Raw genomic sequence first — 55310 nt, 5'->3', positions numbered from 1 at the left:
CGTCGAAGCATCGGCCCTGACCAACCTCACCCGTGCCCTGGTGTCGGGAAAGCACTACGCCAGCAAGGAAATCCAGCTTCCGGCCATTCCCGGGGTCGACGGCGTCGCCCGCCTCGCCGACGGCCGCCGCATTTACACCGGAGCCCTCGGATACTCGGGAATGATGGCGCAGCGCGCAGTCGTCGACCCCCACGCCGGCGTCGAGATCCCCGCACACGTCGACTCGGTCACCGCCGCCGCCCTGCCCAACCCGGGCATCTCGGCCTGGACCGCGCTGTCGCACGCCGCAGCGGTCAAACCCGGCGATCACGTGCTGGTGCTCGGCGCCACTGGCGTAACCGGTTCGATGGCAGTGCAATTGGCCACCGCCATGTTCGGTGCCGAGACGGTGGTGGCCGCCGGCCGCAACACCGAGCGGCTCGCCTGGCTGCGGTCCGCAGGCGCCCACGCCACGATCGCCCTCGGCGAGGAGGACCTGGGCGCCCAGGTCGCCGAGATGCATGCCCGGCGCCCGTTCGACGCGGTACTCGACTACTTGTGGGGCGAGCCGGCAAACCAGGTGCTCACGGCCCTGGCCGCCAGCCATCCGGCCGCGCACTACCACCCGACCCGCTTCGTTCAGATCGGGTCGATGACCGGTCCGACGCTTCCCCTGGACGCCGGAGTGCTGCGCGGCACCGGGATCACCCTGAGCGGGGTAGGCATCGGCAGCGTCCCACCCGAGGTGCTGATCCAGGCCCGCACTGAGGCGCTGCCCCGGTTGTTCGCGATGGTCGCCGACGGACAGCTCGAATTACGTACCCAGGCAAGACCATTGGCCGACGTCGCCGAGGTGTGGGCAGGCAGCGAGCCCTCGGGAACGCGGGTAGTGCTGACGCCTTGACGGCCCCGGCACCGGCAGGTCAGCCGAAGCGGCCCGAGATGTAGTCCTCGGTCGCCTTCTGGGTGGGGTTGGAGAAGATCTTCTCGGTGTCGTCGATCTCGATCAGCTTGCCGGGCTTACCGGTGGCCTCCAGATTGAAGAACGCGGTCTGATCACTCACCCGGGCGGCCTGCTGCATGTTGTGGGTGACGATGACGATCGTGAAATCCTGCTTGAGCGTGGAGATCAGATCCTCGATGGCCAGTGTCGAGATCGGGTCGAGCGCCGAGCAGGGCTCATCCATCAGCAGGACGTCGGGCTGCACCGCGATCGCACGGGCGATGCACAACCGCTGCTGCTGACCACCCGACAGGCCACCACCGGGCTTGTCCAGGCGGTCCTTGACCTCGTTCCACAAGTTGGCGCCGCGCAGCGAGCGCTCCGCCACCTCGTCCAGGGCCTTCCTGTTGCGCACGCCCTGCAGCTTCAGCCCGGCCACCACGTTGTCACGGATCGACATGGTGGGGAACGGGTTCGGACGCTGGAACACCATGCCGATGGTCTTGCGCACACCCACCGGGTCCACGCCGGCGCCGTAGATGTCCTCACCGTCGAGCAGCACCGAGCCCTCGACGCGGGCACCGGGGATCACCTCGTGCATGCGGTTCAGCGTCCGGAGCACCGTCGACTTACCGCAACCCGACGGGCCGATGAAAGCCATCACGCTGCGCGGCTGCACCGACAGCGAAACCTCGGAAACGGCATGGAACGCGCCGTAGTAGATGTTGACGTCCTTGAGATCCAGCCGCTTGGCCATGGATAGCTCCTACACCTTCTTGGGGGAAAAGAGTTTGGCGACCGTGCGAGCGCCGATATTGAGCAGGGCGATCAGCAGGATCAGCGTCAGCGCCGCACCCCACAGCCGGTCGGTGGGCACCGGGTTGGCGCCTGCGCCCGCCGAGATCTGGTCGTACATCATGCCCGGCAGGGATCCCATGAACCCGCCGAACATGTCGAAGTTCATCGCCTGCGCATAGCCGACCAGGATCAGCAGCGGCGCAGTCTCACCCATCACGCGGGCCAGCGCCAGCATGATTCCGGTGACGATGCCCGACAAGGCCGTCGGGATCACGATTCGGATGATGGTCTTCCACTTCGGCACGCCCAGCGCATAACTCGCCTCACGCAGATCCATCGGGACGATGCGCAGCATCTCCTCGGTAGCCCGCACGATCACCGGAATCATCAACAGCACCAACGACAGCGACACCGCGAACCCGGACCGGCCGAACCCGAACGTGGCCACCCACAACGCGTAGATGAACAGCGCGGCGACGATCGAGGGCACACCGGTGAGGATGTCCACCATGAATGTGGTGACCTTGCCCAAGCGGGTACCGCCGCCGTACTCGACCAGGTACACGCCCACCATCACGCCGATCGGAATGGAGATCAGCGAGCACACGACGCCCTGCAGCAGGGTGCCGACGATCGCGTGATAAGCACCGCCACCGGCAGTGAACGTCGTCATCCCGGACTGGGAATTGGTGAACCAGGTGGCTGAGCTCAATGCGGCCCAGCCCCGGACGATCACCGAGTACAGCACCCAGACCAGGGGCACCAGGGCGACCAGCAGTGACAGGGTCACCAGAACCGTGGCGAGGTGGTTGGTCAGCTTGCGGCGCAGACTCACGCCCTGGAACGCAGGCGACTTGACCGGCCGCTCGAGGGTGGAGGTCATGAGCGCCCCTTCCCGGACACCGCAGCGCGGGCCAGCGAGTTCACCACGAAGGTCAGGATGAACAGCACCAGGCCGGCGGCAATGTAGGCGCCCGCCTTGTACTGATCGTTGAATTCGCTTGCGGTGGCGGCGATCTTGCTCGCGAAGGTGTAGCCGCCGTCGAACAGCGACCAACTGAACGCGGTCTGGGTGCCGCGCAGGATGATCAGCAGCGCAATGGTCTCACCGAGCGCGCGACCCAGACCGAGCATCGCGCCACTGACGTAGCCGGACAACCCGAAGGGCAGCACCGTCGTGCGCACCACTTCCCAGCGGGTGGCGCCGAGCGCCAGCGCGGCCTCGATCTGACCGCGCGGGGTCTGGGTGAACACCTCGCGGGTCACCGCGGTGATGATCGGCAGGATCATCACCGCCAACACGATGCCTGCGGTGAAGATGGTGCCGCCGCCGGCCACCGAGGCATTGCCGGTCTTGAACAGGAACAGCCAGTCCAGGTGCGTATTGAGCCACACCGCAAAGGGTTTGATCGCCGGCGCCAGGACGTACAGGCCCCAGACGCCGTAGACGATCGACGGCACTGCGGCCAGCAGGTCCACCAGATAGGCCAGCGGGCCCGCCAGTCGCCGCGACGAGTACTGAGTCAGGTAGATCGCGATACCCAGGGCCACCGGCATCGCCAGCACCAGAGCGAACAGCGAGACGAACACCGTCACCTGCAGCAGATCGAAGATGCCGAAGTGCATCGCCGAGGTGTCGGTGGTGATCCAGTTGCCGCCGTAGAGGAAGAAGTTCTCCTCGTTACGGGCCAGCGCCGGAATCGCGCGCCAGAGCAGGAACACCCCGATCGCCGCGATCAGCGCGACGATCAGGATGCCCGAACCCTCGGCTAGCGCACGGAAAATTCGGTCACCGAGGCGAACCTTGGCTCCCTTGGACGGATTGGTGGAGATAGGCGCCGGCTCGGGGTGGGGGGACGCGAGCGTCTCCCCCGACCCCGAATCGGCTGGATTCGGCGTAGTCACTGTTGTCCCGTCGGGGCCCCTGGTTGTCATGCGGTCGGTAAATCCATCCTCGCCCAAATCCGTCCTCTAAAGCCAGTCCGGCTACTAAGCGATGGCCTCGACCGAGGTCAGCAGGCGCTGCTTGAACTCGTCGGGGAGCGCGATGTATCCGGCCTGCGACAGGCTGGCCTGGCCCTCATTGGCGGCCACGGTCAGGAAGGACTTGACGGCCGATGCGGTGTCGGCGTCGTACCCCTTGGAGCAAACGATCTCGTAGGTGGCCAGCACCAGCGGGTAGACGCCGGCTTCCTTCGAGGCGTAAAGCGCGTTCAGGTCGAGCACGAGGTCCTTGCCGTCACCCTTGAACTTGGCGGCGCCGACGGCCTTGGTGGTCGACTGGTCGTCCAGCGCCACCGCGCCGGCACCACTGTCGATCTGGGCGTAGGGCAGGCCCGCAGCGGCGGCCGGGCTCTTCTCGACGTAGCCGATCGAGCCGGGGGTGGCCTGAACGGCCTGCACGACGCCGGAGGACTTCTGTGCGCCCTCACCGGCACCGCCCTGGAACTCCTTGCCCGCACCCTTGGTCCAGGTCTGCGGAGCGGCTGCGGCCAGGTACTTCTGGAAGTTGTCGGTGGTGCCCGAGGAATCCGACCGGTAGATCGGCTTGATGTCCAGGTCGGGCAGGGTGGTGCCGGCGTTCAGCGCGGCCACCGCCGGATCGTTCCACTTGGTGATCTGGCCCTGGAAGATCTTGGCGAGCACCTCGGGGTTCACCACGAGCTTGTCGACGCCCTCGACGTTGTAGGCCAGCGCGACCGGGCCGAACACCAGCGGCAGGTTCCAGGCCTCATTGCCCCCGCAGCGATCGGCGGCCTTCTTGACCTGATCGTCCTTGAGCGCCGAGTCGGAGCCGGCGAAGTCGACCTGCTTGGCGATGAACTGATCCACGCCCGCGCCCGATCCGGTCGGGTTGTAGGACAGGTTCTTGCCGGAGCAGACCTGGCCCCACACCTTGTTGAACTCAGCAATGGCGTTCTGCTGCGCCGTCGAGCCCTCGCCCGTCAGAGCGGTCTTGCCGCTGCACTCAGCCGATGCGGCCGAGCTGCTGCCCGCGGCCGGCGAACTGGTGCCGGCAGCGTTGTTGTCGCTGCCACACGCGGTCAGCGTGAGTGCCGCGATGGCCGTCGCGGAAAGCGCCACACCGAACGGCTTACCAATGCTGATGAGCTTCACTTGTCCCACTTTCAATTGACGGCTTCGAACTCTCCGGCAACGTATTCGGCCCCAGTGGACGGCTCGCGGACAGCAGGTGAATCAGCAATGAATAGGTTCAGCGTGTCCACAGCTAAACGGGTTAACCGGCGGCGTACGCCACGTCGACGCCGAACACCTCGAAACCCAAGTTTCGGTAGGTCGCCACGGCCGCCGAGTTATCTGCCTCGACGTAAAGTAGCACCGTCGCCAGGGACCGCTCGGCGAGGTGGTGCAGACCGAGCAGGGTGAGTACCGAGCCCAGGCCTCTCCCCTGCGCGGCGGGGTCGACGCCGACGATGTAGACCTCGCCGAGGTTGCCGTCATGGACTTTCGTCCAGTGGAAGCCGAGCAGAGCCCCGGTGTCTTCGTCGAAAGCCTCGAAGAGGCCGTCGGGGTCGAACCACGGCTCGCTCCGCCGTTCGGCCATTTCCTGCTCGGTCCAGCCGCCCTGTTCCGGATGCCAGGAGAAGGCGGCGTTGTTGACCCGCAGGATCTCGGCGTCGTCCCGGGGCCCGGCGTAGGTACTGATCCGCACGCCCTCGGTGGTGCGCAGCGGCGGCAGGTCGGTCAGCGGGCGACGCATCTGCAGCAGTTCGCGGACCACCTTGAGGTCCAGCGCGGCCGCCAGGGCGCGGGCCGCCTCGAGGTTGCCGTGTGCCCAGATGCGCGTTCCTGCCGCGCCCTCGGCGAGCCCGGCACGGGCCAGCGCAGCACCGATACCGCGCCGTCGGGCGTCCGGACGCACCACGAGTTCGGCCATCGCCGGGTCATCGTCGCCGGCCGGGGCCAGGTTCAGGTACCCGACGAGATCTGCACCGTCGGTCGCCAGCAGGTGGCGGGTCCGGTCCTGGCCGAGCTCACGCAGCACCTGATCGCCGACCGGGGCCACGCCGTCGGCCGCGGTGGCTGCGGCGATGAGTGCACGGATCTCGGCCTGTTCAGCTGCTGGCAGCCCGGTACGCCAGTCGAGGTCGGTCACTGGCTGGGCAACTGCCCGGCGAGCGGCTCGTCGGCCTCGTCCCTTGCCGGGTCGAAGTCGTCGTGATCGTCGTCCGGGGCGGCGTCGCCGGCGCCGGCGCCGGACGCCCCGCCTGCGGCGGTGCGGCCGCGGGACGGGCGCACCGCCTTGTATCCGACGTTGCGGACGGTGCCGATCAGCGATTCGTACTCGGGGCCGAGCTTGGCGCGCAGCCGGCGGACGTGCACGTCGACGGTGCGGGTACCGCCGAAGAAGTCGTAGCCCCACACCTCCTGCAGCAGCTGCGCCCGGGTGAAGACCCGCCCGGCATGCTGTGCGAGGTATTTGAGCAGCTCGAATTCCTTGTAGGTGAGATCGAGGGGACGCCCCCGCAGGCGAGCGGTGTAGGTGCCCTCGTCGATCGCGAGTTCACCGAGGGTGATCTTGCCGACGTTCTCCTGGTTGGCGCCGCCGGCACGCCGGCCGACCAGCAGCCGCAGCCGGGCATCGATCTCGGCCGGGCCCGTGCTGGGAAGCAGGATCTCGTCCAGACCCCATTCGTGGTTGACCGCCACCAACCCGCCCTCGTTGATCACCGCGACGACCGGGACCGAAGTGCCCGTCGTTCCCAGTAGGCGGCACAGGCCGCGAGCAGCAGCGAGATCGGTACGCGCGTCGACGATCGCGACATCGGCACTGCCTGCCTCCAGCAGCGAGGACACCTCGGTCGGTGCGGTGCGCACGGTGTGCGCCAGCAGGGTCAGCGAGGGCAGGACCGACTCAGGGTGCGGGTCGACGGTCAGTAGCAGCAGATCCAACGGGGTCCTCCGGCGCGCCGGCAATCACTTCCCACGATCGCCCGGACCCCGATGTCCACACGGTCGGATTCATGACTGACATGTAGCCGTTACCGGCTTTTGTGAACTAACGATAACGCCTCACCTGCTGATCAGCCGCGCCGAGCGCTTCGATCCGATGGCCGTGGGCGACAATGTGGCGGTGCGCAAACTGCTGATCGGGCTCACCGCGACCGTGACCGCGCTCATCGTCGGGGTCGTCGGCGCCGATTTCGGCTCCGCGATCTACGCCGAGTACCGACTGGCCCGCAACGTCCGCACAGCCGCGGGACTGAGCTGGGACCCGTGGGTCGCGATCCTCGGTTTCCCGTTCCTCACCCAGGTCCGCAACCATCGCTACAGGGAGATCGAGATCCGTGCCGCCGGCGTCGACCACCCGGTGGTCGGCAAGGCCTCACTGGAGGCCACCCTGCACGGCATCGACACCACCGATTCGTCGTGGCTGATCCCGCCTGACGCGAAACTGCCGGTCACGAAGGCCGAGAGCCGCATCATCATCGACTCCACCCACATCGGCAGGTTCATGGGCATCGACGACCTGCTGGTGGAGGCTCCCTCGCGGGAGACCAACGACGCCACCGGGGGCACCACCGAGTCCGGCATCTCCAGCAGTCAGGGGCTGGTGTTCACCGGAACCCCCAAGGGCTCCGGGCTGGACAAGCGGGTCAGTGTCTCGGTCGACCTGTCCTTCGCCGACCGGGACGACACCACCCTGGTCCTGACCGCGACCGGGATCCTGACCGGCCCCGGAACCGCCGACGAGCCGGTACCCGACGAGAAGACCGCCGCGGTGCTGGCCGAGTTCAGCCACACCATCACCGGGCAGAAACTGCCGTTCGGGATCGCCCCGACCACCGCGGGTGCCCGTGGCTCCGACGTGATCATCGAGGGCATCGCCTCGGGAGTAACCCTCGACCTGGCGGGGTTCAGACAGTCATGAGCTCTTCGATGGTGCTTGTGATCGTGGTGCTGATCGCCGCGCTCGGAGTGGCCTACGTGATCGGTCGCCTCATCACGCTGCGCGCCGGCATGATCAGGGCAGGTGAAGAGGCCGCCAACATCGACACCAGTGACCTCGGACTTTCCCACACCGGCCCGACGGTGCTGCATTTCACGGCCGAATGGTGCGGGCCCTGTGCCGGGGTACGACGTGTCGTCGACCAGGTCTGCGCCGCGATGCCCGAAGTTGCCCACGTAGAAATCGACATGGACGCCAATCCCGAAGCCGCCAGGCGGCTTTCGGTGCTGTCGCTGCCCACCACCATCATCTTCGACCGCGATGGACGGCCCCGATACCGCACCAGCGGGGTCCCCAAGGCCGCTGACCTGCGCTCGGCGCTGGAACCACTGTTGGCCTGACCCGGCGGTTATTGGGTAAGCTGTCGGTCGTGTCAGCCCGCCTTGAGCTTGTGCTCACCAAGCGCCGCGCAGTCGATCTGTGCCGCGTCGCGGGTTGCTGCTGTTGTTGTTGCTGTTGAGCGCAGCCGCGCGCTTTTGCGCGCCCGCTCGGGCCTTGTGCTCTGAGCCTGCACACAACCGGACCTTCGACAACAACAGGAGTTCGTTCACATGTCATCGACATCATCCCGACCCATCGCTGGTGTTCAGCCTGCCCAGGTGGACGTGCGGGGGCCGCGGTTCGCCGCCTGGGTCACCACCGCGGTACTGATCGGCACGCTGCTGGTCGCCGGGGTCAACGAGCTCGCGGCCGCGGCGCTGCTGGGCGCCCAGGCGGTGGTGTTCGCCATCGGCGCGGCCGGCGGCCCGCGCAAGCATCCCTACGGCCGTCTGTTCGCCACTTTCATCGCGCCGCGCCTCACACCGGTCACCGAACGCGAGCCGGTGCCGCCCCTGAAGTTCGCCCAGTTGGTCGGCTTCGTTTTCGCCGTCGTCGGCGCCGTGGGGTTCGCCTTCGGCATCACCGCGCTCGGCCTCACCGCCACCGCGTTCGCGTTGGTGGCGGCCTTCCTCAACGCCGCCTTCGGCATCTGCCTGGGTTGCCAGATCTACCCGCTGGTGGCTCGGCTGCGCCGCGCCCCCAGTCCCGCATGACATCCGCCCGACATATCAAATAGCAAGCAACCGAAAGGAATTCGTACATGGCACGTTCCGACGTCCTGGTCTCGACCGAATGGGCCGGGAACAATCTCGACACCGCCGGCGTGGTGTTCGTCGAGGTCGACGAGAACACCAGCGCCTACGACGACGAGGGCCACATCCCCGGCGCCGTCAAACTCGACTGGAAAGACGATCTGCAGGACGCCGTCAAGCGTGACTTCGTCGACCAGCAGCAGTTCTCGAAGCTGCTGTCCGACAAGGGCATCGGCAACGACGACACGGTGATTCTGTACGGCGGCAACAACAACTGGTTCGCGGCCTACGCCTACTGGTACTTCAAGCTGTACGGCCACGCCGACGTCAAGCTGCTCGATGGTGGCCGCAAGCGTTGGGAGCTCGACGCACGTCCGCTGGTCAAGGACGCCGTCAGCCGCCCCGCCACCTCGTACGCCGCCCAGCCCCTGGACAACAACATCCGGGCCTACCGCGACGAGGTCATCGCCGCGATCGGTACGAAGAACCTGGTCGACGTGCGTTCGCCTGACGAGTTCTCCGGCAAGATCCTGGCACCGGCTCACCTGCCACAGGAGCAGAGCCAGCGGCCCGGGCATATCCCCGGCGCCATCAACGTTCCGTGGAGCAAGGCAGCCAACGAGGACGGCACCTTCAAGTCCGACGAGGACCTGGCCAAGCTGTACGCGGCCGCCGGCCTCGACGGCGAGAAGGAGACCATCGCCTACTGCCGGATCGGTGAGCGTTCCTCGCACACCTGGTTCGTGCTGCAGGAACTGCTGGGACACCAGAACGTCAAGAACTACGACGGCAGTTGGACGGAATACGGCTCCCTGGTGGGCGCCCCGATCGAGTTGGGAAGTTGATATGTGCTCTGCACCGAAGCAAGGACTGACGTTGCCGGCCGGCGTCGACCTGGAGAAGGAAACGGTCATCACCGGTCGCGTGGTGGACGGCTCCGGCCAGGCAGTCGGCGGCGCCTTCGTGCGCCTGCTGGACTCCAGCGACGAGTTCACCGCTGAGGTTGTGGCCTCGGCAACCGGCGACTTCCGGTTCTTCGCCGCCCCGGGCACCTGGACGCTGCGCGCCCTGTCCCCCGCGGGCAACGGCGATGCCAGCGTGGCCCCGTCCGGCGCAGGCATCCACGAGGTCGACGTCAAGGTCGCCTGAGACCTATCGGCTCGAACGTGGGCTTGTGTGCGAGATACGTGCGAATCCTCGTACACAAGCCCACGTTCGGCTGGTATAGGGCGCCCCGACCCGGGGCGCCGACACCCTCGACTAGGAACTAGACTCTCTCTCGTGGTGCTCTTCTTTGAGATGATGCTCGTCGCGGCCGTCGTGGTTATCACGTGGTTCGCGTTGTACGCGCTGTACCGCCTCGTCACCGACGAGTCGTGACCTCGGGCGGCGACGCCCCGGCCTCCGGGCCGGGTTCCGGTGACCGCGCCGTAGCGGCAGCCGCCGAACGGGCCAAGGCCACGGCCGCCCGCAACATTCCGGCCTTCGACGACCTTCCGGTGCCTGCCGATACCGCGAACCTGCGCGACGGCGTCGGCCTCAACGACGCACTGTTGGCGCTACTGCCGTTGGTCGGCGTCTGGCGCGGCGAAGGCGAAGGTCGCGACACCCACGGCGACTACCGGTTCGGTCAGCAGATCGTCGTCTCCCATGACGGTGGCGACTACCTGAACTGGGACTCCCGGTCGTGGCGATTGAACGAATCGGGTGAATACGACTCACCCGGCCTGCGCGAAACCGGGTTCTGGCGATTCGTGACCGATCCCGATGATCCGACCGGCCGTGACGAGTCACAGGCCATCGAACTGCTGCTGGCCCATTCGGCTGGCTATGTCGAACTTTTCTACGGCAAGCCCCTCACGCAGGCTTCCTGGGAGCTGGTCACCGACGCCCTGGCCCGCAGTAAGTCCGGGCTGCTGGTGGGCGGCGCCAAACGGCTCTACGGCATTGTCGAAGGCGGCGACCTGGGCTACGTGGAGGAACGTGTAGACGCCGACGGCGGCCTGGTGCCGCATCTGTCGGCCCGACTGTCGCGGTTCGTCGGATGATGCGCCGGCCGATCCTCGCGGCAGGACTGCTTGCCGCGGCAGCGATTCTCGGTGCTTGTTCGTCGGAGGGGCCGCAACCGGCTCCCACCGCGCCGCCTGCCGAGCACGGCACCTACGCGCACTGCATGTCCGGGCACGGCGTGCCCGTCGCGCCCGGCCCGGTCGCCGGGCCTCCGTCAGGGGTGGACGAGCAGACCTGGCAGCAGGCCATCAAGGCGTGTTCGACGCTGGCGCCGGGCCCGAGTTAGTTCTCTCCGTAGCGGTCCGCCGCACAGCGCACACCTAGCCGGCAACCAACCGGTGCTCAGCGGGGTCTCCTACGGTCATCGCCTGAGACAGGCCGCCATGCAGGCGTGCCGGTCACTGTCGCCACAACCGCCCCCGGGGCGATTTTGGCGGCCCGCCGCGGTAATCAGGTCGGGCCCTACCCCAGACATGGGGCGGCCCCCGAGCCTTGGTACCTGGTTGGACTGACCGAGGAGCTCGGGGGCCGGGTGGCTGCGGGGAATTCGCCAGCGCGCGCAGGCAATACCCCCGGCGCTGCTAGCGGGCAGCCACCTCACATGTCCATAAGTCATTCACTTGACGGACCACCTCCTTCCCTGTGTGCAAACGAAGCTACCCCCGTGCGTTCACCCCGACAAGCGATTTATTCGCAGCTCAGCGATCGCAGACGATCGCCGCGTCCACCAGGCCGGAGATGTCGGCGGCCAGCGGCGCATCGGGCAGTCGCTTCCCGTCCAGGGTGTGCACCCGGGCCGCGAGCGTGATACTGGAAATCAGCCAAACCCCTTGTGCGGTAAGCAGATCCGCCGGTTTGAGCGCGCGGAAGTCGCAGTCGTAGCCTTTGTTGCGGGCCACCTCGAACAGTGCCTGCTGGGTGGTGCCGCGCAGGATCGGGTACCACGGCGGCGGGGTCAGCAGCAGTGGTTGACCGTCGGGGCCTTCGTTCGCGATCACCACGGTGGAGCGCGGACCTTCCAGCAGGTAGCCGTCGGAGCTCACGAAGATCACGTCGCCGGCGCCGTGGCGTTCGGCGTGCCGCAGCGCGGCCATGTTCACCGCGTAGGACAGGGTCTTGGCACCTGCAGCCAGCCACGGCATATCGCCGGCAGCCAGGGGTAGCCCGCGGTCCAGGGTGATCGCCGCCAACCCGTCGCGGCGCACGCCGGCGACCCGGTCGGCCAGTGCGCCGATGGTGGCGAATGAGGTCGCCGGGCCGCCGCTCTCGCGGCCTCGGCTGTACACCAGACGCAGCACGCCGTCGCCGTCGTTCTCGGCGACCCAGCGCTGCGCCCCCAGCGCAACCGCCGCTCGCCAGGCCTCGAGTTCCGGCTCGGGCAGATCCAGCATCTTGGCTGACTGGGTGAGCCGGGCCAGGTGCGCCTCCAGCAGGCAGGGCCTGCCGTCACGCACCAGCAGCGTCTCGAACACCCCGTCGCCGCGTACCGCGGCCAGGTCGTCGGCATGCAGCAGCGGGGCGTTGGGGTCGTGGATCTGCCCGTCAAGGGTGACCAGCACGGCTGGTGGGCTCGCCATGGGGCTCCAGCGTAGTTTGCGCCCCGCGAGCAGCTTGGGCGAAGAGCGACAAACGTACAGTTGGCCTATGAGTGCACTACCGTCGGCGGTTCCGGCGCCCGAGGCAGGTCCCGACGCAGGCGCCGTCTGGCATTACGGTGATCCGCTCGGTGAACAGCACGCCGCAGCAGGCGCCGCGGTCCTGGTGGACCGGTCTCACCGGGCCGTCCTCACTCTGGCCGGCAAGGACCGCCAGACGTGGCTGCACAGCATCTCCAGCCAGCACGTCAGCGCATTGCCGGACGGTGCGGTCACCGAGAATCTCAGCCTGGATCTGCAGGGCCGTGTCGAAGATCACTGGATCCAGACCGAACTCGACGGCACCACCTACGTGGACACCGAGCCGTGGCGGGGCGAGCCCCTGCTGGCCTACCTACGCAAGATGGTGTTCTGGTCCGACGTGCAGATCGAGCCGGCCGATATGGCGGTGCTGTCACTGCTGGGGCCTGGGCTGGCCGACGAGAAGGTGATCGCCGCCCTGGGCTGCGGACAGCTGCCGCAGGAGGCGACGGCGGTGGCGCTCCCCGGCGGCGGGTTCCTGCGCCGGCTGCCCGCGTCTGGCATCGAACTGGACCTGGTGGTGCCGCGCGAGTCGGTCGCCGAATACACCCGGCGGCTCATTGACACCGGGGTCCGGCCGGCCGGGGTGTGGGCCTATGAGGCGCACCGGGTGGCGTCCGGAAGGCCGCGGCTGGGGGTGGACACCGATGAGCGGACCATCCCGCACGAGGTCGGTTGGATCGGCGGCCCCGGTGTCGGAGCGGTGCACCTGGACAAGGGCTGCTACCGCGGTCAGGAGACCGTTGCGCGGGTGCACAACCTGGGCAAACCGCCCCGGATGCTGGTGATCCTGCAACTCGACGGTTCCGCTGACCGACCGGTCACCGGCGATGCGGTGACCGCCGGCGGGCGCAACGTCGGCCGCGTCGGCACGGTCGTCGAGCACGCCGACGACGGCCCGATCGCGTTGGCCCTGCTCAAGCGGGGCATACCGGTCGATACCGAGCTGGTCGCCGGGGAGCAGGCTCAGGCACCGGCCGTGATCGACCCGGATTCCATGCCCGCGGCCGATGCCACCGCCGGAGCCGGCCGGGCTGCAGTCGAGCGACTCCGGCGTCGTTAACCCGTGAATCTGCGCATCAGCACGTAAACTCACCCGGTCAACGACGACGTGACGACCGTCTCTTCGCAAATTCTGCGATCCTGGTGATGGTCGTGCAGCTGTGCGACGACGCGGGGCAGTCGGGCCCCCACCGCTCACCGTGGGCAGGGCCTGACAGCACTTCGCGGGCGGGCACGGTAAAGTGTTGGCAGGACAATAAAGACACACAGATCGGAGCCGCCTAGCTATTGGGCCGCTCCGTTATTGCGCGAGGGGGTCCCCCATGGGCCGCGGCCGGGCTAAGGCAAAGCAGACCAAGGTTGCACGTGACCTGAAGTACAGCTCGCCGAATACCGACTTCAGTCAGCTCCAACGTGAGCTGTCGGGATCTCCCGATTCCGGTGACGCCAATGACGACGCCGAAGACTGGTCGGGCGAGGATGACTGGCGGCGCTGAGCCGTCGCCACTCTGTCGTAAAACTTAGATACAGGTCGCGCTGATTGCGCACGTCGCTTATCAGCGCGACCTGTCTAACACCTAAAACCGCGGATGCTGTCCAACCAGGTGGGCGCGCACACTGTCCTTGCCGCCCTTCTTCACGGTTCCCAGCGTCCAGCAGTCCAGGTGACGTGCGGTCAGGATCGCCAGCGCACGGTCGGTGTCCTCAGGGGCGACGACCGCGACCATCCCGATACCCATGTTGAGCGTCTTCTCCATCTCGGCACGCTCGACGCGGCCGCGCTGGGCGATCATCTGGAACACGGGCGCCGGCGTCCACGTACCGCGATCCAGTTCTGCGGTCAGTCCGTGGGGCACGACACGCTCCAGGTTGCCCGCCAACCCGCCACCGGTGACGTGGCAGAACGTGCGGACCTGGGTCTCGGCGGCCAGCGCCAGGCAGTCCTTGGCGTAGATGCGGGTCGGTTCCAGCAGCTCTTCCCCGAGCGTGCGGCCGAATTCCTCGACGTGGCCGGCAAGGTTCATCCGGTCGATCTCCAGCAGCACCTTGCGGGCCAGTGAGTAGCCGTTGGAGTGCAGTCCGCTGGATGCCATGGCGATGATCACGTCGCCGGGGCGGACCCGGTCGGGCCCGAGCACGTTGTCGGCTTCGACGATGCCGACACCGGTCGCGGAGATGTCGTAGTGGTCGGGTTCCATCAGTCCGGGGTGCTCGGCCGTCTCGCCGCCCAGCAGTGCGCAGCCGGCCTGGATGCACCCTTCGGCGATGCCGGAGACGATCGCGCTGACCCGCTCCGGGACGGTGCGGCCGACGGCGATGTAATCCTGCAGGAACAGCGGTTCGGCGCCGCACACCACCAGGTCGTCCACCACCATGGCGACCAGGTCCAGCCCGACCGTGTCGTGCTTGTCCATGGCCTGCGCCACGGCGAGCTTGGTGCCCACCCCATCGGTCGAGGCGGCCAGCACCGGCTCGCGGTATCCGCCCCGCAAGGCGAACAACCCGGCAAAGCCGCCAAGGCCACCCCTGACCTCCGGACGGGTCGCCTTGGCGGCGAGGGGTTTGAAGAGTTCGACGGCGCGGTCACCGGCTTCGATGTCCACTCCGGCCGAAGCGTAGGAAATGCTGCTGTGTTCGGCGATGCCGTGCTGTTCGGCGCCCTTAGTCATCGCAAGCAAGGCTACCGCCCCGACATTGCGGGGGTACAGCGCAGGAGGCGTTAAGGACCCCTCAAGGCCACCACGACGGCCACTACAGCGTCAGGGTCTGCGCAGCGCCGATGCGTTGTCGTTGTCGGGCTGCAGCGGGATACCGGTGCGCGCCGCTGTAGCCAGCATCTGCTCGACGACGTTCTTGCCCAGCGCGGTCTCGCCGGGCAGTTCGATCGGGTAGTTCCCGTCGAAGCAGGCCGAACACAGCCGGGTCGGAGGCTGTTCGGTGGCCGCGATCATGCCCTGCTGGGAGATGTAGCCCAGGCTGTCGGCTCCGATGGCGTGCCGTACCGCTTCCAGCATCTCGCCCTGGTGCTCGGCGGGTGCGGCGTTGGCGATCAGCTCGGCCGGGGTGGCGAAGTCGATGCCGTAGAAGCAGGGCCAGCGAACCGGCGGCGAGGCGATCCGGACGTGGACCTCCAGTGCTCCGGCCTCGCGCAGCATCCGGACCAGTGCGCGCTGAGTATTGCCGCGCACGATCGAATCGTCGACGACGATGAGCCGTTTGCCGCGGATCACTTCCCGCAGCGGGTTGAGCTTGAGCCGGATGCCCAGCTGCCGAATGGTCTGCGAGGGCTGGATGAAGGTGCGGCCCACGTAGGCGTTCTTCATCAGGCCCTGGCCGAACGGGATCCCGGATTCCTGCGCGTAACCGACAGCGGCCGGCGTTCCCGACTCGGGGACGCCGATCACCAGGTCGGCGTCGATCGGGTGCTCGCGGGCCAGCCGACGGCCGATGTCGACGCGCGTGGCGTGTACCGAGCGGCCCACCAGCGTGCTGTCCGGGCGGGCCAGATAGACGTACTCGAAGACGCAGCCCTTGGGTTCGGGGTTGGCGAACCGGGTTGAGCGCACGCCGTCGGCGTCGATGGCCAGCAGTTCACCGGGTTCGATGTCGCGGACGAACGAGGCGCCGACGATGTCGAGCGCGGCGGTTTCCGACGCCACCACCCAGCCGCGGTCGAGCCGGCCCAGCGCCAGCGGACGCACCCCGTGCGGGTCGCGCGCGGCGTAGAGGGTGTTCTCGTCCATGAAGGTCAGGCAGAAGGCTCCGCGCACCGTGGGCAGCAGCTCCAGGGCGGCCTGCTCCAGGGTCGCGTCGGCGGCACCATGGGCCAGCAGCGCGCCCAGGATGTCGGAGTCCGTCGTAGCGGCGATGGTGCCCGTCGACGATCTGTTGTCGATCAGCCCGGCGGCGCGGGCCCGGGTGGCCAGTTCGGCGGTGTTGACCAGGTTGCCGTTGTGGCCGAGTGCGACGCCGGTTCCGGCGGCGGTGTTGCGGAACACCGGCTGGGCGTTCTCCCACGTGGTGGAACCGGTGGTGGAGTAACGGCAGTGCCCGACGGCGACATGGCCCGGCATCGCGGCCAGAGTCTGCTCGTCGAACACCTGGCTGACCAGACCGAGATCTTTGAACACCAGGATCTGCGACCCGTCGGAAACCGCAATACCCGCAGCCTCCTGGCCACGGTGCTGCAGCGCGTACAGGCCGTAATAGCTGAGCTTTGCGACGTCTTCACCCGGGGCCCAGACCCCGAATACGCCGCATTCCTCGCGCGGTTCGTTCTCGTCGAGTTGCTGACCAGTCACGATAGGGCTGCTCCCGGGGCGGCGGTTGGTGACATAACCGAGTCTACGGTCCAGTGGGGCCAAGCAAAGAATCGAATGGCCGTTCCGGCACCGGCATTTACAACAGCGGACGGCACGGTCCCCATTCCGGCGGCGCTGCCCGGTGGTGCGGCCGGCCGCACCCGAATCCGTCGGGATAACCCCATCGACCCACCACATGCCAACGGCAAGGATGGATTTCGTGACGCGCCAACTCTCGGAGAAACCGACAACCGATCCCCTCGATTCCGACGCGGCGGCCCAGCGGCAACCGTGGCCGGAGGTGACGAAGATCGCATTCCGGTTCTGCTTCCTGTACTTCGGCCTGTTCTGTCTGATGTTCGCGCAGATCACCTTTACCTTCTTGGGGGTTGTCGGCCGCTTGCTGCCGGAGCAGGCCGTGATGTGGCAGATGACTGTGCTGGACCCGGTGCTGCGCTGGGTCGGCAGCCATGTCTTCGGGGTCGAGGCGGTACTGCACCGGGATTCCGGCAGCGGGGATCAGGCCGCGATCTGGGTGATGGTGTGCTGTCTGTTGACCGTCGCCGTTGTGGGCACCGCGGTGTGGTCGTGGCTGGACCGGCGGCGGCCGGACTATTCGCGGCTGTGGGCGTGGTTCCTGACGTTTCTGCGACTGTGTGTGGCCGGGCAGATGCTGTTCTACGGATTCGCCAAACTCATCCCGACGCAGATGCCTGCCCCGCCGTTGGCGGCGTTGCTGCGCCCGTACGGCGAGTTCAGCCCGGCGTCGGTGCTGTGGCTACAGGTGGGCAGCTCCTATCCGTACGAGATGGCGCTTGGCGCGGTCGAGGTCGTCGCCGGGCTGCTGCTGTTCCTGCCGCGGACCGCGACGCTGGGCGCGCTGCTGGGCGTGGCCAGCATGGTGCAGGTGTTCCTGCTGAACATGACCTTCGATGTGCCGGTCAAGATTCTGTCCGGACATCTGCTGTTGATGGGTCTGGTGCTGCTGGCCCCGCAGTACCGCCGGCTGGCCGACTTCCTCGTCTTGCAGCGGCGCACCGAGCCGGCCGGGCAGCCCGAGTTGTTCACCGATGCGCGGTCGAACACCATCGCGGCCCGGGTGCAGGCCGTGCTGGGCATCTGGATGGTGGCCGGTTGTGTACTGACCGGCTGGTTGAGTTGGAGCGCGTACGGCGGTGGCCGCGTCAAACCCGAGTTGTACGGAATCTGGACGGTGAGCCGATTCGATGTCGACGGCAGGACGACACCCCCGCTGACCACCGATCAATACCGTTGGCAGCGGGTCGTTTTCGACCTGCCCGAGGTGGTGACCTATGAGCGGATGAGCGGCGAATTGGTGGATGCCCCGGTCAAGGTCGACGGGGACCGACTGACGGTGTCGGGATCGGACGGCTCACCTCTGGCCATGCTGACCGCGTCGCGACCGTCACCGCAGGAATTGCAGCTCACCGGCAAGTTGTCGGGCCGGAACGTCACGATCTGGCTGGACCAGGTGGATCTCGACCAGTTCACCCTGCGTAACCGGGGCTTCCACTGGGTGCAGGAGTACCCGTACTTCAAATGAATCAGTGAGGTCAGTCCCCCAGCGGCACCAGGGGCAACCACCGCGCCACCTCACCGGCCCTCGATCCCGACATCTGCACCGCGGAACCGGCCGCGTCGAGATCGAGCAGTCCGGTTGCCAGCAGCAGCCAGGTCCGCGGGTCGGTCTCCACCACGTTGGGCGGGTTGCCGCGGGTGTGCCGCGGCCCGGCGATGCACTGCACCGCGACGAAGGGCGGCACCCGCACCTCGACGCTGGCGCCCGGGGCCATCGCGGCCAGGCTGCGCGCGGTCAGCCGAACCGCCTCGGCCAGTTCGGTGCGGGCCGGTTCCGGATGGGTGGGTGCGCGCAGCCAGTCGGCCACCACGGCGACCGCCGCCCTGGTCTTTTGCGGATCGACACTGCCTCGCGCGGCCATGCCATAGAGTCTCGCAAAGTGTTTGCCGATCACCGAAATCCGCCGTACCGCATGGCCGGTGCAGTGTTTCTGGCGATCGTCGCGCTGATTCTGGGGTTGATCGTGGCGCAGTTCCGGGGCGCTTTCGAACCCAAGGCACCGCTGACACTGCTGGCCGCACGGGCGGGCCTTGTCCTCGATCCGGGTTCGAAGGTGACCTTCAACGGGGTTCCGATCGGCCGGGTGGGCGCGGTGAGCGCCGACTCCGATCCGGTCCGGGCTCTGGTGCGTCTCGACATCAACCCGAAGTACCTGGACCTGCTGCCGGCCAACGTGCAGACCTCGATCCAGGCGACCACCGTATTCGGCAACAAGTACGTGGCCTTTACCTCACCGGAACATCCGAGCCCGCAACGGGTTTCGATCTCGACGCCCCTCGACGTCACGGCGGTCACCACCGAGTTCAACACGTTGTTCGAGACGATCACCGCGATCACCGAGCAGGTCGACCCGATCAAGCTGAACCAGACCCTGTCCGCCACCGCCCAGGCGTTGACCGGGCTGGGCAGTGCCTTCGGGCAGTCGCTGGCCGACGGCAACACCATCCTCGACGATGTGAACCCGCGCATGCCTGCGCTGCGCCACGACATCACCGCGCTGGCCGATCTCGGCGAACGCTATGCGGCGGCCGGACCTGACCTGTTCGACGGCCTCGCCCACGCCGCGAGCAGCGCCGCCACCTTCAACTCCCAGCGCGGTCACCTCGACGCCGCGCTGGTCGCGGCGATCGGTTTCGCCGGGACCGGCTCCGACATCCTCGAGCGCGGTGGCCCGTATCTGCAGCGCGGCGCGCAGGATCTGATCCCGACGTCGAAGCTGTTCGACAAGTATCAGGGGCAGCTCTTCTGCACGATCCGCAACTACCACGACGTCGCGCCCGCCTTCTATGCGACGTTCGGCGGCGACAACGGATATTCCTTCGAAAGCACCGGGACCTTGTCGAGCATCGGCGTGGGCAACATGTACGTCTATCCGGACAATTTGCCGCGGGTCAACGCCAAGGGCGGGCCCGAGGGCAAGCCCGGTTGCTGGAAGCCGATCACCGCCGACCTGTGGCCTGCGCCGTATCTGGTGATGGACACCGGGCTGTCGATCGCGCCGTACAACCATGTCGAACTCGGCTCGCCGATCTTCACCGACTACGTCTGGGGCCGACAGATCGGTGAGCCCACGATCAATCCGTGACGGCTCTACGATCTTGATCCAGGGGATTTCGGGTGAGAGGGGACTTTGTGAACGGTAGTGCCGATGCCTAAACGCGCAGTACCGGCGAGCCCCGGGCCACCCACCGCCTGGCCCCCTCCACTTCCAGCCTGGCGCGCCATCGGCCTGTCCCTCGCACCGATCGGCGCCGCGATCTTCAACGGGATCGCCGGCCTGTGCGCCGCAGTAATCGCGGCGGTGTTGGTCTTCGCGTTCGCCCGCCTGCACCGGCACGCGCCGCAGGCGGTGTCGACAGGTGACCTCGTCGCCGCCACCGTCGGTCCGGCGGCCGGGCGGTTCACCAGCCTCATCCAACTGGCGGCGTATGCGCTCCTGGGGGTGGGTGCCGCCCTGGCGCTCGCGCTGCAGCCCTTGACCGGCGCACCGGATCTGGAGACGGCGCTGGCCGGCTGGTGGTGGCCCGGTTGGTCGGTGGCCGTGGTGGTCATCGCCGGTGCGGTGGTGGCCTACCTGCCCACCCGGGCGGTGGGTGCGACGGCTGCCGCGCTGGCCGGCGTGGGCCTGCTGATCTTCCTTTATCTGGCGCTCGCGATCGTGGCCCGGGTGGCAACGGGCACACCGCCGATGGCGATGGGGAGCACTCACGTCGATTCGGTCCTGCTGGCCACCGCGGGGGCCATACCGCTCGGCCTCGGCCTGGTCGGTTTCGAGGCGGCGACCGTGGTGAGCGGCCGTCTGGAGTCGGTGGCACGCCCGGTGGGCACCGCGGTGGGGGTTACGGCACTGGGCGCGGTGGCCCTGTTGTCGGCCGCCAACATGGGCGCGACCGGCGGGTTTCACAGCACCGCCGTGAATCTCTCGCTGATCGTTTCCCAGTTCTTCGCCGATGCCGGGTTCTACTGGTTCACCACCGCTGCGTTGTGTCTGGGCTCGGCCGCGTTGCTGGCCCTGATGTGGGCGGCCACCCGGGTCGCGGGGCGGCTGTTCGGTTCCGGTCCGGAGGTGGCGCTCCTGGTTCCCGCGGTGATGTGCGTGCTGGCCATGGCGTTCTCCCGGTTCCAGGATCACCTCGGCAGGCTGCAGATGACAGTCCCCGCGCTGCTCCTTCTGGTGGTCTATGTGCTTGTCACCGAAGCCAATTCGCGTGTCGAGGGTTCCGCTGCGGCACAGCAGATACCGCGGCTGGTCCTGGCCGTGGTGGCGGTCGGTGTGGTGTTGATCCCACTGCGGGTCACCGATTTCTCGATGCCCACGTTGTGGCCCCTGGTCGTCACGGCTGCGATCCTCGCGGTGGCAGCGCTGCTGGCGCGGCTTGGTAGGCCAGTGCAGCCAGCGCGCCCGCCTCATTGATCGCCAGGTGCGCCAGCATCGGCGCGGCCAGACTCGCCGAGCGCTGCGCAAGCCAGCCGAACACCCACCCGGCAACCCCGGTGACCAGCACGGTGGGAATCACGGGTTGGCCTACGGCCCGGGCATCGGAGATGTGTGACAGCCCGAAGGCGGTGGCCTGCAGCATCTGACCGCCGGCCGGACCGAACGCTTCCGCACCGACCTTGCCCAGTGCGGCACGGAAGGCGGCCTCCTCCGGCCAGACGGTCCCGAGCGGGATCCGCAGCGCCAGCCAGCTGCCGGGCGCTGCGGGCAGGGTCTTCTGGCGCATCCCGGTGCGGACGATCGGCACCGCCGACGTCGCCGCCACACCGGCGCTCACCGCGGTCGCGGCCGCCGCGCCCAGCCGTACACCCGACCACAACGCGGGCGGCCTTAGGCCCGGTCGGGCCCCGGTTCCGACCAGCAGGGCACTGCCGAGAGTCGCCCGCACCAGCGGCTGCCACCGGGCCGGCAACCTCGGATCGACCAGGCCCTTCCACGTCACCAGGCCCGCCGCCAGCGCCACGGCGCGAATCCGGGCGGCCGCCATCAGTATTCGGGTCCGTCGTCGGCCGCGGCCTTCGCCAGCGCCAGCCGGATACGTTCGGTGTCGTGGGACGTCCAGCCGTCCGGTGGGGCCACCGCAGCCCAGCCGTCGAGCACCGATTCGCCGTAGTTGTGCCCATGTCCGTTGGGGACGCTCGATGCGTTGGTGATGTCGGCCGCCACCTGCCAGAACGTGATGATCGGATACCACCGCATCGAGGCGGTTCGGTCCCCGCCCGGCGCCTCGACCAGCCAATCCGGTTCGGAGAACAGCAGATCCGTCGACCACCAGATGATCGGGTCGGACGGGTGTTGCAGGAACAGGACCCTGGTGCCTTCCCACGGCGCGGCGGCATCGTCCGCGATCTCGGCGGCATCGGCGGCCTCGGAGAACCGGACGGTGCGACCGTTGTCGTAGCGGGGACGCACCTCCGGGGTCCCCGGATCGCGGCGCACGGTCAGGCCGCGCCACAGCGGGCTGGCGTTGGGCGGGCCGACCCACAGCACCGAGGAGAAGCCCATCCTGGAGATGTCGGGCAGCCAGCTGAATGCGCCCTGCCCGGCCATAGATCCCAGGCTCTCCCCGTAGAGCACCAGCTTGGGGCGGTGTTCGGGCGGCAACTGCTCCCACCGTGCGTGGATCGCGTCGATCATCAGCCTGCCGATGTTCATGGACTTCTCCTGGTCGCCCATGAACGAAATCCAGCTCGGCAGATAGGAATACTGCATGCCGACCATCGCGGTGTCGCCGTTGTACATCAGCTCCAGCGCGCGGGCGGCCAGCGGGTTGACCCAGCCGGTGCCGGTGGTGGGGACGATGACCAGAAGCTTGCGGTCGAAGGCATGGGTGCGCTCAAGCTCGCTGAGCAGCACCGCGATCCGCTGATCGTCGGAATCGGCGGTGGGCAAACCGGCGTACACCCGGATCGGTTCTCTGGCCGGCGCACCGTTGAGCTTCTCCAGCTCGGCCGCGCGCGGACCGGTCGCGACAAAGTTGCGGCCCTGAAACCCCAGCGAATCCCAGGTCGCGAATGATGCTGGGCTGCCTGATCTTTCGGGTTCAGTCGGCTGGCTTATGCCCGCACCGGTGGTGGCGTTCTGCGGCTGGAACACGCGGCTGGCCCCGGCCAGGAACCCGCGGTACAGCACACCGTTGACGAGCGTGACGACGAGCACCACCACGATGGCGGTCCCGATGAACTGAGCCACCTCGCGGTGCAGATGCCAGCGCCGGATGAACCACCTGGCCAGCAGCCGCACGGTATCGCGCAGCATCCGCGCGGTGGCGATCAGCGCGCCGGCCACCGCGACCGCAATGATCAGGGTGCGCAGATAGCCCAGCGTGGCCGGGCCTTCCATACCCATCAACGCCGAGACCTGCCGTTGCCAGGCCGCCGCGGGGATCAGCATCAGGATGGATGCCGTGATCGCCCCGGCGACGACGACCGCCTTGAGGCCGAGCAACACGGGCTTACCCGGGGGCCACCATGCCCGGCGCCGTAAAGCAAAGCGGTACAGCACTTTTCCCAGCAGGACCCCGATCCCGTAGCCGATGGCGGCGTTGATGCCGCCGATCAGGCCGGCGAACAGCCAGTCGCGCGGCAGCAGTGACGGGGTCAGCGAGAGACAGAAGAACAGGGCTCCCACGGCAATGCCGGTGAAGTCCAGTCGCACCAGGCTCCAGGCCCAGCGCAGCAGAGGATGACGTTCGTCGAGGGTTCTCGCCGTCACCCGAACAGCCCGGGCAGCACGCCCTCCGACGTGCTCCGTAGCTCCGCGAGGGTGATGCTGAACTGTCCCTGGACCTCGATCGAGGGTTCTCCGCCTTCGGGGCCCTGGTCCACTACGCCGACCCGGGTGACCGGTAGGTCCCTGGCCTCACACATCGACCGGAACCGGCTCTCCTCGGTGCGCGGCACGGCCACCAGAACGCGGCCCGCGGACTCGGAGAACAGGAAGACGAACGGATCGATACCTTCGGGGAGATCCTCCGGAAGGATGACCCGGCAACCGGTTTCACCGGCCAGCGCGGCCTCGACCACAGCCTGGATCAGCCCGCCCTCGGACAGATCGTGCGCCGCGGAGATCAGGCCGTCGCGCGATGCCGCGGTCAGGACCTCGGCCAGCAGTTTCTCACGGGCCAGATCCACCCTCGGCGGAACTCCGCCCAGGTGATCACCGGTGACCTGCGCCCAGACCGACCCGTCGAACTCGTCGTGGGTGTCGCCGAGCAGCAGCAGCGTCTCACCCGGTTCGGTACCCAGCCCGGTGGGGATGCGTCGCTTCACGTCGTCGATCACACCGAGCACGCCGACCACCGGCGTCGGCAGGATCGCGGTGGATCCGGTCTGGTTGTAGAAGCTGACGTTGCCGCCGGTGACCGGAATGCCAAGGACGGCACAGCCATCGGCCAGCCCGCGGACGGCCTGGCTGAACTGCCACATCACACCCGGATCCTCGGGGGACCCGAAGTTGAGGCAGTTGGTCACGGCGACCGGGGTGGCGCCGGTGACCGCGACGTTGCGGTAGGCCTCGGCCAGCGCCAGTTGTGCGCCGGTGTACGGGTCGAGCTGGGTGTAGCGGCCTGACGCGTCGGTGGACACCGCGATGCCGCGGCCCGTGGCCTCGTCGATGCGCAGGACACCGCCGTCGGCATGCTCGGCCAGCACGGTGTTGCCGCGCACGTAGCGGTCGTACTGCTCGGTGATGAACGCCCGGCTGCACAGGTGCGGGCTGCCGATGAGCGCCAGCAGGGTGGCCTTGAGCTCGTCGCCGGTCTTGGGTCGCGGCAGTTTGGCCGAGGTATCGGCGACCAGGGCGTCCTGGCTGTCGGGGCGGACCACCGGACGCTCGTAGACGGGGCCTTCGTGGGCCACGGTCCGCGGCGGCACGTCGACCACGGTGTCGCCGTGCCAGGTGATCTGCAGCCGGTCCCCGTCGGTGACCTCACCGATCACGGTGGCCAGCACGTCCCACTTGCGGCACACCGCCAGGAACGCGTCGACGTTCTCGGGGGTGACCACGGCGCACATGCGTTCCTGCGACTCGCTGGAGAGCACCTCGGCCGGGTTCATGTCCTTGGCGCGCAGCGGCACCTGGTCCAGCTCGATGTGCATGCCGCCGTCACCGGCGGAGGCGAGTTCCGAGGTGGCACAAGACAATCCGGCACCGCCGAGGTCCTGGATACCGACCACCAGGCCGGCCGAGTACAGCTCGAGGCAACACTCGATGAGCACCTTCTCGGTGAACGGATCGCCCACCTGAACGCTCGGTAGCTTCTTGCGGCCCGCGCCGCTCTCGTCGCCGCTGAAGGTGTCCGACGCCAGCACCGAGACACCACCGATGCCGTCGAGGCCGGTGCGCGCACCGAACAGGATGATCTTGTTGCCGGTGCCCGAGGCGAACGCCAGGTGCAGGTCTTCCTTGCGCAGCGCACCGACGCACAGCGCGTTGACCAACGGGTTGCCCGCATAGGAGGGGTCGAAGATCGTCTCGCCGCCGATGTTGGGCAGGCCCAGCGAGTTGCCGTAGCCGCCGACACCGCGCACCACGCCATCGAGCACGCGGCGGGTGTCCGGTGCGTCGGCCGCGCCGAAGCGCAGCTGGTCCATGACCGCCACCGGCCGGGCACCCATCGCCATGATGTCGCGGACGATGCCGCCGACGCCGGTCGCCGCACCCTGGTAGGGCTCGACGTAGGACGGGTGGTTGTGCGACTCGACCTTGAAGGTGACCGCCCAGCCGTCGCCGATGTCGACGACGCCGGCGTTCTCGCCGATGCCGGCCAGCATGCCGGCGCGCATCTCCTCGGTGGTGGTCTCACCGAAGTAGCGCAGGTGCACCTTGGAGGATTTGTAGGAGCAGTGTTCGCTCCACATCACCGAGTACATGGCCAGCTCGGCGTCAGTGGGGCGGCGACCCAGGATCTCGCGAATCCGCTCGTACTCGTCGTCCTTGAGGCCGAGTTCGCGGTACGGCTGGGGCTGATCGGGGGTGGCGGCTGCCCGCTGCACCGTGTCGATGTCGTGGGTGAGCTCAGACGTCACGCCCAAGAGTCTATCGTTGCCGATCTCGCACTTCCGACCGGCGATTGCTGGCTGCACCTCCACCCGCCCGCGCGGCGGCATACTCAGCGGATGCGCAAGCTCGGGTCGAAGGTGTGGCTGGCCATTCTCGGCGTGGTGCTGATCCTCGGCATGACGTGTTGCCAGTTCAGGGGCTCGTGGTCGGCCGGCCTGATCGACAACGCGTTGAAGCGCCAACCCGGCGTCACGTTCGTCACACATACCGTCTCGAGCAACAGCGGGTTCGGGGTCCGCACCGCCGGCTTCGATGTCTACGTCAGTGCCGATGCCACCGCAGACCAACTGTCGGCGCTCGGGCGCACCTTCGCCGACCAGATCCACGGGTCGATGGTGTACGGCGGGCTGGGGGCCAGCCTCCATGTGAGACGTTCAGCCCCATCCTTCCCCGCCCAGTCAGGCTCCACGATGTATCTCGGCTTCGAACCGTCGAAGGCCACCCCGGACGCGCCGTGGCAGGACTGGCTCAGACTGTCGCAGGGTGACTACGGGTACGAGATCGCCGGGTCGGCATCCCCCGACGGCGCGTGGCGATCGGCGAACACCAGTCTGGAGGTGACCCTGCGCAGTTTCGACCATTGGAGTGACCCGCTCGGCGCTTCGCAGTTCGCGGCCTCGGTCCGGAAGCTGATCACCGACTTTCCGGACTCGACCGCGGACTGGAGCATCTTCGATGCGGACAGCAACAGAGCACCGAGCATCCGGTCGAACCACGGCCTGCCCACCCGGGAGCAGCTCGCTCTCTGGGAGGCACTCGATCGGCTGGCACCGACCAAGGGGGGATTCGATCTGAAGCCGCCTCGCTTGTCCATCGAGGACGTGCCTACGGGTGACGACGTGGATCGCGTTGTCGTCGACCAGCTTCAGCTCGTCAAGAACTCGGGACTGCCCGCGGTGTACGAAATCGAGGACGCACAGATCACCGTCCGGCCCGGGGGTTGTTCGAAGGATGCTCAGGAACCCCAGCCGCGGACGCCACCGATGGCGGACCTGCAGACCAGGCTGCGCGCCCAGTTCGAGAACTGTCCGCGGTGAGCCCTGCCGGCACGGCCGGTGCTATCCGCCCGCGATGCAGAACGCGTTGCCGGCCGGGTCGTTGAGCACGACCCAGCGGAACTCTTCGCCGAAGCTGTGCCGCCCGGTCTCGGTGGCGCCGAGGCCCACCAGCCGGGTTACCTCGGCTTCCATGTCCGCAGCGTGGAAGTCGACGTGTACGCGGTTCTTGCCCGGAGTCGGGTCGTCGACGTGCTGAAAACCGAGGTTGGGCCCGTTGGGCAGCTCGACGAGAACGAATTCGCCTGGGACGACGGCATTTACCGTGCCGTCGACGGCCTGCGCCCACCACCGGGCCAGCGTGTCGGGATCGGTGCAGTCGAACGTGATCATTTCCACCGAGAGCGTCATGGCGCCGACCCTAGACCGAGGCGGTGACACCCCGTCAGTGCGGCGAAAGAAACGCCTGTAATGCCGCCGAGTAGGCCGCGACGTCGTGGGCGCCCATGAACTCCCGCGCGGAGTGCATGGCCAACTGGGCCGCACCCACGTCGACGGTCGGGATTCCGGTGCGCGCCGAGGTCATCGGCCCGATGGTCGACCCGCACGGCAGGTCGGCGCGGTGCTCATAGCGTTGCAGCGGAACGCCGGCCTGATCGCAGGCCAGCGCGAACGCCGCCGCGGTGCGGCCGTCGGTCGCGTAGCGCAGGTTGGGCTGCACCTTGAGCACGGGCCCGGCGTTGACCTCGATCAGGTGGCCGGGCTCATGGCGGTCCGGGTAGTTCGGGTGCGTCGCATGCGCCATGTCCCCGGAGGCCACCATCGATCCGGCCGACCGGCGCAGGAAGTCTTCCCGGCTACCACCCGCGGCGAGCACGATGCGCTCGAGCACGGTCGGCAGCAGCTCGGACTGTGCGCCGTGATCCGACGTCGAGCCGACTTCCTCGTGGTCGAACAGCGCCAGCACCGCCACGTGGGTGTCGGAGCCTGCCGCCAGGAATCCCTCCAGCCCGGCATAGCAGGTGGCCTGGTTGTCCAGCCGCGGTGCGCTGACGAACTCACGGTCGGCTCCGGTGATCGCCGACGGCGTCAGGTCGTGGGTCATCAGATCAAAACCGAGCAGCCCATCCGGTTGGACCCCGGCCCGCTCGGCCACGAACCCGACGAAGGACCGCGGACGCTCCCCGAGGCCCCACACCGCGTTGACGTGGCGCTGCGGATCCGGGCTCACGCCCTTGCGATCCTCGGACAGGTGAATGGCGAGCTGCGGCACGCGCAGGATCGGATCGTCGATCCGGATCAGCCGATGTTCGATGCGGTTGCCGTCGCGGACCGAGAGCCGGCCGCTGATCCCGAGGTCTCGGTCCAGCCAGGAGTTCAGCCAGGCCCCGCCGTACGGCTGCAGCGCCACCACCTGCCAGCCTGCGACGACCCGGTCCGGGTGCTGTTTGACCCGGAGGTTGGGGCTGTCGGTGTGACCGCCGACGACCCGGAACGGCGCAGCAGGGTCAGTGCCCTCGGCATTCCAGGCCACCAGTGAACCCGCGCGCACCGTGAAGCACTTTCCTCGCGAGCCTGGCCAGCTGTCGGTCTCGGCCAGCTCGGTGTATCCCGCGTCACGCAAGTGTTGCGCGGCGGTGGCGCACACGTGGAACGGAGACGGTGACGCATCGATGAACTCGCACAGGCTCTGGGGGCTAGCTGGCATCTTTTCATCTTGACCGGCGAAGCGGCCGCAGGTGTCGGTAGGGTCGGTTTGTGCCCGATCCGATCCCCCAGCCGGTGCTGAACCTTCTGACACGGGCAGCCATCTTTCTGGTGCTGACGATCGAGGAAGACGGTGAGCAGGCCGTTCACGACGTGCTTCCCGACATCTCGGGCATCGTCCGCTCGATCTGGTTCCGCGATACCACCAAGGAGCTGTCGCTGGTGGCCGGGATCGGTTCGGCGGCCTGGGATCGCCTGTTCGCCGGGCCGCGTCCGGCCAGTCTGCATCCGTTCATCGCTCTCGACGGCGGACGACATCAGGCACCGTCCACCCCGGGTGATGTGTTGTTGCACATCCGCGCCGACACCATGGACGTGTGTTTCGAGTTGGCCGACCGCATGCTGCAGGAGTTCGGCAGTGCCGTCACGGTTGTCGACGAGGTGCACGGGTTCCAGTACTTCGACAACCGGGACCTCCTCGGCTTCGTCGACGGCACCGAGAACCCGAACGGGTCCACTGCGGCGGCCGCCGTTCAGATCGGCGCCGAGGACCCCGAGTTCGCCGGAGCCAGCTACGTGCACATCCAGAAGTACGTGCATGCGATGACGGATTGGCGCTCCCTGTCGGTCGAGGAACAGCAGCGCGTAATCGGGCGCACCAAGCTCGACGACATCGAAATGCCCGACGACGTCAAACCTTCCAACTCTCACATCGCGCTGAATGTCATCACCGATGAGGACGGCAACGAGCTGAAGATCGTGCGGCGCAACATGCCGTTCGGTGAACTCGGCGGCGGCGAATTCGGCACGTACTACATCGGCTACTGCGCCGACCCGGCCATCACCGAACGCATGCTGACCAACATGTTCATCGGCGATCCTCCCGGCAACACCGACCGGATCCTCGATTTCTCCACCGCCGTGACCGGCGGCATGTTCTTCGTCCCCACCATCGACTTCCTCGATGATCCACCGCCGCTTCCGGTTTCGGTCGCGGAACCGGCGGCACCCGAGAAAGACCCCTCCCTTGCGATCGGCAGCTTGAAAGGAATCCCGCAATGAACAACTTGTACCGCGAGCTGGCCCCGATCACCGAGTCCGCGTGGGCGGAGATCGAACTCGAGGCCAGCCGAACCTTCAAGCGCCACATCGCCGGCCGGCGCGTGGTCGATGTCAGCGAGCCCGGCGGCCCGGTCACCGCGGCGGTCAGCACGGGCCATCTGCTCGACGTGAAGTCGCCCGGTGAAGGCGTGGTCGCCCACCTGCGCGGCGCCAGGCCGCTGGTGCGCCTGCGCGTGCCGTTCACGGTGTCGCGCACCGCGATTGACGACGTCGAGCGCGGCGCGCAGGACTCCGACTGGGATCCGGTCAAGGACGCCGCCAAGAAGCTGGCCTTCGTCGAGGACCGGGCGATCTTCGAGGGCTATCCGGCGGCTGAGATCGAAGGCATCCGCAGCTCGAGCTCCAACCCGGCGCTGGCCCTGCCCGACGACGCCCGCGAGATTCCCGACGTGATCGCCCAGGCGCTCTCAGAACTGCGACTGGCCGGTGTCGACGGGCCGTACTCGGTGCTGCTCTCGGCCGCCACGTACACCAAGGTCAGCGAGACCACCGCGCACGGTTATCCCATCCGCGAGCACCTGAGCCGGCTGGTCGACGGTGAGATCATCTGGGCGCCGGCGATCGACGGAGCGTTCGTCCTGTCCACCCGCGGTGGGGATTTCGATCTGCAACTGGGCACCGACGTGTCGATCGGCTACCTGTCCCACGACGCCGAGAGCGTGCAGCTGTACCTGCAGGAGACCATGACGTTCCTGGCCTACACCGCCGAGGCGTCCGTCGCCCTCACCGCCTGATCCCCTTGCACCGCGAGCGACCGTGTCTGTACGCCGACACGCCGTAAATTGCGTACCTCAGCGGTCGCTCGCAGTGCCGAGTGAGGCAGAAAGCTAGACCGAGAGCACCGCGTCGAGCGCGGAGTAGAACAAACCGAGCCCGTCATCGGACGGACCGGTCAACGCCTCGGTGGCATGTTCGGGGTGCGGCATCAGGCCGACGACACGACGGTTTTCCGAGCAGACGCCCGCGATGCCGCGCATCGAGCCGTTGAGGTTCTCGCGGTAGCGGAAGACCACACGACCCTCACCCTCGAGTTCGTCGAGCACCGCCTCGGAGGCGACGTAACGGCCCTCCCCCGACTTCAACGGGATCAGCAGATCCGCGCCGGCGTCATACCGGGTGGTCCACGCGGTGGTGTTGGAGGCGACCTCCAGCCACACATCGCGGCAGATGAAATGCAGGCCGGCGTTACGGGTCAGTGCGCCTGGGAGCAGCCCGGCCTCGCACAGCACCTGGAAGCCGTTGCAGATCCCGAGGACCGGCATGCCGCGACCGGCAGCTTCCACCACCGAACCCATCACGGGGGCGAACTTCGCGATCGCCCCGCAGCGCAGGTAGTCGCCGTAGGAGAAGCCGCCGGGGACGACGACCGCGTCGACACCCTTCAGATCGGCGTCGGCGTGCCACAGGCTGACCGCCTCGGCCCCGGCCAGACGTACCGCACGGGCCGCGTCGACGTCGTCGAGCGTCCCGGGGAAGGTGATCACCCCGACACGGGTGCTCACGAATCCTCCCGGCTCACCGAAAAGTCCTCGATAACCGTGTTGGCCAGCAGAGACTCAGCGATCTCGGCCAGGGTTTCGTCGGCTACGGAGTCGTCGACTTCGAGCTCGAAACGCTTGCCCTGACGGACGTCCGCGATACCACCATGTCCAAGACGACCAAGTGCCCCGACGATCGCCTGACCTTGCGGGTCGAGGATCTCCGCCTTGGGCATGACGTGCACAACCACCTTTGCCACGGCGCACACTCTACCGGCACGACCCGATGTAAGCCGTGCACAGTGGGTCGGCCAGCGCATCGAGCACCTGGCGATCGGACGGCGCCGACCATGGAACCTGTGGTGGCGTGCTCGACCACATGGCCAGCTCCACCACAGTGCTGTTGTCCGGATCGGCGAGCAGGTACTGATGCAGGACCCTGGTGTTACCGAAATTGATCGCCGCCACCAGCTGCCCAGGCCGGTCGGTGGTGATCGACGTCCCGACCCCTGGACAGCTGCGCAGCGCACCCCCGGCGCCCTGCACCACCGCGAGAGCGGTCTGTCCGCCCAGCCATGTCTCCCCGCGCCAATGGAGGACCTGGACCCGCAGTTGCCATTGACCGGCGGGCTGCGTCACCTCCGATCGCGCCGCGACGGCGTAGCCGCGCGGGTCACCGGGCACGAGCGGCGACCCACACTCCTCCTCGAGGCGGAAGCGCGGTGCCACTGCGGTCACGGCCAAGCCGGCCAGTCCGGGCCAGCGGTACTCACGGGCCAGCGGGAGCTTCGACGCGGGAACCCACGCTGAATCCGGGATGCGGTCACACAGCGGCGGGCAGTCGGCGCTGGGCTCCGACCAAGCCGAAGGGGGCCCTACGGCCAGCCCGCAGAGCACGATCGACATCGTCACGATCACCCGCCAGATCCCCACCGAGCGCCACAATATAGGGATGCAACTCACGCATTTCGGACATTCGTGCCTACTGGCCAGCATTTCCGACACCACCGTGCTGTTCGACCCGGGCAACTTCTCGCACGGCTTCGAAGGCATCACCGGCTTGTCGGCCATCCTGATCACCCACCAGCACCCCGACCACGCCGACACCACGCGGTTGCCCGCGCTTATCGCGGCCAACCCACAGGCGGCGTTGTATGCCGACCCGCAGACCGCCGCGCAGCTCGGCGAGCCGTGGCGGGCAGTGCATGTCGGTGACGCGTTCCGGGTCGGCTCGCTCAATGTGCGCGGGACCGGTGGCAGGCATGCCGTCATCCACCCGGAAATCCCTGTGATCGACAATATTTCGTACCTGCTGGGCGACGACGAGCATCCGGCCCGGCTCATGCATCCGGGTGACGCGCTGTTCGTCCCCGGCGAACCGGTCGATGTGCTCGCCACGCCGGCGGCGGCACCGTGGATGAAAATCGCAGAGGCCGTGGACTTCCTGCGCGCGGTAGCGCCGACCCGGGCGGTGCCGATCCATCAGGGGATCATCGAACCGGGCGCGCGGGGCATCTACTACGGGCGATTGGCCGAGATGACGAACACCGACTTCCAGGTGCTCACCGAGGAAAACGGCACCGAATTCTGATTCGGTGCCCTCAGGCGATATCGCCGGCCGCACCCCGTCCGGCCGCCCGGCCGGAGAAGATGCAGCCGCCCAGGAACGTGCCTTCCAGGGACCGGTAGCCGTGCACCCCGCCGCCGCCGAATCCAGCCGCCTCGCCCGCCGCGTACAGTCCGGCGAACGCGGTGCCGTTCTCCTTGAGCACCCGGGAATCCAGATCGGTCTCCAACCCGCCCAAAGACTTTCGGGTCAGGATGTGTAGTTTGACGGCGATCATCGGACCGGCCTTCGGGTCGGTGAGCGGGTGCGGGGCGACGACGCGGCTGAACCGGTCACCGAGGTAGCTGCGGGCCGCCCGGATCGCGGTGACCTGCCCGTCTTTGGTGAACTTGTTGACCACCTCGCGGTCTCGCGCGGTGACCTCGGCGGCCACCGTGGCGTAGTCGAGTTCCAGCACGTCGGGCACGTCGTTCATGGCGGCCACCAGCTCGCGCAGTGAACGCGCGCTGACGAAGTCGACACCCCGGTCGACGAAGGCCTGCACCGGGGCCGGCGCACCGGGACGTACCCGCGACAGCACGTCACGCACGCTGCGGGAGGTGAGGTCGGGGTTCTGTTCCTGGCCGGACAACGCGAATTCCTTGGCGATGATCCGCGCGTTGAGGATGAACCAGGTGTAGTCCTGCCCGGTGCGGCAGATGTGTTCGAGCGTGCCGAGGGTGTCGAAGCCGGGGTACAGCGGCCCGGGAAGTCGTTTTCCGTTGGCGTCCAACCACAATGATGACGGACCGGGCAGGATGCGGATCCCGTGGTCGGGCCAGATCGGATCGTAGTTGGTGATGCCTTCGGTGTAGTGCCACATCCGGTCGCTGTTGATGACGTGCCCGCCGGCCTGCTCGGAGATGTCGATCATGCGGCCGTCGACGTGCGCAGGTACACCGCTGAGCAGCTGGTCGGGTACCCGGCCCATCCGGGCCGGCCAGTTCTTGCGCACCAGGTCGTGGTTGCCACCGATTCCACCGCTGGCCACGATCACGGCCGATGCACGGAACTCGAACTCTCCGACGATGTTCCGCGACGAGGGCGCTCCGCGGGGAGCGTCGGACGGCTCCAGCACCGAACCCCGGACGCCGACGACGGCGCCGTCGGAGACGATGAGTTCATCGACGCGGTGCCGGTGGGCAAATCGCACCCGGGGCTCATCCACCAACCGGCGGGCGAAGACGTCGACGATCGCCGGGCCGGTCCCCCAGGTGATGTGGAAGCGCGGCACCGAGTTGCCGTGCCCCAGCGCTCCGTAACCACCCCGCTCGGCCCACCCGACCAAGGGGAAGGTCTGCAAACCCCGCGACCGTAGCCAGCTGCGCTTCTCCCCCGCAGCGAAATCGACGTAGGCGTGCGCCCACTCCCGTGGCCAGTGGTCCTCGGGCCGGTCGAAACCGGCGGTGCCCAACCAGTCCTGCAGGGCCAGCTCCTGGCTGTCGTGGATGCCGAGCCTGCGCTGTTCGGGACTGTCGACGAAGAACAGGCCGCCGAACGACCAGAACGCCTGGCCGCCCAGGTTCGCAGCGTTCTCCTGGTCGACGATCAGTACCCGGAGGCCCCGGCCTGAACTCCCGGCTCCGCCGGGGCGCTCGACCAGTTCACATGCGGCGACCAATCCGGCCAGACCCGCCCCCACGACAATGACATCGGCGTCTGCCATGAGACGCAAGACTAGACCTAGTCAGGCGGCCTCGGTCAGTACCGAAAATCCTCGCCACCGGTAAACGGTGGGCACGCACTGGTGCAGCAAAGCCAGGTCGATCGCGTCGAGCATCGCCTGCCTGGGGCCGGGCCTGCGCAGGTGTCTCGCAGCGACCGCGACCCGCACCGTACCCTCGCGTCGCGCAGTGCGCTCAGCGGCGAGCACGACGGTTCGGCACCACCACGGCTCGGACAGAAATCCCTCGCCGATACCCACCACCCGCGCTCGCGTCGTGGTCTGCCGGACCAGGTCGGTGATGCCGTTCAGATCGGCGAGCAGTCGAAAGCCGTTGCGCGGCAATGCCGTCACGGTGCCCTGCGAAACAGTCCAGCCAGGGGCGGCGAACAACCGGGTACGCAGACCCAGGTGTTCGAGCACCCGGTCGGCGCCCATCAGTCGCAGGTTGGCCTCATGGGCGGGCAAAGTAGCGAACTCGCCGCGACGCTTCTTGGTCGCGGCCTCGTCGTAGCCGTGGAGCACGATGGCGTCACCGCCGCTGCGCCGACGGGACAGCCATTCCACGGTGTCGGCATCACGGTCTAACCGGTAACCGCCCTTGAGCCGCGGTGCCACCATCATCGAGGCGGGAACGCCACGGGTGTCGAGCTCGGCGCAGAACGACTCGACGTCAGCCATCGTGCGATCGCTGATCTGCGATATCGAGACGATGAGTTGTCCGGTCACGCTGCCAGTGTGGCAACGTCACATGTCGGGACGGTGTCGAACACTCTGACGCCGAGTGTCCATTGGGATAGACCCTGCGATCAGGCCGGCAGGACCGCTTCGATGGCCGCGATCACCTCGGGTGCGTCCGGTTCGGTGCGGGGACGGAACCGGTTGGCCACCGTCCCACCCGGGGCGAGCAGAAACTTCTCGAAGTTCCACTGGATGTCCCCGGCTTTCCCGTCGGCATCGGTGGCCTGGGTCAGCTCGGTGTAGAGCGGGTGGCGGTCGGTGCCGTTGACATCTGTCTTGGCCAGCAACGGGAACGTCACCCCGTAGGTGGACGAGCAGAACGTCTGGATCTCCTCGGCGCTGCCCGGTTCCTGACCCATGAATTGGTTGCAGGGGACTCCGACGACGGTCAACCCGCGCGCAGCGTAATCCTGTGCGAGTTTCTCCAGGGCGCTGTACTGCGGCGTCAGCCCACATTTGGACGCCACGTTGACCACCAGCGCTGCGCCGGTTGCCAACTCGGCCAACGTCGTCGGCTTGCCGTCGAGAGTGGTCAGCGGAATCTCGTTGAGGCTCATGTGCGCGAGGTTACCGGAGCCATCTCACCTAGTTGTCGAACAGGATGGCGGCCAGGCTCTCCACCTTGGCGATCGGATCGCCCGCGGTGTCGATCGCGTCGTTGAGCCACAACATCGAAAACCCGTGCACCAGGGACCATGCGGCGAGGGCGGCACTTTCCGGGTCGGCGGCGGCCTTGGGGTCGGCCAGGGTGCCGACCCCGCGGTTGAGTTCGGCGCCCGCGGACGATGCGGCCGCAACCAGTTCGGCGTCCGTGTCGTCGTAGAGCGACTTGTCGAACATCACCTCGTAGTGGCCGGGATGGGCGAGGGCGAACCGCACGTAGGCCTTGGCGGCGTCGATGAATTGTGGCCTGGCCTCGGTCAGCGCCTCGGCCAGAAGCTGAAACCCTTCGGTGGCCAGCGCGGTGAACAACCCGCGCCGGTCCGTGAAGTGGTGCGCAGGGGCCGCATGTGAGACCCCCGCGGCCCGCGCGAGTTCGCGTAGCGAGATGCCGTCGGCGCCGCGTTCGGCCACCAGGGTGGCGGCCTGCGCGAGGATCGCGGCCTTGAGGTCGCCATGGTGATAGCCCATGCGGCCCATCCTAATCCCGGATCTTGACAACGCCTAGATAGCGCGTAGCGTGTTTGATCTAGACACCGACAAGATCGGAGCCTGCGATGGCCGTCTTTCTGACTCTGATTCTGGGCAGCGTGGCGGCCCGTGCAGTCGGCCTGCTCGGCGTGGATTACCTCGACAGTTGGCCTGAGGCAATCGCGGTCGGGTTGGCCGCGATGTTCCTCATGACAGGCGTCGCACACTTCGTCAATCCGTTGCGGCGCGACATGATCGCCATCGTGCCCCCGGCCCTGCCCGCCCCGGGTGCCCTGGTGACGGTCACCGGCGTGCTGGAACTGGCCGGTGCGGCCGGGTTGCTCTGTCCGCCCACCCGGGTGGCGGCCGCAGTCTGCCTGTTCCTGCTCATGCTGGCCATGTACCCCGCCAACATTCACGCCGCACGGATGCCGAACCCGCCGAAGTCGATGACCTCGCGGTTAAGCGTCCGGACCGCCGAAGAGGCTGTGTACCTGGCCGCTGCCGTAATTGTCGCGATCGGCGGCAGCTAGCAGCCAGGCGTACTGGAACGCGGCTTCCTTCCACCTCTCGTACCGTCCGGACAGACCGCCGTGGCCGGCCACCATCTCCGTCTTGAGCAGCACGGGATGACCGTCAGTCTTGGTGTGTCGCAGTGCGGCAACCCATTTGGCCGGTTCGACGTAGTACACCCGGGTGTCGTTGAGCGAGGTCATCGCCAGGATCGCCGGATAGTCCTGCGCCGCCACGTTCTCGTAGGGGGTGTAGGACTTCATATAGCGGTAGACCTCGGGGTCCGCCAAGGGATTTCCCCACTCGTCCCACTCGGTCACGGTCAGCGGCAACGACGGATCCAGGATCGTCGTCAGCGCATCGACGAACGGCACCTGGGCCAGGATCCCGGCGAACAACTCCGGGGCCATGTTGGCCACCGCGCCCATCAACAATCCGCCGGCGCTGCCACCGAGGGCCACCAGATTCTGCGGGCGGGTCACGCCGGCGTCGATGAGATGGCGTGCCGCCGCGATGAAGTCGGTGAAGGTGTTGGTCTTCTCCAGCATCTTGCCGTGCTCGTACCACGGCCGGCCCAGCTCTCCGCCGCCGCGCACATGGGCGATCGCGAACACCATGCCGCGGTCCAGCAACGACAACCGGGCGATCGAGAACCGTGGATCCTCACACGACTCGTAGGCGCCGTAACCGTAGAGCAGCGCAGGCGCCGGGAACTGCAGTCCGGCCCGGTGGATGATCGAGATCGGAACCCGCGTCCCATCGGAGGCGGTCGCCCAATCTCGGCGCTCCACATAGTCTTCCGGTCGGTAGTCGCCCAGCACCGGTTGTTCGCGCAGCAGGGTGCGCTCCCCGGTGGCCAGGTCCAGGTCGTAGATCCGCGCCGGAGTGATGAACGAGGTCGCGCCGATGCGCAACTTCGGGGTGGACCAGTTCGGGTTGCCGCCCATCCCCGCGGCAGTCAGCTCGGAGTCGAAGGTCAGCTCCTCGCGCGTGCCGTAGCCGTCGGCGGTGAGCGGCCACAGTGCCATCTTCGGCAATGCCTCACTGCGGTAACTGATCACCAGGAAACCGTCGAACGCATCGATCCCGTCCAGCCGCACGTCGGGCCGGTGTTCGATCAGGGGGCGGAAGTCACTGGGATCGCTGACCGGAGCGTCCACCAGCATGAAGTTCTCGGCGCCGTCGTTGTGCAGGATCAGGAACCGGTCCTCGCCCCCGACCACGGCGTGCTCGACGGAGTACTCCACCAGGTCGCGTCGCTCCCAGACTGTGGTGAGCTCGGCGGTCGGGTCATTCGCATCGACATAGCGGACATCGGTGGTGACCGCGCTGCCTGAGGCGACGAACAGGTATTTGTCGCTGCGGCTGCGACCGATCGCGACCCAGAACCGCTCGTCCGGTTCGTGATACACCTTCTCCGCCGGCAGGCCCGACGCCAGCCGGTGCCGCCACACGGTGTCGGGCCGCCAGGCGTCGTCCACCGTGGTGTAGTACAGCGTGCGGCCGTCGGCCGCCCAGGTGCCGCCGGCGCCGATCCCGACGATCGTGTCGTCGTAGAGCGCACCGGTGCGTAAATCCTTGAACTTCATGGTGTATCGCTCGTCGCCCAAGACGTCCACCGAATAGGCCAGGATATTGCCGTCCAGGCTCACCGTGGCAGCGCCGAGCGAGAAGTACTCGTGGCCGTCGGCCTCGACATTCTCGTCGAGCAAGACCTGCTCACCGGAAATCTCGGCACCCTCGTCGAGCTCCGGAGGCGTCCAGTCGCCGGGATCGCCGATCGGGCACCGACAGTGCACCGCGTACTGCTTGCCCTCGAAGCTGCGCGCGTAGTACCACCAGCCGTTGCGGCGCATCGGCACCGAGAGGTCGGTTTCCTTGGTGCGGGCCTTGATCTCGTCGAAGATCTTCTGCCGCAACGGCTCCAGATGCCCGGTGGCGTCCTCGGCGTAGGCGTTCTCGGCCTCCAGGTGCGCGATCACCTCGGGATCGTCCTTGTCGCGCAACCATTCGTAGGGGTCGATGAACACATCACCGTGGTGCTCACGACGATGGTTGCCGCGCTTGGCGACCGGCGGCTGCACGGACGGGGTCATGCGCCGATCCAATCCTCGAACCGCAGACCCGAAATCCGTTCGTACGCCTCGATGTACCGGTCCCGGGTGGCCGCCACGATCTCCTCGGGCAGCGGTGGCGGCGGAGTGTCGCCGTGCCGATCCCAGCCCGAGTCGGGCCCGGTCAGCCAGTTGCGGACGAACTGCTTGTCGAAGCTGTCCTGCACCACACCCTGCTGATAGGACTCGGCGCGCCAGTACCGCGACGAATCCGGGGTGAACACCTCATCGGCGAGCACCACGTTGCCGTGCCCATCGACGCCGAACTCGAATTTGGTATCGGCGATGATGATGCCCTTGGTCAACGCGTGGTCGGCACCTTGCAGGTAGGTCTGCAGCGTGCGTTCCTTCAACTGGTTGGCCAGCACCGGCCCGACCAGGTCGATCACCTGCGCGAACGCGATGTTCTCGTCATGCTCGCCGATATCGGCCTTGGTGGCCGGGGTGAACAGCGGCTCGTCGAACTTGCTCGCCTCCCCCAGGCCCGGCGGCAGCGGGATGCCGCACACCGAACCCGACGCCTGATAGTCGAGCAGTCCGGAGCCGGTCAGGTAGCCACGGGCCACACATTCCACCGGCAGCATCTTCAGCTTCCTCACCACCAGCGCGCGGCCCAGCACCTCGGCCGGGATGCGCTCGTCGTCCGGCGGCCCGGCGAGATGGTTGGGCGCGCTGATCAGGTCGAAGAAGAACACGCTCATGGCTGTCAGGATCCGGCCCTTGTCCGGGATCTGCGAGTCGAGGACGTAGTCGTAGGCCGAGATGCGGTCGGTCGCCACGAACAGCAGGTGCTCGTCGTCGATGCGGTACAACTCGCGGACCTTGCCGCTGGCCAGGTGCTGGTAGTCGGACAGAGCGGGACGCATTGGGCCAGCCTATGTGTTGGGATCGGTTCCATGAGATCGCGGTACCTGCCCTATGCCAGCAGACCCGGCCGCTTGTTGGCCCAGTTGTTCAGCGACGTGGCCGTCATCACCTGGACCGCGGTGTGGATATTGGTCGGGATGGCCGTGCACTCAGCGGTATCGACCATCGCCGAGGTCGGCAGGCAGGTCGAGAGCGGCGCCAACGGGATTGCAGACAACCTCGGCTCCGCCGGAGACAGCACCGACAGTGTTCCCCTGGTGGGCGACACCCTGAGCAAGCCGCTGCGCGCTGCCAGCGACGCCGCCCTCGACATCGCCGGCGCCGGCCACAACCTCGACAGCACGGCGAGCTGGCTGGCGTGGGTGTTGGCCCTGGCGGTGGCCGCCGCACCGATCCTCTTCGTGGCGATGCCCTGGCTCTACCTTCGGGTGCGGTTCTTCCGGCGCAAGTGGACCGCGATCACCCTGGCCTCGACCGCCGCCGGGGAGCAGCTGCTCGCGCTGCGGGCACTGGCCAACCGGCCGCTGGCCAAGCTGACCGCGGTGTCCGACGACCCCGTCGGAGCGTGGCGCAGTCAAGACCAGCGCGCCATCCGCGGCCTGGCCGCCCTGGAACTGCGTTCTGCCGGCATGCGTCTGCGCCGTATCGAGTAAACCCCCCGCGATTTCGGTGCAATCAGCGGCGCCCACCGCCGCCAAACGCACCCAAATCGCAGGGGTGGGAACCGTTTGACGGGGCACACCGTCCAAATTGCGTGCTCGAGGACTATCTGCGCGACCACGACGGTGTGATCACGCTTGCGCAGGCCAAGCAGGCTGGACTGAGCCAGGATGCGGTCAACCGCAGGGTCCGGTCCGGACGTTGGCTCCGCTGCTCGCCGGGGGTGTATTTCGTCGACGATCGACCGCTCACCGATTCAGCCCGGGTCAGGGCCGCTGTGTGGTCGGCGGGCCCGAATGCGACAGCAAGCGGACTGGCGGCCGCATGGTGGCACGAGGTGACGAGATACCTGCCGGAAATCGTTGAGGTCACCATCCCGAGAACGGGCCACCACCCGCAGCGGCATGGCATCACACTGCGCCGGCGTGACCTCGACCCCCGCGACATCGTGGAGCGCCGCGGATTGCGGGTGACCGCGCTGGCGCTGACCGTGGTCGAAGCTGCTGCCCGGCGTGGCGGCGGCGCCAAGCTCATGGACTCCGCGCTGCAACGCCACACCGAGCTGCGTGACCTGTGGCGGGCGCACCTGCGCAACAAGGGCCGACACGGTTCGCCCGCTGCCCGCAGGCTGCTCCAGGCCGCCGCCGACGGGGCACGTTCGGAAGCCGAGCGGTTACTGATCAGGCTGCTCAGAGAAGCCCGGATCACCGGTTGGAAGGCCAACTACCGCCTGGGCAGATACCTGATCGACGTGGCGTTCCCCGGCCACAGGCTCGCGATCGAAACCGACGGCTGGGCGTTCCACAGCGATCAGGAGGTCTTTCAAAAGGACCGGGTCAGACAGAACGAGATCGCGTTGATGGGCTGGCAGATCCTGCGATTTACCTGGCTGGATCTGACCGAGTACCCGCAGCGGGTGATCGCCGAGATCAGGTTTGCGGTCTACCCCAGCCCAGCCGCCGCATCCACGTTCCGAATGGGTGCCGCACAGTGACCGACCCCATCCGTACCTGGCCGCGCACGATGAGATGCAGCTGGTCTGACGGCGGGCTGGTGGGCACGTTGACCGTGGCACTTCCCGCGACGGCGTTGACGCCGTTGACATCGGCGGTGGCCGACGCGGGCAGGATCAGCTCGGTCGAGCTGCAGTAGTCGTCGATCACGATTTCCACCACCGGGCCGGGCAGTACCGCCGAGGTGAAGTCGAGCGTCGTGCTGCACATCCGGCTTTTCACGTGCAGAGCGGGCGCCACCGTCCACTGCCCACGCCGCACGATCGATGACATCCAACCTCGCAGCACTTCAGGCGGAAGCTGCACCGCCGGTGCCCTCATGGGCAGATCGGCCAGCACCGCGCTCAGCTCGCCGCGGGTGCGGGCAGCCAGTGCGGAGTCGTAGCGCTCGCTGAACTCGTCGAGCGTGATCAAGCCCTCGGCTACCGCGCGTTCGAGCAGTTGCCCTACCTTCGCGCGGTCGGCATCTGAGACTCGGAGATGGTCATTCTGGCCTGAGTCCATGCCTTGAGGTTAGGCGAACGGAACCTCGGGTTTCACGCCCCGAGCTCCACCACCAAATGCCGGATACCGGTGTGGCGGTTGCTGCGGGTCCACTCGACGGGCTTGACCAGCCGGGCGCTGCCGAAGCGGGCCAGCAGCTCCTCGAACAACACCCGCAACTCCAGCCGGGCCAGGTTGGCGCCCAGACAATAATGAATGCCGTAGCCGAAACCCAAGTGCGGATTGGGTTTACGGGCGATATCGAAGACACCAGGCTGCGAGAACACCAGAGGATCCCGGTTCGCCGAGCCTTCCCAGACCTGCACCTTCTGGCCCGGCTCGATGTCGCAGCCGCCCAAGGACACTGCCCGGGTGGCGGTACGCCGTTTGGACGGTGAGGGCGAGCTCCAGCGCACCATCTCCTCGATCGCCGTCGGCAGTTCCGCGAGATCCTCACGCAGCAAGGCCATCTGGTCGGGATGCTCGATCAGGGCCAGCAGCCCACCCGCCACCGAGTTACGGGTGGTCTCGGCGCCCGCACTGAACAGCAGGCTGAAGAACAGGTAGAGCTCGAGGTCGGAGAGAGGGGCAAGACCATCCGCCAGTGTCGCGTTCGCCACCACTGACAGCATGTCGTCGGTGGGTTCGGCCCGCTTCGCCGCAATCAACTCGGAGCCGTACGTGTACATCCGCGAGCCGGCCTCTTCGGCGGACATCTGCGGCATGGCCGCCGAACGGGAACCGCCGAAGTCGAATTGGGGCTCGATCGCGTGGAACAGCCAATGCCGTTCGGATTCAGGCACTCCCAGCAGAATGCAGATCATCTGCATGGGCAGCTCGGCAGCCACGTCGACCAGGAAGTCCAGCGGCTCACCCGGCGTGATCCCGTCGAGCAACCGCCGCGTCCGGGCACGTAGATCGTGTTCGACGCGCCGGATCATCCGCGGGGTCAGCCCGGAGCTGACCAGCCGGCGGATCTCGGAATGCCGCGGGTCATCCATCATGTTGAGCACCTGCCCCGCGATGGCCAGGTCCTGCAGCAGCGTGCCGCCGTAGGGCCGCGACCCGCCGGTCACCGAGGAGTAGGTTTCCGCGTCCCGCAGTACCGCAAGGGTTTCGGCGTGGGTGGCCACCGACCAGAAGCCCTCACCGTCCGGAGTGTGTTCCGTCGGCGAGTGCCAGTACACCGGGGCTTCGCGACGGTGCGCGTCGAACAACTCGTGCGGGAAACCGGCAGCGAAATTGTCCAGATCGGTGAGGTCGGCCACCAACGTCACAAGATGGCACCCGAGGTGTACTTGGCGGCCTCCGGGTAGCGGCTGACCAGTTCGTCGACGGCGGCGACGACCCCGTCGACCTGGGCCCCGGCCGCTCCGGTGAAGGCCTGCTTGTCGGCCAGCGCGGCCTCCAGGGCCGCCCGGTCCAGCGGCAGCCGCGGGTCGGCTGCCAGCCGGTCCAGCAGGTCGGGTTCGAGACCGCGCTCACGCATGTCCAGCGCGACGGCGACGGCGTGTTCCTTGATCACCTCGTGGGCGGTTTCACGGCCCACGCCGGCCCGCACCGCGGCGATCAGGATGCGCGTGGTGGCCAGGAACGGCAGGTAGCGGTCCAGCTCGCGCTGGATCACCGCGGGGTAGGCACCGAACTCGTCGAGCACGGTCAGGAACGTCTCGGTCTGCCCGTCGACGGCGAAGAAGCCGTCGGGCAGGGCGACGCGGCGCACCACCGAGCAGAACACGTCGCCCTCGTTCCACTGGGCGCCGGCCAACTCGGCGGCCATCGACGCGTAGCCGCGCAGCACCACCTGTAGACCGTTGACCCGCTCACAGGACCGGGTGTTCATCTTGTGCGGCATGGCCGAGGAGCCGACCTGACCGGGCGCGAAGCCCTCGGTGACCAGTTCGTGGCCGGCCATCAGCCGGATGGTGTGCGCCAGCGACGACGGGCCGGCGCCCACCTGGACCAGTGCCGAGAGCACGTCGTGGTCGAGCGAGCGTGGATACACCTGCCCGACGCTGGTGAAAACGTCTGTGAATCCCAGGAATTGGGCGACCCGGCGCTCCAATTCGGCCAGTTTGTCGGTGTCACCGTCGAACAGGTCGAGCATGTCCTGGGCGGTGCCCATCGGGCCCTTGATGCCACGCAGCGGATAGCGGTCGATCAGCTCGCGCAACCGCTGAAGGGCCACCAAACTTTCTTCGGCCGCCGAGGCGAACCGCTTACCCAGCGTGGTGGCCTGCGCGGCCACATTGTGCGATCGGCCCGCCATCACCACGTCGCGGTAGACGACGGAACGCTCGGCCAGCCGGGCGACCACCGCGACGCCGTGGGCGAACACCAGCTCCAGGGAGCGGCGGATCTGCAGCTGCTCGACGTTCTCGGTGAGGTCGCGGCTCGTCATGCCCTTGTGCACGTGCTCGTGGCCGGCCAGCGCGTTGAACTCCTCGATGCGCGCCTTGACGTCGTGGCGGGTGACACGCTCGCGCGCCGCGATCGAGGCGAGGTCGACGTTCTCCAGGACCCGCTCGTAGTCGTCGACCACGCCGTCGGGCACCGGGACACCCAGCTCGGTCTGCGCACGCAGCACGGCGAGCCAGAGTCGGCGTTCGGCGACGATCTTGGCCTCCGGCGACCAGATCGCGACCATTTCGTCGCTGGCGTAGCGGTTGGCCAGAACATTCGGGATCGTCACGAACACACAGCTTACGGCCCGGGCCGGGGTACCAATGAGACAGTGGACGGATGTACTTCGTCGGGCTCGACCTCGCGTGGGGCGAGAAGAATCAGACGGGTGTCGCTGTCATCGACTCCAGTGGCCGGGTCCTTCACGTGGGCGTGGCGCAGGACGACGACGACATAGGGGCGGCGATCGAGCCCTACATCAGCGGCGACTGTCTGGTTGCCATCGATGCGCCACTCATCGTGAAGAACCCGACGGGTCACCGGCCGTGCGAGCGGGATCTCAACCGGGACTTCCAGCGGTTCGACGCCGGGGCGCGCCCGGCGTTCACCGAGCGCCCCGAGTTCAAGCATCCGCGCGGCGCGCGTATCGCGTCGGCACTGGGCCTGGACATGGATCCGTCGTCGCCGTCGAATCGGCGCGCGATCGAGGTGTATCCGCATCCGGCGAGCGTCGTGCTGTTCGGCCTCGACAAAACGCTCAAGTACAAGCGCGGCGCGTTCGGGGACCGGCAGCGTGAACTGCTCAGGTTGATGACGTTCATCGAGGAGCTCGACACGGCGACGCCGAGGCTGCGGGCGAACCGCAATGTCAGCTGGGTCGAACTGCGCAAGCGGATCGAGGCGGCCACCCGGCCGGGCCAGCTCGACCGTGACGAGGACCCGGTCGACGCCTTGCTTTGCGCCTATATCGCGCTGTACTGGTACCACCGGCCCGAGGACGTGACGATCTACGGCGACTTCGCGTCGGGTTACATCGTCACCCCGTCCCTGTCCCCCGATCGGCTCCCCCGGCCGCGGCCCGCCCCGGTGCGCGAGACGGCACCTTCGACGGCGGTCGCTGAATACGCTTCCAAGCGCCCGGACCTGGTGGCTGCCACCGAGCAGTACCTCAAGCTGGTCACCGGGCTGCTCGACGAGGCGGGCATCAACTACCTGAGCATCACGGCGCGCACCAAGAGTGTCGATTCGTTCGCCGAGAAAGCCAGCCGCCGTGCGGCCGACGGCACCCCGATGTACAGCGATCCGCTGGTGGAGATCACCGATCAGGTGGGCCTGCGCGTCATCACCTATCTGCGTGAGGATGTCGATGCGGTGGCCAATCTGCTGGCCGAGGAGATGCGGCTGCTCGACGACCAGGACATGGGGCTGCAGACCGCCCGGCAGGGCCGCTGGGGGTACGCGAGCCGGCACCTGTTGATCGGGTTGGAAGGTGAGCAGCATCCGGCGTCCATCCAGGTCCGTACCGTGCTGCAGCACGCGTGGGCCGAATTCGAGCACGACGTGCGATACAAGGGTTCGATACCTGCCGAACATGTCAGCGAACTGGACCGTCGGTTCACGTTGGCCGCCGGCCTGCTCGAACTGGCCGACCGCGAGTTCACCGAGATCCGGGAACGGCTGCGGCTCACCATGTCCGACGAGGAGGGCACCAAGTTCTCGTCAGATTCACGCATCGCCACCCCGGTGCTGGCCACCTATCTGGGCAACCGTTTCGCCGACGCCGGCTGGTCGCGCACGGACCACTACAGCTGGATCTCGGGGCTGCTGCTTGAGCTGGGCATCACCACGTTGGAAGCACTTACGGGCGTTCTGGATTCGGTGGACACCGACGAGATCAACCGGCTCATGGATTACCGGTATCCACCCGGCGCGGTGCGTCGCCTCGATGACGCGTTGTTGGCGGTGTTCGATGACCGCTACCTCGGGCTGGACGGCAATGCGCACCGGGTCGCATTGCTGCAGAACCGGATTGCGAAACTGCGCACCGAATCCTAGGGCGCGTCGCCGAGATGAGTGGGGTCGGTGATGCCGGCCCCCCGAATGCCGAGTTGCCGGTTGATCACCATGGTGACGCCGAACAGGACGATTCCGGTGGCGACAAGCGCCAGGGCCAGGATGTACTGCTCGGACGGCCGTCCCGAGGTGGGCAACACCAGATACAGCGAGGCGACGAAGCCGACGACGGGCAAGCCGGTCGGAGTCTTGAAATGCCCGCCCTCTTTTCGGACATCGCGGCGCAGCACCAGGACCGCCACGTTGACCATGGCGAACACCGCGAGCAGCAGCAATGACGTGGTGCCGCCCAGTAGCGCGATGGCGTCCTCGCTGGCGAAGGTCGACACGTAGAAGATCAGACCGAACGCGATGAGCGTGGTGAACATGATTGCGACCCAAGGGGTATGCCGACGCGGATGGACCACACCCAGTACCGGGGGCAGCACGTGCTGGCGTGACATGCCGTAGATCAGGCGGCTGGCCATCAGCATGTTGATCAGCGCGGTGTTGGACACCGCGAACATCGAGATGAACGGCAGGATGTTGTCGATCGGCAGTCCGGGTGCGCCCGCATGGACCACCTCGACCAACGGGGACTTGCTGGCAGCCAGTGTCCCGACCGGGACCAGTGCCACCGAGATGATCGAGATCAACACGTAGACCAGGCCGGCGATGCCCAGCCCGGACAACAACACCTTCGGGAAGATCCGCACCGGGTCCTTCGTCTCCTCGGCCATGTTGACCGAGTCCTCGAAACCCACCATCGCGAAGAACGCCAGCGACGTGGCCGCGGTGACGGCCAGGAACGCGTTCTTGCCGTCGGGCGTCTCGAATGCGACGACCCGGGAGAAGTCCACTGCGGCACTGCCGCCGGTGAACGCCCACAACCCGACCAGGATCACCAGCAGAAGGCCGGTGATCTCGACGAAGGTGAGAAAGACGTTGAGCTTGACGCTTTCGCTGACCCCGCGCAGGTTCACCGCGGCGATCATGGCCATGAAGAACAGTGCAAGCACGATGATGCCGAGCTTTTCCCAGCTCGGCGTGTAGTCGAAGTTGACCTCGAGGCCCTTGAAGAAGCTTGCCGCGAAGAATCGCGAAGCCGTTGAGGCCGAGGTGATTCCGGAACACATCACCACGAACGCGACCAGGAAGGTGACGAACTGGATCCCAAATGCCTTGTGCGCGTAGAGCGCTGCACCGGCCGCTTGCGGATACTTGGTGACCAGCTCGAGATAGCTGAATGCGGTGATGGTGGCGATCAGGAACGCTGCCAGGAAGGGAAGCCAGGCGGCGCCGCCGACTTCCTTGGCGACCTGCCCCGTCAATGCATATACGCCGGTGCCGAGGATGTCGCCGACGACGAACAGCAGTAGCAGGCCCGGTCCCATCACCCGCTTGAGTTGTGGCTGCGCCGCGGTCGCGGGTTGCGACATTCCCCCTCCTTCACCGGTCAGACGCGTACCGCCCGCTCGTCGACGGGCGCCAATACGTCGATGACGTCGATCAACGTGGCCCTGGCGCTGGCTCTGGGCCCCTCCCCTTCGTCGCCCAACGATGCCACAACAGCTCCGTCGACGGCGCACACCAGGGCGGTGACCAGTTCAGCTCGCACCGAACGGCCCGAGCGTTCCACCACCTCGACGACGGCGTCGGTGCGCTGTTGCAGGATGCGGCGCTGGATGTCGCGTAAGCCGGGTTGCCGGGCGCAGGCGATGTAGCGCTCGTAGCGGGAGATCAACTCCTCGGTGCCGCGCCGTTCCGGCGATTCCCCGAGCAACAAGTCGACAAGGACGTCGGCGGTCGATTCGGCCCCCCGGCGGCGCCGCGAAAGCGCCGCCACACCGGCGGTGAGTTGTTCGGCTTCCTGGGTTCCGATGTATTCGACGGCCTTCGCGATGAGGTCGTCCAGCGACGAGAAGTAGTACGTCGTCGAGGCCAGCGGGAGGCCCGCCCGGCGCGCCACGGCACGGTGCCGGACGGCGTCGAAACCGCCCTCACAGAGCAATTCAGCGGCCGCCCTGACGAGGGCGTACCGCCGACGCTCCCCTTTAGGGGTGACCGCTGCCGTCACCATTAGCATGGTGCCAGTCAGACCCCCTCCACATGGAGCTTTCGGTCAATCATCAGGCTTTACTCAGGTTTTTTAGCGCGTCGGCAATGCCGCGAGAATGCCACTGGCCGGTGCCTTTGTCGGGCGATGGCAAGATGGCCCGCATGCCCAACTTGAGCCGTCGCGCAGTCTTGCGCCTCGGCGTCGGTGCGGCCGCCGGCGCCGCCGGCGCCATGGCCCTCGCCTCCGCCCCTGTTTCCCCGGCCAGCCCCGTCGCAGCCCCCACGATGGCGAGCGGCTCGTTCACCTCGGCCGCACGCGGCGGGGCGAACACCAGCTGGGCCATCGCGCGCCCACCCGGCCAAACCGGCAAACTCCGTCCCGTCATCGCCCTGCACGGCAAAGGTCAGGATGCCGCCGGTGTGATGGCCGGCGGAGTCGAGCAGGGCCTGGCCGAGGCCGTGGCCGCCGGGCTGCCGCCATTCGCGGTGGTCGCCGTCGACGGTGGTGGAAGTTACTGGCACAAGCGCGCGTCCGGTGAGGACTCGGGCGCGATGGTGCTCGACGAGCTGATCCCGATACTCGGAGAGCAGGGCCTGGACACCTCGCGGGTGGGGTTCCTCGGCTGGTCGATGGGCGGCTACGGCGCACTGCTGCTGGGTTCGCGTCTGGGACCTGCCCGCACCGCGGCGATCTGTGCCGTCAGCCCCGCGCTGTGGACGTCCTCGGGTGCCGCAGCTCCCGGGGCGTTCGACAGCGCAGCGGACTACGCCGCCAACAGTGTCTGGAGCCAGCCCGCACTGGGATCGATCCCGATCCGGATCGACTGCGGCAACAGTGATCCGTTCTATTCGGCCACCAAGCAGTTCATCTCTGAACTGCCCAATCCGCCGGCCGGCGGCTTCTCCCCCGGTGGGCACGACGGCAGCTTCTGGAGTTCGCAGCTGCCCGCCGAGATCTCCTGGATGGCCCCGCTGCTCGTCGCCTAAAGGGTGATGCGGCCTTCCGCGGCGCCCAGCCCGATATCACTGCGGAAGTGGCTGCCCGGCAACCGGATCGACTTGGCGAGTGAGTATGCCGCGTCGCGTGCGGCGGGCAGGTCCGGTCCGGTGCCGACCACCGAGAGCACCCGGCCACCCGAGGACACCACCGCCCCGTCCTCGCGGCGCGCGGTGCCGGCATGCAGCACACCGTCGGCTTCCGATCCGTGGATGACGTCGCCGACGCGCGGCCGGCCCGGGTAGTTCTCCGCGGCCACCACAACAGTCACGGCGTAGCCGTCGCGCCACTGCAGATCACCGAAGGAGGCGAGCTCGCCGGTGGCCGCGGCGTTCAGCAGCTGCCCCAGCGGCGAATCCAGCAGGGCCAGAACCGATTGCGTCTCCGGGTCGCCGAAGCGGCAGTTGAACTCCACCACCGCAGGACCGTTCGAGGTGATCGCCAGGCCGGCGTAGAGCAGGCCCGAGAATGAGCTGCCACGGGCAACCAGTTCTGCCGCAACGGGTTTGACGACGTCGTCGACGATCTGGTTCTTCACCGATTCCGGCAGCCAGGGCAGCGGGGCGTAGGCGCCCATGCCGCCGGTGTTGGGTCCGGTGTCTCCGTCACCGACCCGCTTGAAGTCCTGGGCGGGTAGCAGTGGCACGACCGTGGCGCCGTCAACCACGCAGAACAGCGACACCTCGGGACCGTCCAGGAACGATTCCAGCAGCACCGGGTGCCCCGAGTCGAGCAGGCTGGCGGCATGCGCGCGGGCGGCGTCGCGATCGGCGCTGACCACCACGCCCTTACCGGCGGCCAGGCCGTCGTCCTTGACCACCCAGGCAGCCTGGCCGGCGGGCGGACCGAAGCGGTCCAGCGCGGCGTCCAGGTGGGCCGGGTTGTCGACGATCTCACTGCTCGCGGTCCGCACCCCGGCCGCGGCCATGACGTCCTTCGCGAAGGCCTTGGAGCCCTCGATGCGGGCGGCGTCCTTGCTCGCACCGAAGCAGGCGATCCCGGCGGCCCGCACGGCGTCGGCCACACCGAGCACCAGCGGAACCTCGGGGCCGATCACCACCAGGTCGCTGCCGAGGCGCTGGGCCAACTTCACCACGGCCTCGCCGGAGGTGATGTCGACGTCGTACTGGTCGGCAAGGGATTGGGTCCCGGCGTTGCCGGGGGCCACCGCCAACTCCTCCACCTGCGGGTCGCGGCGCAGGGCCAGCAGCAGGGCGTGTTCACGGGCACCGGATCCGATAACGAGGACGCGCACGGTCGTAGCGTAGCGGGAAACCTACGGGCATACACTTGACGCCACGGTGTATGGTCGAACTAAGGAATGTGCCCGCCGTCACACAAGGAGATGACCCCGGCATGACAACCATGAGCGCCTGCCCGTTCGGCGCGGGCTACGACTTCACCGATCCCGACGTCCTGCTCCGCGGAATCCCGGTCGAGGAGTTCGCCCAACTGCGCAAGACCGCCCCGGTGTGGTGGAACGAGCAGGGCGAGTCGATCTTCAACGACGGCGGCTACTGGGTGGTGACCCGCCACGAGGACATCAAGGCCATCTCCCGTAATGGCGGCGACCTGTGGTCCACCAACGCCAAGGGCGCCGTTATGCGGCTGCCCGAGGGCGTGACCAGCGAGCAGCTGGACCTGACCAAGGCGCTGCTGATCAATCACGACGCTCCCGAGCACACCCGGCTGCGCAAGATCGTCTCCCGACTGTTCACCCCGCGGGCCGTGGCCGCGTTGGAGGAGAGGCTCGCCGTCGCCGCGCGCGAGATCGTCGCGTCCGCCGCCGAGAAGGACAGCGGAAACTTCGTGGACGACGTCGCGATGGGCCTGCCGCTGCAGGCCATCGCCGATCTGATCGGCGTACCCGAGGAAGACCGGGAGAAGTTGTTCCACTGGACCAACGCGATCATGAACACCGACGACCCGGACTTCGACGCCGATCCGACGATGGCCAATGCGGAATTGATGGGCTACGCCTACAACATGGCCGAGGAGCGCCGGAAGTGCCCGGCCGACGACATCGTGACGCGTCTCATCCAGGCCGACATCGATGGTGAGGCGATCACCGAGGTGGAGTTCGCGTTCTTCGTGATCCTGCTCGCCGTGGCCGGCAACGAGACCACCCGCAACGCCATGACCCACGGTATGAACGCCTTCCTCGAAAACCCGGACCAGTGGGAGCTTTTCAAGCGGGAACGCCCGGAGACCGCCGTCGACGAGATCATCCGCTGGGCCACGCCGGTGCACTGCTTCCAGCGGACCGCCCTGTCCGACATCCAGGTGGGCGATGTCACGGTCAAGGCCGGACAGCGCGTCGGCCTGTTCTACAGCTCGGCCAACTACGACGAAGAGGTCTTCGACAAGCCCTTCGAATTCAACATCCTGCGCAACCCCAACCCGCACCTGGCCTTCGGCGGCAACGGCGCGCATTTCTGCATCGGCGCGAACCTCGCGCGGATGGAGATCAAGCTGATCTTCAACGAGATCGCGGATCAGATCCCCGACATCGCGAAACTGGGCGAGCCCCAACGCCTCCGGTCGGGATGGATCAACGGCGTCAAGGACCTGCCGGTCTCCTACCGCGGGTGATCAGCTCGTTGTTTTAGGATTCGCCCATGCGAACGCACGGGTGGTCCGGCTCGGCGCCGGCCAGCGACGAGGAGGCGATTGCCCGCATCCTCGTCGCCGCGGGCAACGCCATCGATGAGCGAGGCGCCGACTTCTCCATCGCCGACGTGGCACGCACCCTCGGCGTCACCCGCCAGACCGTGTACCGCTATTTCCCGAGCACCGATGCCTTGCTGGTGGCATCCGCGGTGCAAGCGGCCAGCGCTTTCCAGGACCGGGTGGCCGCCCACGTCAAAGGCACCACCGATCCGGTGGAGGCCGTCACCGAATCGATCGCCGTCGCCCTGGAATGGCTGCCAGAGGACAAGCACATCGGTTTGCTCGTAGCTCCTGGGCGTGCGACCGCGCACACCCAATCGGTGACCTCGGATGTGGCGGTCGACTTTGCCCGGACGATGATGCGCATGCTCGACGTCGACTGGGCCGCGATCGGCTACACCGACGCCGACCTCGATGAGCTCGCCGAGCACCTCCTGCGGATCATCCAGTCCTTCGTCATCGACCCGGGTCGGCCTCCCCGCACCGGCGAGGCGCTACGCAGCTACCTGCGCCGGTGGGTCGGCTCGGCCGTCGTGGCCGGCAAATTGGCGTCCGAAAGGCCGTCCGCCGGGATTTAGACGGGTTCAGCACGTCAACGTCGTTCGAAATGCTGGTAGTCGATCGGGTCATGCCAATGCCCACCCCACCGCCAGCCGCGCTCGGCGAAAGTCCGCACCACCACATCACCGTCGCGGATCATCCGCTGATCGGTGCGGGTGCGGTCCAGGTACGCCCGCGCCGTGACCGGCTGCAGGTCGCCGGAGGCCGAGATGTACGGGTTGATCAGAGGATTGACGTCGACTGCACGGCCGTAGGCGTGCAGCGACCACGATCCGCTCCGCAACGGCCGGCAATTGAACGCCGACGTGTTGTTGTCCTCCATGGACAGCTCGTCGTCGGCGCGCGGATAGTGGTCCACCGTGCGCATCTTCTCGATCGGGAATCGGGCCGAGTAGAGCTCCCCGAATATCCCAATCACGTCGCTGACCGCATCACGGTGTACCACCAGCTCACCGCGGTGCGACCTGCCGTCAAAACCGAGATAAGACAGGGTGATTCGGCGGAGGTCCGCGGGCGGTACCGGGCATCCCGGTCGCCAGCTGGCACCCAGCGCGGCCACGTCCACCGGCTGCACGCGCGCCGGTTGCTGCGCCACCGAACCGGGCGGCGGAGTCTGCGCGAAGGTGATGGGAGTCCTCGGCGCCGTGACCGAATCCGGCGCACCACCGGCGCACGCCGCCGTGCACCCCGTGAGCAGACCCACCACCAGGGCACATGCGCGGACCGTTGCGATGCCCACCCCGCGACTCTAGATCGCGGAACTGGAGGCCGGCGGTCGGCCCTGGCCTCGGAAAATTGGCGCCCGAGGTGGGGTTTGCCGGGATTTAGACTTGAGACCTGGATTCAGCCGGGGCGGTGAAGCATGGGGGCACTCGACGCGTTCTACACGACGTGGTCGCAGGCACGCACCACGTTCGGTGAGGGTGCGCCCAAGACGGGTGATGAGTTCGACGGCAGCGGGCGTCTCCGCGAGATGCAATCGACCATCGAGTCAGCAGCGCCCGACGACCGCTGGCAGGGCACGGCCTCCCAGGCCTACGCCACCAAGAACGCCGAACACGCGGCTGTCTACGGCAAGCTCGCGGATCTCGATCAGCGCATGGCTGCTGAAGTGAGCCGAGCGGCCGAGGTGGTCAGCGCCGGTCGGCAGAATCTCGAACAAACCCAGAACTGGGTAAGCAGCATGGACGCGTCGATCCCACCCGGCAAGACCGGCGAGATCATGCGGGTGATCCTCGCCAGCAAGGGCATCGGCCAGATCAGCGACGTCATCAAGCAATCGACCGGAGAGATGGGTGACATCGGTCGCCGCATCGAGGACATCGGCAAGGAATACGGTGCGATCGCAGGTGAGAAGGACTCGAAAGAAGGGACGCCAGCAGGAGTGGGCGACCTTCCCCAGGGGGATCCTCCACCTGTCGATCCACTAGACGAGATCAAGCGCAAATACCAGGTTGACGAGGATCCTGGCGGCGCACTCGACTGGGAGCCAGGATGGCCTTACAACATGGCTACCGAACCGATGCACGTAACGGCGACCGAGGCTCGAATACTAGGCAACCTCAACGCTGCGGATCTTTGGGACATGAACCAAGCCAAGAAAGCAGCGGAGGCTGAGGCCAAAGTTCGCTTCCCGCCACAGAACGGCGCCAACGACACGGCCGACAACCACACTGACGCATTCCGGCATGCGTACTGGAACGCTCTGATGACACAGAGATTCGGCGAGGACTGGACTCGGGACTTCGCAACTGCCCACGAGCGCCTACCGGGCAACCCATCAACTGCGGAGGCCATGGACCTGTACAACAACCAAGTCGGTCGAGATATCGCGGCGGCCAACCCGAAAGCCACGCCGGCACAGCTCGCAGACATGGTCGAGCAGGCAGTGAGAGGGGGCGACACCGTCGTAGTGGCGCCGAACAGTGGCGGTGAGAAGCTCGCCTGGAGCAACACCGTGCCAGAAGGTGGGGCCGGCGTAACGTCAACGTCCACCATCCCCGGGCAGGCGCCGAACCCTACTGGCGCTGGCCCCGGAGGGGTGTACGACCCTGGCCAGCCAGGAGGCTATGGAACATCCGCGGGAGGGTACTAGGTTGGCCGGGTTCGCGAGGACGCGCATCGCACTTGTTGCGTTGATGCTGTGCTGTCTTCTGAGCAGTTGTGAGTTGATAGGTCAAGTGATGAGGCAATCAATGGATGTCGACTACAACGACCAGCGCATGAACAAGGGGCTGGCAAGACTGGTCGACTCCAACACGACAGGCAAACTCAGCGACTTCACCTCGTGGGACTGGGACGAAGTTCATCTGTTCCACGAGTACACCGATCGAGAGTTCATCGAGGAAACAGTCGGGGCGCCCGTCATCAAAAGTGACTTCTTTCAGTCCAAGGCCAGCCTCCTGGTCTTCGAGGACAACGGGAAGCCGGTCAAAGCCATCGGCATTCCCGGTGACTATCTACGGGGCGATGATCACCGTGTCACTTTCCCCGTAGATGCGATGCTGGATCCACAAGGTGGTGGGTACCTGATCGTCACTGCACCTGCCGGGTAACCCTTC

Annotated in this window: 58 protein-coding genes (1 of these 58 running past the window's edge); 27 read left to right on the top strand and 31 right to left on the bottom strand. The window is 67.3% G+C overall.

Annotated features, from left to right (window positions below; translation table 11 throughout):
* Nucleotides 1-883, top strand: partial view of a zinc-binding alcohol dehydrogenase family protein gene (locus AB0I14_RS19145; protein ID WP_358024824.1) — the 3' portion only. 92 nt of this gene lie to the left of the window's left edge; only the last 883 of its 975 coding nucleotides appear in the window; the start codon falls outside the window, past its left edge; its stop codon occupies nucleotides 881-883.
* A gap of 19 nt (nucleotides 884-902) precedes the next feature.
* Here AB0I14_RS19145 and pstB read toward each other — a convergent pair whose 3' ends face one another.
* The 6 genes from pstB to AB0I14_RS19115 all read right to left on the bottom strand — a co-directional run bounded on the left by pstB (nucleotide 903) and on the right by AB0I14_RS19115 (nucleotide 6634).
* On the bottom strand, nucleotides 903-1679 hold the full coding sequence (pstB, locus tag AB0I14_RS19140; protein ID WP_358024822.1) for a phosphate ABC transporter ATP-binding protein PstB: 777 nt from the start codon (nucleotides 1677-1679) through the stop codon (nucleotides 903-905).
* A gap of 9 nt (nucleotides 1680-1688) precedes the next feature.
* The gene (pstA, locus tag AB0I14_RS19135; RefSeq protein ID WP_358024819.1) at nucleotides 1689-2603 is read right to left on the bottom strand and encodes a phosphate ABC transporter permease PstA; all 915 of its coding nucleotides are present in this window, start codon (nucleotides 2601-2603) and stop codon (nucleotides 1689-1691) included.
* On the bottom strand, nucleotides 2600-3655 hold the full coding sequence (pstC, locus tag AB0I14_RS19130; protein WP_358024816.1) for a phosphate ABC transporter permease subunit PstC: 1056 nt from the start codon (nucleotides 3653-3655) through the stop codon (nucleotides 2600-2602). The genes pstA and pstC overlap by 4 nt, the downstream gene beginning before the upstream one ends.
* A gap of 54 nt (nucleotides 3656-3709) precedes the next feature.
* A complete protein-coding gene (pstS, locus tag AB0I14_RS19125; RefSeq protein WP_358024813.1) occupies nucleotides 3710-4837 on the bottom strand; it encodes a phosphate ABC transporter substrate-binding protein PstS in 1128 nt (375 codons plus the stop codon).
* 121 nt (nucleotides 4838-4958) lie between these two features.
* On the bottom strand, nucleotides 4959-5837 hold the full coding sequence (mshD, locus tag AB0I14_RS19120; protein ID WP_358024810.1) for a mycothiol synthase: 879 nt from the start codon (nucleotides 5835-5837) through the stop codon (nucleotides 4959-4961).
* A complete protein-coding gene (locus AB0I14_RS19115) occupies nucleotides 5834-6634 on the bottom strand; it encodes a response regulator transcription factor (RefSeq protein WP_358024807.1) in 801 nt (266 codons plus the stop codon). The genes mshD and AB0I14_RS19115 overlap by 4 nt, the downstream gene beginning before the upstream one ends.
* 163 nt (nucleotides 6635-6797) lie before the next feature.
* Between AB0I14_RS19115 and lmeA the strand changes: the two genes are divergently transcribed.
* From lmeA to AB0I14_RS19075, 8 genes are all read left to right on the top strand, one after another.
* Nucleotides 6798-7613 carry a mannan chain length control protein LmeA gene (gene lmeA, locus AB0I14_RS19110; RefSeq protein ID WP_358025472.1) on the top strand — a complete coding sequence of 272 codons (816 nt, stop codon included), beginning with the start codon at nucleotides 6798-6800 and terminating at the stop codon, nucleotides 7611-7613.
* The gene (locus AB0I14_RS19105) at nucleotides 7610-8032 is read left to right on the top strand and encodes a thioredoxin family protein (RefSeq protein WP_358024804.1); all 423 of its coding nucleotides are present in this window, start codon (nucleotides 7610-7612) and stop codon (nucleotides 8030-8032) included. Before lmeA ends, AB0I14_RS19105 begins: the two co-directional genes overlap by 4 nt.
* A gap of 29 nt (nucleotides 8033-8061) precedes the next feature.
* A complete protein-coding gene (locus AB0I14_RS19100; protein ID WP_350222965.1) occupies nucleotides 8062-8151 on the top strand; it encodes an Ms5788A family Cys-rich leader peptide in 90 nt (29 codons plus the stop codon).
* A 91-nt stretch (nucleotides 8152-8242) separates the two neighbouring features.
* On the top strand, nucleotides 8243-8725 hold the full coding sequence (locus AB0I14_RS19095) for a DUF4395 domain-containing protein (protein WP_358024801.1): 483 nt from the start codon (nucleotides 8243-8245) through the stop codon (nucleotides 8723-8725).
* Between the two features lie 47 nt (nucleotides 8726-8772).
* On the top strand, nucleotides 8773-9609 hold the full coding sequence (locus AB0I14_RS19090) for a sulfurtransferase (RefSeq protein WP_358024799.1): 837 nt from the start codon (nucleotides 8773-8775) through the stop codon (nucleotides 9607-9609).
* A 1-nt stretch (nucleotide 9610) separates the two neighbouring features.
* Complete coding sequence (locus AB0I14_RS19085) at nucleotides 9611-9913, top strand: DUF1416 domain-containing protein (RefSeq protein ID WP_029110402.1); 303 nt, start codon at nucleotides 9611-9613, stop codon at nucleotides 9911-9913.
* Between the two features lie 227 nt (nucleotides 9914-10140).
* Nucleotides 10141-10812 carry an FABP family protein gene (locus tag AB0I14_RS19080; RefSeq protein ID WP_358024796.1) on the top strand — a complete coding sequence of 224 codons (672 nt, stop codon included), beginning with the start codon at nucleotides 10141-10143 and terminating at the stop codon, nucleotides 10810-10812.
* Nucleotides 10812-11060 carry a hypothetical protein gene (locus AB0I14_RS19075; RefSeq protein WP_358025470.1) on the top strand — a complete coding sequence of 83 codons (249 nt, stop codon included), beginning with the start codon at nucleotides 10812-10814 and terminating at the stop codon, nucleotides 11058-11060. The genes AB0I14_RS19080 and AB0I14_RS19075 overlap by 1 nt, the downstream gene beginning before the upstream one ends.
* Nucleotides 11061-11472: 412 nt before the next feature.
* On the opposite strand, the gene AB0I14_RS19070 is transcribed toward AB0I14_RS19075, so the two are convergent.
* Entirely contained in the window at nucleotides 11473-12351 is an 879-nt protein-coding gene (locus AB0I14_RS19070; protein WP_358024793.1) for an aminodeoxychorismate lyase, read from the bottom strand.
* 67 nt (nucleotides 12352-12418) lie between these two features.
* On the opposite strand from AB0I14_RS19070, the gene AB0I14_RS19065 reads away from it, so the two are divergent.
* Nucleotides 12419-13513 (top strand): folate-binding protein YgfZ, encoded by a 1095-nt coding sequence (locus AB0I14_RS19065; protein ID WP_358024790.1) that lies wholly within the window; start codon nucleotides 12419-12421, stop codon nucleotides 13511-13513.
* Nucleotides 13514-13775: 262 nt separating this feature from the next.
* A complete protein-coding gene (locus tag AB0I14_RS19060; RefSeq protein WP_082449106.1) occupies nucleotides 13776-13949 on the top strand; it encodes a DUF3073 domain-containing protein in 174 nt (57 codons plus the stop codon).
* An 81-nt stretch (nucleotides 13950-14030) separates the two neighbouring features.
* Here the strand turns inward: AB0I14_RS19060 and purM are convergent, their stop codons facing one another.
* Nucleotides 14031-15122 (bottom strand): phosphoribosylformylglycinamidine cyclo-ligase, encoded by a 1092-nt coding sequence (gene purM / locus AB0I14_RS19055; RefSeq protein ID WP_358024787.1) that lies wholly within the window; start codon nucleotides 15120-15122, stop codon nucleotides 14031-14033.
* A gap of 90 nt (nucleotides 15123-15212) precedes the next feature.
* On the bottom strand, nucleotides 15213-16754 hold the full coding sequence (purF, locus tag AB0I14_RS19050) for an amidophosphoribosyltransferase (protein WP_358024784.1): 1542 nt from the start codon (nucleotides 16752-16754) through the stop codon (nucleotides 15213-15215).
* 355 nt (nucleotides 16755-17109) lie between these two features.
* Here purF and AB0I14_RS19045 point away from each other — a divergent pair, with 355 nt between their 5' ends.
* The gene (locus AB0I14_RS19045) at nucleotides 17110-18318 is read left to right on the top strand and encodes a DoxX family protein (protein ID WP_358025468.1); all 1209 of its coding nucleotides are present in this window, start codon (nucleotides 17110-17112) and stop codon (nucleotides 18316-18318) included.
* Between the two features lie 10 nt (nucleotides 18319-18328).
* On the opposite strand, the gene AB0I14_RS19040 is transcribed toward AB0I14_RS19045, so the two are convergent.
* On the bottom strand, nucleotides 18329-18715 hold the full coding sequence (locus tag AB0I14_RS19040) for a sterol carrier family protein (RefSeq protein WP_358024781.1): 387 nt from the start codon (nucleotides 18713-18715) through the stop codon (nucleotides 18329-18331).
* 51 nt (nucleotides 18716-18766) lie between these two features.
* Here AB0I14_RS19040 and AB0I14_RS19035 point away from each other — a divergent pair, with 51 nt between their 5' ends.
* Entirely contained in the window at nucleotides 18767-19939 is a 1173-nt protein-coding gene (locus AB0I14_RS19035; protein ID WP_358025466.1) for an MCE family protein, read from the top strand.
* Nucleotides 19940-20002: 63 nt separating this feature from the next.
* Nucleotides 20003-21268, top strand: a complete 1266-nt coding sequence (locus AB0I14_RS19030) for a hypothetical protein (protein ID WP_358024778.1) — start codon at nucleotides 20003-20005, stop codon at nucleotides 21266-21268.
* Here AB0I14_RS19030 and AB0I14_RS19025 read toward each other — a convergent pair.
* Genes AB0I14_RS19025 through purL form a run of 3 tightly spaced genes read right to left on the bottom strand, consistent with a single transcriptional unit; the run spans nucleotide 21189 to nucleotide 25881 of the window.
* Nucleotides 21189-21839, bottom strand: coding sequence for a CPBP family intramembrane glutamic endopeptidase (locus AB0I14_RS19025; RefSeq protein WP_358024774.1), 651 nt, complete (start codon nucleotides 21837-21839; stop codon nucleotides 21189-21191). The genes AB0I14_RS19030 and AB0I14_RS19025 overlap by 80 nt on opposite strands.
* The gene (locus AB0I14_RS19020; protein ID WP_358024771.1) at nucleotides 21839-23566 is read right to left on the bottom strand and encodes an alpha/beta hydrolase; all 1728 of its coding nucleotides are present in this window, start codon (nucleotides 23564-23566) and stop codon (nucleotides 21839-21841) included. Before AB0I14_RS19020 ends, AB0I14_RS19025 begins: the two co-directional genes overlap by 1 nt.
* A complete protein-coding gene (purL, locus tag AB0I14_RS19015) occupies nucleotides 23563-25881 on the bottom strand; it encodes a phosphoribosylformylglycinamidine synthase subunit PurL (RefSeq protein ID WP_358024768.1) in 2319 nt (772 codons plus the stop codon). Before purL ends, AB0I14_RS19020 begins: the two co-directional genes overlap by 4 nt.
* 90 nt (nucleotides 25882-25971) lie before the next feature.
* Here purL and AB0I14_RS19010 point away from each other — a divergent pair, with 90 nt between their 5' ends.
* Complete coding sequence (locus tag AB0I14_RS19010) at nucleotides 25972-26952, top strand: hypothetical protein (protein WP_358024765.1); 981 nt, start codon at nucleotides 25972-25974, stop codon at nucleotides 26950-26952.
* A 21-nt stretch (nucleotides 26953-26973) separates the two neighbouring features.
* On the opposite strand, the gene AB0I14_RS19005 is transcribed toward AB0I14_RS19010, so the two are convergent.
* A complete protein-coding gene (locus AB0I14_RS19005) occupies nucleotides 26974-27321 on the bottom strand; it encodes a VOC family protein (RefSeq protein ID WP_358024762.1) in 348 nt (115 codons plus the stop codon).
* A 34-nt stretch (nucleotides 27322-27355) separates the two neighbouring features.
* Nucleotides 27356-28618: a M18 family aminopeptidase gene (locus AB0I14_RS19000; RefSeq protein WP_358024759.1), complete on the bottom strand. Its 1263-nt coding sequence runs from the start codon at nucleotides 28616-28618 to the stop codon at nucleotides 27356-27358.
* Nucleotides 28619-28668: 50 nt separating this feature from the next.
* On the opposite strand from AB0I14_RS19000, the gene AB0I14_RS18995 reads away from it, so the two are divergent.
* Nucleotides 28669-29679, top strand: a complete 1011-nt coding sequence (locus AB0I14_RS18995; protein WP_358024756.1) for a Dyp-type peroxidase — start codon at nucleotides 28669-28671, stop codon at nucleotides 29677-29679.
* The gene (locus AB0I14_RS18990; protein ID WP_358024753.1) at nucleotides 29676-30473 is read left to right on the top strand and encodes a family 1 encapsulin nanocompartment shell protein; all 798 of its coding nucleotides are present in this window, start codon (nucleotides 29676-29678) and stop codon (nucleotides 30471-30473) included. The genes AB0I14_RS18995 and AB0I14_RS18990 overlap by 4 nt, the downstream gene beginning before the upstream one ends.
* A gap of 93 nt (nucleotides 30474-30566) precedes the next feature.
* Here AB0I14_RS18990 and purQ read toward each other — a convergent pair whose 3' ends face one another.
* The 3 genes from purQ to AB0I14_RS18975 are packed head-to-tail and all read right to left on the bottom strand — an operon-like array spanning nucleotide 30567 to nucleotide 32150.
* Nucleotides 30567-31241 (bottom strand): phosphoribosylformylglycinamidine synthase subunit PurQ, encoded by a 675-nt coding sequence (gene purQ / locus AB0I14_RS18985; protein WP_358024750.1) that lies wholly within the window; start codon nucleotides 31239-31241, stop codon nucleotides 30567-30569.
* Nucleotides 31238-31477 (bottom strand): phosphoribosylformylglycinamidine synthase subunit PurS, encoded by a 240-nt coding sequence (gene purS / locus AB0I14_RS18980; RefSeq protein ID WP_054603966.1) that lies wholly within the window; start codon nucleotides 31475-31477, stop codon nucleotides 31238-31240. The genes purQ and purS overlap by 4 nt, the downstream gene beginning before the upstream one ends.
* A gap of 10 nt (nucleotides 31478-31487) precedes the next feature.
* Nucleotides 31488-32150 (bottom strand): ATPase, encoded by a 663-nt coding sequence (locus AB0I14_RS18975; RefSeq protein WP_358024745.1) that lies wholly within the window; start codon nucleotides 32148-32150, stop codon nucleotides 31488-31490.
* A 19-nt stretch (nucleotides 32151-32169) separates the two neighbouring features.
* Here AB0I14_RS18975 and AB0I14_RS18970 point away from each other — a divergent pair, with 19 nt between their 5' ends.
* Nucleotides 32170-32808 carry an MBL fold metallo-hydrolase gene (locus AB0I14_RS18970; RefSeq protein WP_358024742.1) on the top strand — a complete coding sequence of 213 codons (639 nt, stop codon included), beginning with the start codon at nucleotides 32170-32172 and terminating at the stop codon, nucleotides 32806-32808.
* A 10-nt stretch (nucleotides 32809-32818) separates the two neighbouring features.
* On the opposite strand, the gene AB0I14_RS18965 is transcribed toward AB0I14_RS18970, so the two are convergent.
* From AB0I14_RS18965 to AB0I14_RS18950, 4 genes are all read right to left on the bottom strand, one after another.
* Nucleotides 32819-34489 (bottom strand): FAD-binding dehydrogenase, encoded by a 1671-nt coding sequence (locus AB0I14_RS18965; RefSeq protein WP_358024739.1) that lies wholly within the window; start codon nucleotides 34487-34489, stop codon nucleotides 32819-32821.
* A gap of 21 nt (nucleotides 34490-34510) precedes the next feature.
* On the bottom strand, nucleotides 34511-35215 hold the full coding sequence (locus AB0I14_RS18960; RefSeq protein ID WP_358024736.1) for a DUF2334 domain-containing protein: 705 nt from the start codon (nucleotides 35213-35215) through the stop codon (nucleotides 34511-34513).
* A gap of 80 nt (nucleotides 35216-35295) precedes the next feature.
* On the bottom strand, nucleotides 35296-35784 hold the full coding sequence (locus AB0I14_RS18955; RefSeq protein WP_358024733.1) for a glutathione peroxidase: 489 nt from the start codon (nucleotides 35782-35784) through the stop codon (nucleotides 35296-35298).
* Between the two features lie 28 nt (nucleotides 35785-35812).
* Nucleotides 35813-36358: a TetR/AcrR family transcriptional regulator gene (locus AB0I14_RS18950; RefSeq protein WP_358024730.1), complete on the bottom strand. Its 546-nt coding sequence runs from the start codon at nucleotides 36356-36358 to the stop codon at nucleotides 35813-35815.
* An 86-nt stretch (nucleotides 36359-36444) separates the two neighbouring features.
* On the opposite strand from AB0I14_RS18950, the gene AB0I14_RS18945 reads away from it, so the two are divergent.
* The gene (locus AB0I14_RS18945; protein ID WP_358024727.1) at nucleotides 36445-36891 is read left to right on the top strand and encodes a DoxX family protein; all 447 of its coding nucleotides are present in this window, start codon (nucleotides 36445-36447) and stop codon (nucleotides 36889-36891) included.
* Here the strand turns inward: AB0I14_RS18945 and AB0I14_RS18940 are convergent.
* Nucleotides 36820-38967 (bottom strand): S9 family peptidase, encoded by a 2148-nt coding sequence (locus tag AB0I14_RS18940; protein WP_358024724.1) that lies wholly within the window; start codon nucleotides 38965-38967, stop codon nucleotides 36820-36822. The genes AB0I14_RS18945 and AB0I14_RS18940 overlap by 72 nt on opposite strands.
* On the bottom strand, nucleotides 38964-39851 hold the full coding sequence (locus AB0I14_RS18935; RefSeq protein ID WP_358024721.1) for a phosphoribosylaminoimidazolesuccinocarboxamide synthase: 888 nt from the start codon (nucleotides 39849-39851) through the stop codon (nucleotides 38964-38966). Before AB0I14_RS18935 ends, AB0I14_RS18940 begins: the two co-directional genes overlap by 4 nt.
* Nucleotides 39852-39881: 30 nt before the next feature.
* On the opposite strand from AB0I14_RS18935, the gene AB0I14_RS18930 reads away from it, so the two are divergent.
* Together AB0I14_RS18930 and AB0I14_RS18925 are read left to right on the top strand one after the other, a co-directional pair.
* The gene (locus tag AB0I14_RS18930) at nucleotides 39882-40505 is read left to right on the top strand and encodes a hypothetical protein (RefSeq protein WP_358024718.1); all 624 of its coding nucleotides are present in this window, start codon (nucleotides 39882-39884) and stop codon (nucleotides 40503-40505) included.
* 101 nt (nucleotides 40506-40606) lie between these two features.
* The gene (locus AB0I14_RS18925) at nucleotides 40607-41506 is read left to right on the top strand and encodes a type IV toxin-antitoxin system AbiEi family antitoxin domain-containing protein (protein WP_358024715.1); all 900 of its coding nucleotides are present in this window, start codon (nucleotides 40607-40609) and stop codon (nucleotides 41504-41506) included.
* On the opposite strand, the gene AB0I14_RS18920 is transcribed toward AB0I14_RS18925, so the two are convergent.
* Genes AB0I14_RS18920 through purB form a run of 3 tightly spaced genes read right to left on the bottom strand, consistent with a single transcriptional unit; the run spans nucleotide 41442 to nucleotide 44700 of the window.
* Entirely contained in the window at nucleotides 41442-42029 is a 588-nt protein-coding gene (locus tag AB0I14_RS18920; RefSeq protein ID WP_358024712.1) for a DUF1707 domain-containing protein, read from the bottom strand. The two genes, AB0I14_RS18925 and AB0I14_RS18920, sit on opposite strands and share 65 nt — an antisense overlap.
* Nucleotides 42030-42061: 32 nt before the next feature.
* Entirely contained in the window at nucleotides 42062-43285 is a 1224-nt protein-coding gene (locus AB0I14_RS18915; protein WP_358024709.1) for a cytochrome P450, read from the bottom strand.
* A complete protein-coding gene (purB, locus tag AB0I14_RS18910) occupies nucleotides 43282-44700 on the bottom strand; it encodes an adenylosuccinate lyase (RefSeq protein ID WP_358024706.1) in 1419 nt (472 codons plus the stop codon). Before purB ends, AB0I14_RS18915 begins: the two co-directional genes overlap by 4 nt.
* A 50-nt stretch (nucleotides 44701-44750) precedes the next feature.
* On the opposite strand from purB, the gene relZ reads away from it, so the two are divergent.
* Complete coding sequence (relZ, locus tag AB0I14_RS18905) at nucleotides 44751-46466, top strand: bifunctional ribonuclease/(p)ppGpp synthase (protein ID WP_358024703.1); 1716 nt, start codon at nucleotides 44751-44753, stop codon at nucleotides 46464-46466.
* Here the strand turns inward: relZ and AB0I14_RS18900 are convergent.
* Both AB0I14_RS18900 and AB0I14_RS18895 read right to left on the bottom strand, forming a co-directional pair.
* Nucleotides 46463-47902 (bottom strand): APC family permease, encoded by a 1440-nt coding sequence (locus AB0I14_RS18900; protein WP_358024700.1) that lies wholly within the window; start codon nucleotides 47900-47902, stop codon nucleotides 46463-46465. The genes relZ and AB0I14_RS18900 overlap by 4 nt on opposite strands.
* A gap of 17 nt (nucleotides 47903-47919) precedes the next feature.
* A complete protein-coding gene (locus AB0I14_RS18895) occupies nucleotides 47920-48549 on the bottom strand; it encodes a TetR family transcriptional regulator (protein WP_358024696.1) in 630 nt (209 codons plus the stop codon).
* A 125-nt stretch (nucleotides 48550-48674) separates the two neighbouring features.
* On the opposite strand from AB0I14_RS18895, the gene AB0I14_RS18890 reads away from it, so the two are divergent.
* Nucleotides 48675-49508 (top strand): alpha/beta hydrolase-fold protein, encoded by an 834-nt coding sequence (locus tag AB0I14_RS18890; protein ID WP_358024693.1) that lies wholly within the window; start codon nucleotides 48675-48677, stop codon nucleotides 49506-49508.
* Here AB0I14_RS18890 and purD read toward each other — a convergent pair.
* Nucleotides 49505-50773 carry a phosphoribosylamine--glycine ligase gene (gene purD / locus AB0I14_RS18885; protein WP_358024689.1) on the bottom strand — a complete coding sequence of 423 codons (1269 nt, stop codon included), beginning with the start codon at nucleotides 50771-50773 and terminating at the stop codon, nucleotides 49505-49507. The genes AB0I14_RS18890 and purD overlap by 4 nt on opposite strands.
* Nucleotides 50774-50874: 101 nt before the next feature.
* Here purD and AB0I14_RS18880 point away from each other — a divergent pair, with 101 nt between their 5' ends.
* Together AB0I14_RS18880 and AB0I14_RS18875 are read left to right on the top strand one after the other, a co-directional pair.
* Entirely contained in the window at nucleotides 50875-52110 is a 1236-nt protein-coding gene (locus AB0I14_RS18880; protein ID WP_358024686.1) for a cytochrome P450, read from the top strand.
* 26 nt (nucleotides 52111-52136) lie between these two features.
* Nucleotides 52137-52766 (top strand): TetR/AcrR family transcriptional regulator, encoded by a 630-nt coding sequence (locus AB0I14_RS18875; protein WP_358024684.1) that lies wholly within the window; start codon nucleotides 52137-52139, stop codon nucleotides 52764-52766.
* A 14-nt stretch (nucleotides 52767-52780) separates the two neighbouring features.
* Here the strand turns inward: AB0I14_RS18875 and AB0I14_RS18870 are convergent, their stop codons facing one another.
* Nucleotides 52781-53488, bottom strand: coding sequence for a M15 family metallopeptidase (locus AB0I14_RS18870; RefSeq protein ID WP_358024681.1), 708 nt, complete (start codon nucleotides 53486-53488; stop codon nucleotides 52781-52783).
* 123 nt (nucleotides 53489-53611) lie between these two features.
* On the opposite strand from AB0I14_RS18870, the gene AB0I14_RS18865 reads away from it, so the two are divergent.
* On the top strand, nucleotides 53612-54844 hold the full coding sequence (locus tag AB0I14_RS18865) for an EspA/EspE family type VII secretion system effector (protein WP_358024678.1): 1233 nt from the start codon (nucleotides 53612-53614) through the stop codon (nucleotides 54842-54844).
* 88 nt (nucleotides 54845-54932) lie between these two features.
* A complete protein-coding gene (locus AB0I14_RS18860; RefSeq protein WP_358024676.1) occupies nucleotides 54933-55304 on the top strand; it encodes a hypothetical protein in 372 nt (123 codons plus the stop codon).
* Nucleotides 55305-55310: the final 6 nt, after the last annotated feature.

Source organism: Mycobacterium sp. NPDC050441, assembly GCF_040655355.1.
Classification (GTDB): Bacteria; Actinomycetota; Actinomycetes; order Mycobacteriales; family Mycobacteriaceae; genus Mycobacterium.
This window is presented reverse-complemented; position numbering and strand designations above follow the sequence as displayed.

Coding starts and splice junctions, on each gene's coding strand:
- AB0I14_RS19070 (WP_358024793.1), bottom strand. CDS start 12,351: ATGGCGAGCCCACCAGCCGTGCTGGTCACCCTTGACGGGCAGATCCAC.
- AB0I14_RS19005 (WP_358024762.1), bottom strand. CDS start 27,321: ATGACGCTCTCGGTGGAAATGATCACGTTCGACTGCACCGATCCCGAC.
- AB0I14_RS19040 (WP_358024781.1), bottom strand. CDS start 18,715: ATGGCCGCGCGAGGCAGTGTCGATCCGCAAAAGACCAGGGCGGCGGTC.
- AB0I14_RS19090 (WP_358024799.1), top strand. CDS start 8,773: ATGGCACGTTCCGACGTCCTGGTCTCGACCGAATGGGCCGGGAACAAT.
- AB0I14_RS19065 (WP_358024790.1), top strand. CDS start 12,419: ATGAGTGCACTACCGTCGGCGGTTCCGGCGCCCGAGGCAGGTCCCGAC.
- purM (WP_358024787.1), bottom strand. CDS start 15,122: ATGACTAAGGGCGCCGAACAGCACGGCATCGCCGAACACAGCAGCATT.
- AB0I14_RS19105 (WP_358024804.1), top strand. CDS start 7,610: ATGAGCTCTTCGATGGTGCTTGTGATCGTGGTGCTGATCGCCGCGCTC.
- relZ (WP_358024703.1), top strand. CDS start 44,751: ATGTACTTCGTCGGGCTCGACCTCGCGTGGGGCGAGAAGAATCAGACG.
- AB0I14_RS19025 (WP_358024774.1), bottom strand. CDS start 21,839: ATGGCGGCCGCCCGGATTCGCGCCGTGGCGCTGGCGGCGGGCCTGGTG.
- AB0I14_RS19035 (WP_358025466.1), top strand. CDS start 18,767: ATGGCCGGTGCAGTGTTTCTGGCGATCGTCGCGCTGATTCTGGGGTTG.
- pstB (WP_358024822.1), bottom strand. CDS start 1,679: ATGGCCAAGCGGCTGGATCTCAAGGACGTCAACATCTACTACGGCGCG.
- AB0I14_RS18935 (WP_358024721.1), bottom strand. CDS start 39,851: ATGCGTCCCGCTCTGTCCGACTACCAGCACCTGGCCAGCGGCAAGGTC.
- AB0I14_RS19060 (WP_082449106.1), top strand. CDS start 13,776: ATGGGCCGCGGCCGGGCTAAGGCAAAGCAGACCAAGGTTGCACGTGAC.
- AB0I14_RS18875 (WP_358024684.1), top strand. CDS start 52,137: ATGCGAACGCACGGGTGGTCCGGCTCGGCGCCGGCCAGCGACGAGGAG.
- AB0I14_RS19030 (WP_358024778.1), top strand. CDS start 20,003: ATGCCTAAACGCGCAGTACCGGCGAGCCCCGGGCCACCCACCGCCTGG.
- AB0I14_RS19085 (WP_029110402.1), top strand. CDS start 9,611: ATGTGCTCTGCACCGAAGCAAGGACTGACGTTGCCGGCCGGCGTCGAC.
- pstA (WP_358024819.1), bottom strand. CDS start 2,603: ATGACCTCCACCCTCGAGCGGCCGGTCAAGTCGCCTGCGTTCCAGGGC.
- AB0I14_RS18890 (WP_358024693.1), top strand. CDS start 48,675: ATGGCCCGCATGCCCAACTTGAGCCGTCGCGCAGTCTTGCGCCTCGGC.
- AB0I14_RS18965 (WP_358024739.1), bottom strand. CDS start 34,489: ATGGCAGACGCCGATGTCATTGTCGTGGGGGCGGGTCTGGCCGGATTG.
- AB0I14_RS18970 (WP_358024742.1), top strand. CDS start 32,170: ATGCAACTCACGCATTTCGGACATTCGTGCCTACTGGCCAGCATTTCC.
- AB0I14_RS18860 (WP_358024676.1), top strand. CDS start 54,933: ATGAGGCAATCAATGGATGTCGACTACAACGACCAGCGCATGAACAAG.
- AB0I14_RS19095 (WP_358024801.1), top strand. CDS start 8,243: ATGTCATCGACATCATCCCGACCCATCGCTGGTGTTCAGCCTGCCCAG.
- AB0I14_RS19045 (WP_358025468.1), top strand. CDS start 17,110: ATGTTCGCGCAGATCACCTTTACCTTCTTGGGGGTTGTCGGCCGCTTG.
- AB0I14_RS18900 (WP_358024700.1), bottom strand. CDS start 47,902: ATGTCGCAACCCGCGACCGCGGCGCAGCCACAACTCAAGCGGGTGATG.
- AB0I14_RS18955 (WP_358024733.1), bottom strand. CDS start 35,784: ATGAGCCTCAACGAGATTCCGCTGACCACTCTCGACGGCAAGCCGACG.
- pstC (WP_358024816.1), bottom strand. CDS start 3,655: ATGACAACCAGGGGCCCCGACGGGACAACAGTGACTACGCCGAATCCA.
- AB0I14_RS18880 (WP_358024686.1), top strand. CDS start 50,875: ATGACAACCATGAGCGCCTGCCCGTTCGGCGCGGGCTACGACTTCACC.
- AB0I14_RS18940 (WP_358024724.1), bottom strand. CDS start 38,967: ATGACCCCGTCCGTGCAGCCGCCGGTCGCCAAGCGCGGCAACCATCGT.
- AB0I14_RS18945 (WP_358024727.1), top strand. CDS start 36,445: ATGGCCGTCTTTCTGACTCTGATTCTGGGCAGCGTGGCGGCCCGTGCA.
- AB0I14_RS18950 (WP_358024730.1), bottom strand. CDS start 36,358: ATGGGCTATCACCATGGCGACCTCAAGGCCGCGATCCTCGCGCAGGCC.
- AB0I14_RS19010 (WP_358024765.1), top strand. CDS start 25,972: ATGCGCAAGCTCGGGTCGAAGGTGTGGCTGGCCATTCTCGGCGTGGTG.
- AB0I14_RS18865 (WP_358024678.1), top strand. CDS start 53,612: ATGGGGGCACTCGACGCGTTCTACACGACGTGGTCGCAGGCACGCACC.
- AB0I14_RS18895 (WP_358024696.1), bottom strand. CDS start 48,549: ATGCTAATGGTGACGGCAGCGGTCACCCCTAAAGGGGAGCGTCGGCGG.
- AB0I14_RS18990 (WP_358024753.1), top strand. CDS start 29,676: ATGAACAACTTGTACCGCGAGCTGGCCCCGATCACCGAGTCCGCGTGG.
- AB0I14_RS18920 (WP_358024712.1), bottom strand. CDS start 42,029: ATGGACTCAGGCCAGAATGACCATCTCCGAGTCTCAGATGCCGACCGC.
- AB0I14_RS18930 (WP_358024718.1), top strand. CDS start 39,882: ATGAGATCGCGGTACCTGCCCTATGCCAGCAGACCCGGCCGCTTGTTG.
- AB0I14_RS19000 (WP_358024759.1), bottom strand. CDS start 28,618: ATGCCAGCTAGCCCCCAGAGCCTGTGCGAGTTCATCGATGCGTCACCG.
- AB0I14_RS19075 (WP_358025470.1), top strand. CDS start 10,812: ATGCGCCGGCCGATCCTCGCGGCAGGACTGCTTGCCGCGGCAGCGATT.